A 52,755-nucleotide genomic window follows, 5' to 3' on the forward strand; every position below is an offset into this window, starting at 1 on the left:
TGATTCCTTTGATTGTATCTGATTATATTATTTCAAAATTAAACTATAAATATGCTAAATACGTTGGAGCCGGTATTCTAGGTTCTACATTTTACATGTTTTATTATCCATACATCATGTATACTTATAATGAAGTTTTATTGGGAAAACTAGTCTCACCTAGTTTGATTTACAGCATTTATTTTGAATTAATTGTTCAAGTGTTTCTTATCACGTTAATCCCTGCAATTATTGCAGCATTTGCAGGATGCTATTTTTCAAAACGAGTATGTAACAAAATAGAGAATTTTTAACTAGATATTCTTTAGTTGTAAGATCTAGAACTGGAAATTATTTATTCCAAAAATCAGACCATGTTTTGATTTAGAGTGTGAAAAATAGGGGTAATCAGATACCTGATAATTTTTATTCTAATTGTTTTGTTTCAATTTGGAGAGTAATTCTTAATCTAGAATTCATCTTTGTTTTTCGGGGATTGTAGGAAACATGTCCATCTGAAATCAAATAACTTTCTTTGATATCTTCATTTTCTGGGATAAACTGACAACCAAATTCTTCTAATTCTAGTTTATCCAAAATTAGTTTTTTTAGGGGTGTTTTTGAATAGTCTAAATCTATCTTTTCGCCTCTAAAATCAATTTCTCTAGGATAATAATCCAGTTCAAATTTCTCATAGACATAATTTTTCAAAAAACTATAATCATTTTTCACTTTTAACCACCATTTTGGCGACACATCCATGAAAAATTCTAGATTCATATATTTGATTTACAGTTCTTTTCATTTAATCATAATCTTTTCAGAAATTCAATATTTGATTAAGAATGGGTTGTTTATGCTAGGAAAATGTTCACTATTCATTAAAATTAAATCTCGCAATCCGACATTAAATAGCAAAACACCTTCATTTCTTTATGCCTAGTGTAGTAAAATCAAAAAGGTAAGCTATGATAATGGAGAGACTTGGATTGATATTCCAGAATTAAGAAATGTTTCAATCACACTTTAAACTCTAAGCCATAATCTTAAGTTCATGAATTTATTTGAATTTTAACCACTTTGGTGGATCACGTTTTTTGTATGAGATGATATTTTTTTTTGATATGTTGTAATAATTACGATATGACTTTACAACATCATTTTTAATCTTTATTTCATCTGGCATGGCACGAGCAAAACGTGTACGTGGTATGTGTGGTAGATTTGGAATTGGTAAATCCTTTATAGCATCATATGACTTGTGATTTACATCCTTGTCATAACGATATCTGTATTCATCATTGAGATGTGTGATAAGTTGAACTAACCATTTATAATTTTCAATACTGTCACGTAACCAACGGTTACATGGATGATTGATATGGGTAGACTTGCATGGAATGTCATAATCATAACCACCAATAAAATGATGAGTTGTACAAATCATTTGTGCCGTCTCTAGAATCATTTTAACAACGTGTTTATCACAATGAGCCATAGCACAAAGTTTTGGATCTTCATCAAGTACGAATATGTTCACGTAATCACGGTTCTAACTGGTTATAAAAAATTGTAATTCGAAACGCAATGCAAATATATGAAATTCCTGAAAAATGTGCCCATTATAATAGTCCTGATATTCATGTGATTTTCAGCCACATTAATGGGAATAGTTGGATTTGCTGGTCTTTTAACAAATGATGAACATGGTAATTCTTACAAAGTGGGTTCAGAATTGAATACCGTTAAGTACTAAAATTTCCTACGGAGGTGGTGAAAATCACAGTAATTCTTGCCATATCTTTTGTTTTGTTAATTCCAACTACCGCATTTGCACAAGTTGAATCAGAACAGATATCTGAACCAAAGGAACCTGTTGAGTACAAAATAGGTATTGCGCTTGCAAACATTGGAAAAATTGATAGAGAGAGCGGTTCCTATGAATTAACTTTTTGGACTACTATAGTTACTGATGAAAGCGTTGATCTTACAAAAAATCCTCCAGGAGAATTGGATTACACTAATGGGAACGTTGTCAAAATTTCAGGTCAGAGTTTAGAACCTCATTTTTACAAAGAAAAAGTACAAGGAGTATTTTTTAACGATATTGATTTTACAAATTACCCTTTTGAAGAAATTAACTTGGTAATTCATATAGAAACATTTTTCCCTGTCACTGCAGATGATGTGATTTTTACAATTAACCAAGAGTACATGGACCCCGAATTACATGAAACAGTAAGTGTTCCTGGATGGGAAATATTGAATCCTACTGCTGAAACATATATCGCCTCTGCACCTTGGGCAGATTTCCCCCACGCAAAAATTGTTTTTCCAGTAACAACTGATCCAAATGGCACATTCGTAAAGAAAATTGTTCCAATAATTATTATCACAGTATTTGGTGTTGCAACTTTTTGGATGACTCCAAGACGAGATGGCGATAGGTTGCAGATTTTAGCTGCCGTGCTTGCAGCAACTGTCTTTTATCATGTAGGGTTCTTTTTGGCAGAACTACCTCCAATTGGCTATTCTACAATGGCTGATAAAATCATGATAGCCTCATATTCATTATACATTTACAGTTTGGCCGTCGTTATTTTCCACAGACACAACATCGACAAACTAAAAGACGATTACACTGCGGAGATATCAGGTAGAAAAGATAAGATATTCAAGTTGATGATACCTGTTGTAGTTTTCGGTGTCTTTGGATTAATGCAACTCTTTTGAGAATAGGCCATATGCTTAAGTTCAAATCTTTTGAATTTTAATTATGATAAATTGGGGTTTTGTAATTGGAATTGTTTTGGCATTAATTTTTGTAATTGTTATTTTATCGATTGCTTTACCTCCCTTACTCAATTATCTAAATGATGAACAACAAAGGGAATTATTTGAAGAAATGAATAAAGGGTATATTTTGATGTGTGGTATACCTGATGAACTTGGTGTAATATTTGATACAATAGATATTATTTCATCAGATAACTTTGATAATAAAGCAAAATCCATCTATCAGCAAATGCAATGGGGTAAAGATATTGAAAGTTGTGATATTATTTACTTCTATAATCAATTAGATACTGAACAAAAGAAAAAATTGAAATGGTTGGAACTATCGTGCAATGTTAGTGATTGTTTAAATTCTTGAGAATAAGCAATATCTTTAAGTTTGTAAAATTATTAGAAAATTCATGAAGATAATGATGATCTCAATTATTATGATAATTTTCTTGATGTCCTTCTCTCCATCTTTTGCTTCGTGGCACTGGTCTAGCCCATATCAGGTTTGTGGGACAGAGGTGATCAATAAAGGTGAAGTTTGTGAATTGAATTCAGAGGGCAAGCAAGACGCCATAGTTGAAAAAATCTGTGAGGGTGGATTCCTAGAAATGATAAAGAAAACCACAAACTCGTCTAAATGTGTCAAGGAATCAAGTTTTGAGAAATTAATCGAACGTGGTTGGGGAATTAACCCTTAGATTCTAAACTCTATTCTACAATAACATCGGGCATAAACAAGCTAGAAAGGTAAACTAAATTTAACTAATTATAAAGATCTAATTTCATACACTTTTTGATGTCTGAGATTTTTAATATTGGACTTGGAAATAATGATGATACTTTAAGAAAAAAAGCTGATGCTGACTTTGTATCGTTTTGGGATGAACAGGCAAAGAATTTGTCCTGGTTCTCTCTTTGGGAAAAAACGCTGGATTGGAAACCTCCATTTGCCAAATGGTTCGTTGGAGGCACGATTAACGCCTCTTATAACGCACTAGATATCCATCAGGCCGCAAAATCTGATAAATCTGCAATTCTGTGGGAGGGGGAAAATGGGGAATCACAAAATCTCACATATGGACAGATGTTTACTCAAGTACAAAAGTTTGCAAATGTACTAAAATCACTTGGTGTCAAAAAAGGAGACCGAGTTACAATTTATCTTCCGATGGTTCCAGAACTGCCAATTGCAATGTTAGCATGTGCTAGAATTGGTGCTATCCACACTGTAATTTTTTCAGGGTTTAGTGCAACATCAATTAAAGACAGAGTAACTGACTCAAACTCCAAAGTCATCATTACTGCTGATGGTGGATACAGACGGGGGAAAATTGTTCCACTAAAGGATGTAATTGATGAAGCAATAAGCGAATTGGATTTTGTTGAACATGTGGTAGTACTTGAGAGAGCAAAAAATAAAATTTCAATGTCATCTAAAGATAAACTCTGGACGGAATTAATTGACAGTGTTTCAGATTCTTGTCCTGCTGAAGAATTACCTAGTGATCACCCTCTTTACATTTTGTATACTTCGGGAACTACAGGAAAACCAAAAGGTGTGTTACATGGTACTGGGGGATACTTGACACATTTGTATTCGACATTCAAATGGGCATTTGACATTAAAGATTCAGACGTATTTTTTTGTACTGCTGACATTGGTTGGGTAACTGGACATAGTTATGTTGTTTATGCTCCGTTTCTTCATGGTGCAACACAAGTGATGTATGAAGGAGCACCTGATTTTCCTGATCCATCCCGAATGTGGAAAATTTTACAAAAATATAACGTTACAATTTTTTACACAACTCCAACTGCTCTGAGAATGTTTATGAAATTTGGAGATGATATTCCAAATTCTTTTGATCTATCGAAATTAAGATTACTTGGAACAGTTGGGGAGCCGATAAATCCTGAAGTTTGGAAATGGTATTTCAAAACTATAGGAAAAGAAAAATGCACTATAATTGATACTTGGTGGCAAACTGAAACTGGTGGTATGTTGATATCTCCACTTCCTGGATTGGATACTATTCCTCTCAAACCTGGTTCTGGGACTCGCCCAATTCCAGGTTTGAATATTTCGGTAGTTGATGAAAATGGAGATGATCTTTCTGCAAACACAAAAGGCTATCTTGTAATTAAAAATCCATGGCCTGGAATGCTCTTAACATTGTGGAATGACGATGAGAAATACAAAACAGTATACTGGTCAAAATATGAAAATTGCTATTATCCTGGTGACTATGCTCTAAAAGACGATGATGGGTACTTTTGGCTTTTGGGACGTGCAGATGATGTTCTAAAAGTTGCAGGTCATAGAATTGGAACTGCTGAACTTGAGAGCTGTATTGTATCTCATTCTGCTGTGGCCGAATCCGCAGTGTGTGGAATCCCAGATGAAGTTAAAGGCGAAGTCATAATTGCATTTGTGGTTTTAAAACAGGGTGTAGATAATGATTCTAAAGAATTGGCGAAAGAAATTTCTAATAAAATTAGAACTGACATTGGATCAATTGCAACTCCTAAACAAATCTATTTTGTTTCGAAATTACCTAAAACTCGCAGTGGAAAAATAATGAGAAGATTGCTTAAAGCAATAGGAAATAACGAAAAAATAGGTGATGTAAGTACTCTGGAAGATGGAGCTGCAGTGACAGAAGTTCAACAAGTTTTTGATGAACTTCAAAAATCTATAAAATCCAATTTAAAATAATTTCCTTTTCATAGAGTTCATAATCCTTTTTCAAACACTTGTTTTTTCATCCATTGTCCTGATGTCCCTTTCAACATTTCTCACACATTATCTCTATGCTTTGTGTATCTTGGAATATTTTGGGATAATTTTTGGTTTTATGCCTAATTTCCTATATGTAATTTGACAATTCTATAAATTATTAGGCATAAATAGATATTATTGTTAATTTACTATATAGATATGCCTGGATATTTAGGAAACAAATCTGATAACATGGTTCATCATTTAGCAGAAATGACACCAGATTGTAAAATTGTTCAGATTAAAAAATCTGAAAAAATCTATTTTATTCCTGATACTTTAGAAGAGGCAATAAAAGAAAAGTTCATCAGTTGCAAATATTGTATCAAATCTTGATATTCATAATATTTTATATTCATTAAAAATATTTTTTATTTTTTAGAAGTTTTCTTCAGTAAACTTATCAGTTTTTTTGAATATTATGTTCTCTGGAATTAACCAAAGTAACTATAGATTTGATCAGAATTTATTTTTGAGACTACGTTATGATGGATATGTTTTACAATCATTCGATATTTTATTTAATATGCGATTATCTGTGTCTTTGATGAATTTACAATCTATTTTTTTAACTCGTTAAAATCAATCCTAGATAACATCTCAAACATCTCTTTTAATCCATCATATTCTGATTTTGAATTTTTATCTAACTGATCATATTCTTTTACTTTGATTTCATCTAACTTGGAATTGGATTCTTTGAAGAATTTTTGATATTCATTTATTTTTTCATCCGTCATTTGTTTTAAATCAAAGATAACTGTATTGCTTCCAAGTAAATTTTTGTTCTCGTCATACAAACTAGTGGCTTGTAATAATCCTGAAAAAGTTTCTCCGTTTTGTTTTTTAAAAGTAATTTTCCTATCACTCACTTTTCCAGTATCAAACCAAATTTTTAATGAATTATTCATATCTTCCCAAGATTCTTTTGGAACATGCTCAAAAATTGATTTTCCTATGATTTCTGATTTCACATATCCAAGATTTGCTGCATAAGTGGAATTACAGTCTAAAATCACGCCTATGGAGTTTATTCTTCTCCACATTATGGGGGCATCTTTGAGCGTTTTTCTAGCTTCAGTCTGTGGCATTTTTTTTAAATTGAATTGACTAGTTATTAAATTGAAATCTTAGAACCACTGATCGAGATTTTGACTCTTTTTTTCCAAGGCCTTTTTTAATCGATTCAATGTTGACTGAATTCTGTCTTCAGAAAAACTCCTTTCGTTAACTAGGTAATTCGTCACTCCTTCATAATCTACTTCGTTAAACACAATTTCATCGACATGTGCCACTTCTGGATTTAAGAATATTTTTCTGATTTGCTCAAAATCGATATCCTTTAGTTGTTCTTGAATCTGTGGAATGTCTTCTAATCTTGAATGTTGTTTGATTAATTTTATTGCTGTTTTTGGGCCAATTCTTTCAAATCCATTTGGATTAAAATCAGTCCCAATCAAAATACCTACGTCGATTAATTCTTCTCTTGTCATTCCGATTGCATCTAATGTCTTTTGGGTTTCAATAATTTCTGGCAATATGTCTATGTAGGTATTCCTGTTTGGAATTTTTCTCCGTCCACTTGTTGTAAAATTCCTCACCAGTCTTTTTGCTCCACATAGAATCGAGTCGTAATCTTGACTAGCTGAAGCGTATGCTTGTCCAGTATTTGTTAAATGTGCTGCAGTAGCTTCACCTTCAGATGGCGCTTCAATGTATGGAATTCCAAAATACGTCAGAAATTGTTTTGATTCTTTTACCATTCCGTCTTTCATACTAGTTGTTTGCTGTGCAAATTTCCTTGCTTCTTCCATGTTTCCTTCAGCAACTGCTTTTTCATATTTCACTGTGGCGTCCTTTTTGATTTGTTTTCTACGCTCAATTTCTGCTGTTTTTAACGATGGTGGCTTTCCATCAAAAACATAGACTGGCTTGATTCCCAGAGACAAAAAATTTACATTTCTATAGAGCAAACCACTTAGATGGCTGGTGATTCTACCATCTGAGTCTGATAATTGTAATCCGTCTGGTCCTCTAATACTTGCTAAAAATTGATAAATTGCATTGTATGCATCAATTGCAATCACTTTGTTTGAAAATGCCTCAAGTGTTGTTTTCTCTCTTACTACCAGTTCTTTTAGGTTTAATCCCATGGACTTTCTTTCATCTTTCAGGTATTTTGTGTTTATCTCTTCAAATTGATCGATATTTCAGATGTGTCTTGAAATCGATTTTAATATAGAAATGAGTGATTCAAAATATTGCCTTCACTGAAATTACCATTATATTTACAGGATAAAATTTTTGAAATCAAGTATAATTCTGATAATGTCTTATCTGGAATAACCTCTTATTTTCCTTTTTCTGACTCTGAACAGCAAGAAATTCGTTCTATTCTGGAAGATGCTGCTTTTGACAAATTTCATTCCATTTTTACAGATTTTGTAAGTGATGATGAATGGAACAGAACTAAAGATCAAATAAAAAAGAAATTCAGAGATGAATTATTTGATATTGACAAAATTTGATTTCAGCAATTCGCTTTATTATGGTGAATATATCAGAATAATTGCCGAGATAGCCAAGTAGTACGGCGGCCGTCTCGAAAACGGCTACGCGCAAGCGTGCGGGGGTTCGAATCCCTCTCTCGGCGCTTTTCATAAATTCACATTTTGAATTGACATATTTTCAAAAAATGATGAAAATAGAATGATATTAATTTACAATTGTAATAAACTGATTAAATGCCTTTTCGTAAAGTAGCTGTTGCAATCATCACTCCAACACATACCAAGAAATCATTTGAGCTTGGTCTTGAAATGGCTAAAAAATTTGATTCAGAATTAACTGTGATAGAATGTATGTATAAAACTCCTCCAAAGTTTTATTTTTTTGAAACAAAGTCTGATAAAAAAACAACCCAAAACCAGATTGCAAAACTTGAGACGGAACTAAAAAATTGGAAGACTGTTGCTCAGAAACAAGGTGTGCCTATCAAAACAAAATTAGCATTGACTGATAATATTTCACATTGGGTAGTTGATTATGTTAAAGAAAACAAGATTGATTTGCTAATTGTAGATTATCCAAAACTATCCATGGAAGAAATAACTCTTTTTGATGATATCATAAATGTAATTCATCACAAATCTCATTGTCATATTTTAACGACAAAACATTCGTAGACTGTAGATTGTCTTTTAAAAGAAAATTTTGTTAGAATGCGGGTTTGCAAAATGTTTAAACTAACATGATCCTTGAAACTTGCTATGACTAGTGAAATTGAATCAAAAATTCATGAATCAAATATTTCAACTGCTGAATTAATTTCCCATTTTAGAGAAAAATGTAAAATTTGTGGACATCATAGAATAATGCATAACGAAGTGGGTGCATGTGAGGGTGTTATGAACAAACCCTGTACTTCTGGCTGTGACCATTTTGAAGCAGAATAAGGTGTCTTTTCATTTCTAAGAGTTTCTATTTCTTTAATAAGATATTTTTTGTACTACTATTATGGGCTCAGAAAAAGACGGGGAGAAAATTTATCCATTGGGATATGAACCAGAAATAACCCCTGATACTCCAGATGACAATGTGCGAAACAATTTGTTGAATTTTATTTTAAAATCTGGCCCTACTGAAGTTGTTGATACTGATTTGTTTGCTGTAATGGCAAAGAGACGTTCTACAAGAAAGTTCAAAGACAAACCTGTTGAAACCACAAAAATTGATAAAATTATTGCAGCAGCTGACACTGCACCGACTGCTGGTAATTTTCAAGGGTTTGAAATATTCTACATCAAAAGCCCTGAAAAGAAAAAACTTTTGGTTGATGCTTGTAACAAACAACCATATGTTGACGCACCTGTTGTATTGGTTTTCTGCAAAAATCCATCTAGAGTGAAACTTGATTTTCCAGAATCTGTTTTGAAAAAGTTTGCTATACAGGACGCAACTCTTGCAGCAGGATATTCACAATTGGCAGCTCAGGCCTTGGGTTTGAGTTCAATTTGGATTGGAATGTTTGATGAACAAAAGGTAATGGATGTCATAGGAACTGATCTAGTTCCTTCGTCTGTGTTGTGTATTGGATATCCTGAACAAACAAAATTCCCTAAACCAAGACGAAATCTCAAAGATTTGGTCCATGTCACATGGTAGATTGTAGAAAATTATCCATCTTTAAATAATGTTGGATTCTTGATTATTTTATGACCGATGCATATGTTATGTTGAATTGTGAGTTGGGTGCTGAAGCTGAGATTATTGAGCAGCTAAAAGAACTAGAGCAGGTAGTGGATGTTTTTGAAACAATCGGAACACATGATATGATGGTGAAACTACAAGCAGAAAACTTTGAAAAGATTCGTGAGATTGTCTCTTGGAATATTCAAAAACTAAAAAATGTCCGTTCAACTGCAACCCTGATAAAAAAAGATAATTAAGATTAGGCCATATCTAAATTAAATGGTTGATGAAAAAAACGAAATTGAGAAATTAATAGATACTATGATTGCCAGTGGTGATGAATTAGTAAATAATCTCAAAACTGTTTTGCCCAATTCTTTGTCCGAATCCATGGTGATGTTTCATGAATCAAATGTGACAAATCTAAAGAAAATCAAAGAATTTTTGAATAAATAAGCCTGTATTCTTGATTCATGTGATTTCTGCTATATCCTTTTTAATCATTGTTTGAAATTCATCCCATGGGTAGGTCTAGGACTATTACAATGACTGTAAAAAAGAAAACAGGTGATGCATTTGATGCCATTTTGAACATGCCCTCTAAGATGATGCCTGATGCAAAAATCAATGATTCTGGATGGTGGTCATTTACTGGTCCTCATGGAAAATCCAAGCTAAAATTTAACGAAAACAAATCTTTTGGAATTTTAGATCATCAATTCATTGATGAGGAATCTTCATGGGATGTTCCAATGAGAGTTGTTTCCAATGGAGATTTTTCTGAAGTTATCATCACTTTGAATAAACCTGATGAAATAACTGATGAACAATTTGATCAAAGAATGGATGAACTCAATGAAATGTTTGATTCGATGAAAAATATTTTAGAATCACAGCCATAATGTCTCAGATATTTGTGACTAATTCAAGTACAAATTATCCTTCAAGGCTAAATGTCAATTTAGTTATGTTATGCTGAGAAAAAATGCCCTATGAAGAAGTATATTTTCAAAGATTAAAAGAAGAAAGTCCTGAAGAATATAAAAAATTAAAGTCTAAAAAATAGTCCTAATCAGAATCATCTGAGTTTTGGTTATTTCCTGGACCTACCATGTCTTCTGGTTTGACTCTATTGTCCCAATCTCCACGTGTACCTTTAATCAATGATATGATTCCTGCACCAATCAATACTATGACAACTCCAAAAAATACAGTCTGATCAAATATCTTAAATGAACAATTGATTTCCACTGGTGGTGAATTATCTGAATATTCATAACATGTGCCGAATTGATTTGACTCAAGAGTCGCAGCTTGATAATTCTGTCCAAATCCTCCTAGAATTACAAATCCTGCAAAAACTAACACGATCCCAATTATGATAAATCTCATGTCGCTCATGATTTTTTTCTTAATTTATCGTATTTACATATTGACTAGGATAAAATCTAGTGTTATTTTTCAAGTGATGCTTTGAGATTTTCAAGTGATGCCTCGTAAAATGCCCCTAAAAATACTACAAAATCCAAGAATTGTTTTTCAGACATTTTCTTGCTATTTAGATATGATTGCCATGTTAATTCAACAAGATTTTTGGATTTTGGCTTTATTGAAATTGTTGCAACATACGCTCTTAATGGTAATCCTTCTGTTGCAATATATGTGAAATATTCCCCTTTTTTCCATGCTACTACATGTTCCTCAATTTTGTTCCCGTCTGCAAATGTGATTAACCTTATTGCTCCTACATCCTTTTTTCTTTTAGATAGATATGTTGTTTTTTTAACATCTACAACCCATGTTGGCAATCCTGCAATGTTGCTAATTTTTCTCCATACTTTGTCTTTTGATGCTTTGATTTTGATTGTTTTTTTTACTGTCCCTGTATGAAATGTTCTTTTTGCAATTTTTGCCATGCATTTCTATGAAATATGCTGAATTTTAAATTTTAGTTGTACAACCATTTTTAATCCCCTGAAGGAAAAGATAGAAAATGGTCTTTGGATGGGGTAAAAAGAAAGAAGAAAAAAAATCTGTTGAGGAAATTCCTCAAAATAAGGAAATTTTACTTGCAGATGTACCCAAAATAATCTCTAAACTTGGTGAATTACGAAAATCTCAAACTTTGAATGAAATAAACGGTTTGAGAAATAGTACAGAACCTCTAATCAAAGATTTGATAAAAATCGGCAATGCCCTTGAAAAAGACAATTTGAACATTGATGACATAGACAAACATCTTGCAATCATTGTAGTGCGTGGTAAAAAACAGGTAATTGACATGATCAAAAAGGATGTAGTCTCATTACCTAAAATCTCTTCATTTGATGATGCTGAAAAATTAAACTCGGTTTTGAGTCTAATTCTAAAAAAAGTAGGCGATGTTTTGGGAAGACAAACCAGAGTCATACATATTTTTGCAAAAAAATATGCTTCACAATTAAAAGAAAATCTAGAGGTAATGAATGCAAATCATTCTGAAATTAATAAAATATTGAAAAATTATGACTATACAAAATCTCTTTCTGATGAGATAAATGATGCAATAAAGCAAATAAAAAATTCAAGTAATTTACGTGAAGAAAAATTGCAAAAAATTACAGATGCTAATGAAAATGCCAAGTCAACTCAAGAAAAAATAAATGACATTCAAAATTCTATTGATCATATCAAATCGTCTGAAGATTACAAAAAATACCTTGATTTGAAAAATACTTTGAATAAATTTGCAACACAAAAATCAAAGATCAAAGATCAAATTAACACTCAATTTACTAAAATCTCTAGACCTTTGAGTAGATACGAGTATGCTTCATCTTTAGATAAGGATGAAAAGAATATCTTGTCTATTTTGGTGACCGAACCGTTTGATGTATTGTCTTTTGATAATAAAGATTCTATTATTATGATTCTTGAAAATGTGCGAAAAGGTGTTTCATCTGGTTCCATATCTGTCAAAGATGTCGATAAAACATTCTCTCAAATTACTGAGATTGAAGAGTCTTTGGATGGCTTTATCAAACAAGTTTTAGAATATGATGAAAAATACCAAGAAATGAAAAATAATGTAAATTCACTAATGCCTGATAATTTGGGTTCTTTGGAAGATGATCTTGAAAAAAACACTTTATTGTTTGATGAATATAGACTCAAGTCTAAAACTTTTCAAGATGAAATAGATGAAATAGATTCAAAAATTCCTGAACTTGTGTCTGAAATTGAACAAAAACTGCGACAGTTTTCTAGCACTCGGTATACTGTTTTACTATCTCAAAATTAAATTAGTTCCAAACTTATGTACGATTATGTTATTCAAAAAGAAAAAATTTGAACGTAAAGTAATGTTGAAAAAAGATGTTCATGATAGCATTCTATCCTTTTGTCAAATGAAGCACCCAAATGAAGGAATTTTGATTTTAAAAGGAAAATCAAAAAATGGTGAGATAAAAATAGATGGACTTGTAATTCCTCCTTTCAGTGAAACAGGTCCTACTTTTGCAGGATTTCCTCACTCTTTCTTACCTTTTGATATGAGTTATGTTGGAATTGTTCATTCTCATCCAAGCGGTTCTGCAGAGCCATCTGTAACTGATTTACATAATTTTTTTGGTTTGGTATCGATGATTGTAAAGTCTCCATATGATGATGATTCTATTTTTGCATGGGATAGTAACGGCAATTCTATTCCTCTGTCTGTTGAATGATTTGAGAAATATGCTGATAATTCAGAACAAAGATGAAGAAACTTTATATCCGTTTTAACGATACTTTTAATGGCTTGAATCCTCAACTCAAGAGATATTATATTTTCTTAGGCGCATCTTTGGTATTTAGTATCGGATTGCAAATAGGTCTATCAGCTCTTGGAGTTCCGTGGTTTATCAGCATAGGATTAGTTATGGCAATTTTCATTTTGTTGCCAATGATTATGCGAAGACGTCAAATGAGTAAAATGGGTAGCTATGGAAGTGATTCTGGGGCTGGTGGAGGATTCTTTGGCATGGGTTCTCAAGGTGGTTCTGGTGGTGTCAGATATGTGTGTCTTGTATGCAATAACAAACACAAAGGAGGAACCTGCCCACGATGTGGTTCTAAAATGCAAAGAGCCGATTTTTAGATGAAAAGATATGTCATTGGATGAACTTCGTAAAAAAGTGATTTTCCATAATTCCGTTGATGTATGGATTGCAACATGTTCAGAAAAAAATGTCAATTGGACGAATCCTGAAGATTACAAAAAATTCATTGCGCATTTGTTAAAAAATAATCTAAATCTAAAGGCGTTTAATCTCTGTGCTCATGAAGCAGGCGCTACTGAGGACGATAAAGTGAAATTTACAGAAACTTTGGCCGAGACAAAAGAAGATCCTAATTCTCTAACATATACTATCAAACTAAATGATGCCGCTTTAGATATAATTCGCAGTTATTCTATATGATTATCTTTTAAGTTTAGGATTGATTATTGCATCTAAGGCATTGCCGATAAACACAAAGGCTAATCCTGTTATTGCTATCATGATTCCTGGTGGCATGATCCACCACCACATTCCTCTTGCTGCGGCTCCAAAGGTATTTGCATCATGTAAGATTTGTCCCCATGTTGGAAATGTCGGGTCTCCTAATCCTAGAAAACTTAATCCTGCCTCTGTGGTGATTGCAGCTGGAACTGAAATTGCAATACTTGCAAATGCATATGGCAACAATTGAGGCACAATATGTTTTAGAATTATTTTGGAATCTTTTTGACCCATCATATTTGCTGCATCGACATACCCTCGAGTTTTAATTTGAAGTGACATGCTTCTTGATACTTTTGCTATGCCTACCCATCCAAATATCATCAAAAATCCTACCATCACAAAAATGCTATTACTGATTGTCACTGAAAGAATTATGAGAAATGGTAATGCTGGTAATGCATAGATGACATCATTGAACCTCATCATTAACTCGTCTGTTTTTTTGCCTTTGTATCCTGCATATACTCCATAAAGTAATCCTGCAACAACTGATGCTATGGATACTACTAGGCCTATGAACAGTGCTAGAGGTGTTCCCCAAAGTAATCCTATTGCCAAATCGCGTCTTAATTCATCTGTACCCATTATTCCAAATGCCTTGCCTCCTACAATCAAATTTGATTCGTAAATTTGGTTTTCTGAATTTACTCCATACAGATCTATCAAAAAAATATAGTCTCCATTTAATGGTTCATTTACATGGATTTTTGAAAACACGATATCTTCGGCAGATAATCTTTTTAATTCAAATTCAAAATTTTCTGATTGCAATGACAGATTTTTCTTTATTGCTTGATCTGTTGAAAAAATTCTTTCACTATGAGTGGTTTTCTCATTTGAATAAGGAAGTGCGGTTATAAGTAAATTCAATTTAATTCCATCTGGTCGTATGACTGACATTTGTAGTAGCGGACTACCTGAATATTCTGATGAAAATTCGTAGATGAAATCATTTGGAAAATCAACATAATCAAAATTTAATCCAAACTGATGTGATGTTAACTCTATTTCTTCACTTGTTATTTTTTTTATATTTGGTTCATTCAAAATTTTATGCTCTGGAATTTTTTCACTCAAAAATATGTTGACCCAAACAGGAATTGCTACTTTTGGATTTTCAATCCAATTACTTGGATTATTCCACTCTTGAAATGTTTCTACAGGAATGGTGATTATTGCTATGATTGAAACTATTACAAGTGTCAAAAGAATTCCTATTCCTGCAATTCCCATTTTGCTTTTGAGAAATTCTTGTTTGATTTCTTGTGGGGTGATGTTACTCAATTACCTGTCCTCACTCTAGGATCAAAATATCCATAAAGTAAATCTGCAATGAATATGCTGATTAAGAAAAATACTGTCAGTAGATATGTTGCACCTATAATTACTGGAAGATCCATTACAGTAATTGCCTCAAAATACAATCTCCCCATTCCAGGCCAATCAAAAACAGCTTCTGTAATTATTGCACCTCCTAATGATCCAGACAAACTTAATGCCAAAATCGTCACGATTGGAGGTGCTGCATTTTTTAATGCATGTGTATAGATGACTTTTTTTTGAGCAATTCCAATTGTTTTCTTTGCTATGATGAAGTCCTCTTGCATAATTCCTACCATGAAATTTCTTACAAGATATGCCCATGATCCAAAACCAATCATTACAATTGTAATTAATGGTAATGCCATATGGTATAACAGTGATCCGATATATGCAGGATCAGATGATGGGATATCTGGTGTTGCTCTAGATGGAAATATCTGCCATGTAAATGCAAATAAAAATATCATCAACATTCCTATCCACCATACTGGAAAGCTAGAACTGATAATTGCAAAACTCGATGTTATTCTATCTATGCTTGAACCTACTTTACTACTAGAAAAAGCTCCTAAAAATATCCCAATAATTGAAATGATGATTGTTGCAGTTGTAAATAGTAACACTGTTCTTGGTAGTTTTTCAAATAGTATGTCTTTAACATCTGAAGATCCCTCATCACTAGTCAGAAAGGTAGCATGACCAAAATCTAATAATATGATCTTACACATTGTTACTCCTATTCTTTGATGAGAATACCATGGCTCGTCTAATCCCAAAATTTGAATTCTTTGATCAATTTGAGTTTGAATAAATCCTTCAAATTCTTCAACTGATGAAAAACTTTCTGCAATAGAAGGGTTTTCTGTAATTTCTGATCTGACTTGAAATACAATGCCTTGTTTTAGAATCGTGTCCATATTTGAGCCCACAAGCGCAATTGTGATTAATAGTGTGATCATTAATACTCCAAAGATAGTGATCATCCTGGTGGCAACATATTTTTTTATGCCCAATGATCTCAAAGAAGATAATTAGTTTATAACAATAGTTGTTTTTCCCACAGTTTATTACTCCATGAGATTACTGAGATTTAGAAAGACATGTCCTTTGATAGAGAAAGAGAAATGCATACCACAACATGTGGTGACTGTGGAAATGAATGTCAAGTGCCATTCAAGCCAAAAGAAGACAGACCTGTTTATTGCAGAGAATGCTTCCAAAATCACAGACCGGCCCCAAGACAAGGTGGCGGTAGATTTGGTGGAAGATTTGGCGGTGACAGAGGCTCTAGATTTGGTAGAAGAGACGACAGACCACGTGAAATGCATGATGCAAAATGTGGTGACTGTGGAAATGATTGCCAAGTGCCATTCCAACCAAAAGAAGACAGACCTGTTTATTGCAGAGACTGCTTCCAAAACCACAAAAATTAGAACAATCGTTTTGAGTAATTTTCAAAACTCTTTTATTTTATAAAACAAAGATTTAGAATCTTCCATGGTTGCCAAATATTATTGAATACTGTTCCCACTAGAGAAAAAATCAAACCTGGATTATCTGTTAGTATAATACAAAAACATGATCAAAGAACAGGAAATTTGACCAAGGGCAAAGTTAAAAGAATCTTGACTTCAAGTGAATTTCACCCTCATGGAATCAAAGTTGAATTAGATTCTGGTAAGATAGGTCGAGTTCAAAACATAATTTAAAATCAGACGAGAGTGAAACGAATTCTAGCCTTTACCGAGGCAGAAAAGCAATTCTCTCGTCTACAACATATAGACGATCAAATAATATAAACATTTTATGAACTTATGAAAAATAACAGATAAAACTTTGGTGTTTTCTTGATTTTATATGAGTGCTAACACCATTCGCAAAGCAAAGAAATTAGTTGAAAGTGGAGGGGTAGTAAAAATTGAAGATGATTTATTTCAAATCAAATCTTCATCTGATCCCGAAAAATCTTATTTTGTAACTTCTGATTCTTGCGAATGTCCTGGATTCAAAAATTTCTATAAATTTCATCATGGAAAAGGACTAAAAGCAAATTGCTCTCATTTAGAAGCTATCAGAATATTCAAAGACAAAAATTCTAAATAATTTATTCCAAATTTTTCACGTTTACTTTTCCCACAATTGCTTTATTTTTTGTTATAATTATTGGGCGTAAAATCAATCCTGGGTATTTTACCATTAATTTGATCAATTGTGCGTCTGTTTTCTTACTCTTTTCTAAATCTAATTCCTTGTACATTTTGTCTCTTTTTCTTAGAAGTTCTGATGGTTTTTTACCTGTCATTTTTAATATTTTTTTGAATTCTGTCTCAGAGAATGGATCTTTAAAAAAATCTCTTTTTTCGATATCTTTTCCCATTCGTTGAATTTCTGAAATTGTCTTTTTACATGTAATGCATGTTGGTTTATGGAATACTTTCAATCTGAATCTCCTTTCCATGTCTGATTAAAAATTGTTTGGAGATACTATTGAGAACTAATGAAATACATGTTTCTTTGTTTTTTAATATTTTTTGAATATATGATCTTTGACAATGATTATTCTTCGTTTGTTTGATTTTCTTCTGTTGTTTCTTCTAAATGTTCTTGATTAAATTTTTCAATACTTTCTTTTGGTGTTGAAAGCATTTTTAGATATGCTTGCATGGCTTCCTCATACGTGCTGCCATTGACTAACATTTCTTGTTTGATCTTATTTGCTTCTATGAAATTATTTTTTGTAAAGTTCAATTGCTGTGCAATAAGGTCTTGAATTTCTGGATTCACACTTTTAATATATTGATCATATTGCCATCCTTCATAAACTCCTGCTCTTGGGTTATACTCTTCAATGGCCTGCTCTCTTAGACTTTCTGCAATTATTCTTTGTTTTTCTATGTGGATTCTATCCTCGTTTGATTCTCTTGCTTCTGTTTGTTCTTGAATTAATTCATCTAATAATTTGTGATAGTATTTGAACAGAGTTTGACCTATTGGATTTTTTTCAAAATCGCTTTCATTTGAACTCAGATATTTTATTGCTTCATCCGTGGATAACTTTTCTTGTAATATTGAAATTGGTGAAACGTCTCCCTTTACTTGAAATTCTGTACTTGTTAATCCTGTCATTCCATACCATGATGCAATAACATTAACAGTGTATGTTCCTGGAATCCTTTGAAAATTCTCAAATTCTCCTCTAAAATGACCGTCTGGTGTTGTGAATGTTTTGGTTGTGTCTGATCCTGTTCTGATTAGAACTTCTACTCCTCTAGTTGGCTCATATGCGTGATTAACTACTCTTCCTGTAACGACGACTGTATCTCCTTGAAATACTACTGCGTTCTCAACATTTGCGTCTACTATGAATTGCCATAGTTCTGCTTGGGATGTTGGAATGAATGAAAATATCATTAAAAATGCGAATAATCCTATGAATACAGCCTTGTAATTGTACACATCAAACACTTTTGATTTTTGCAGTTAAGACAAAGTATGAATAAAAATTCGCTATTTTTCAATTTTTATTGAGTAATTTTACGTCTAAATACTAAAATTCCATATTTGACGTTACCACTAACTCTTAAACTATGAGAACAATGATATCCTAAATCATGGATTTGGAAAAATTCCGTAATGATGTTTCTGAGATGGCTGACAAACTCTCAAAAAATCTTAAAGAAAATGATGTCTCTAAACTTCACTATGTACGGCAACAGTTAATCGAAATGTATAAAAAAAATCTAGTTAAAATCAACCACTCTATTTTGGAATTGATTTGTGCTAGCACTTTAATTTCACGAGGTTATACTGTTGAGGTTGAAAAAGATATCACTGATATTCTTGTGTGTGACATTTTTGCAAAGAAGGGCGGCGGTAACACAATAATTGAAATTGAAACGGGATTTACTCCTCCAGAACATGCAATGGATACTATAGATTATTTTGCTGCAAGAATCATGAGCAAGATTGCAAGATATAGCCAACATTGCTCAAAATTTTCATTGGCTACCCCGGTTGTTGGAATTTTGCCTATATCCAAAATTTTCTTGTTGCCGCCAAATGCAAGAAAAAAAGAAGATGTGCAGAAGATCAAAGATTTATGTGATCGCTATTACAAAAATCCTCCAATAAAATATGATGATATCTTAAATGCTCACCTTCATTCTATTTACCTAATTAATATCGACAAAGGATTTGCCAAAGAACTTGATCCTCAAGGATATGTGGATTTGACTGATCGTCTTCTAAATAGAAGCGAAGTAAACTATTAGGTTCCATTCGTGGAGAAAAAATTCAAATTCTCCTTTTATTTTACTCAAACTAAGATGATATGTGCTGCATGTGAGACAAGGAAACATTTTGAATGTATTGATTGCATGAATAATCACAAGACCCATCTTTGTAGTTGTGATTGTCATGATGAGAATACTGAACCTCATGAAGTTGGCAAAACTCATTAAATTTAGTTTTTGAATTTTCTTTCTATTTCTTGAGCTCTGATTTCTAATTGACTTGTACTTCCTAATTTTCTATATGTTAATTTTTCAAGTGTTTTGATTATGCTAATGGATGATCTATATTGTGGAATATCAGGCTCATTTAGTTCTGCATACATGCCAATTCCCCGTATGTTATTTTTCTTTGCAAAACCTAAAATCAACCCATTGAATCCTGTAATAATTGATTTTTGTGGGGTTACTTCAACATCTAATCCTTCCATCTGTTTCGTCAATTCCTGTGATGTTGTAGTGATGTATGTTTTTGGTTTATCGTCAAAAATTCGATTTGTATGAAAACCTCCTAATGTATAGATAAATTTTGCAGAATATTTCTTTGCAATATCTATGACATCTTGACATAAAGCATTCAATTCATTGTTGCTTTGTGGTTGACCTTTACCTCCCCCAAATATTATTAAATCATCTGTGAATCTATATTCCCATTTTTCATCTGGAAGATCAATATATCCTCCTCTATCAACTATGTATGTTGGAAATGGTATTTTTGCAGTTCTGAATGTTTTTGTTTGAAGTGACTCATTGATGAAATTTATCACAATACTTCCAACGTTTCCCATGTCTTGCATTGCTGCAATTATAATTGGTTTTTTTATATATGGTTGTTCATTTTGAATAAATTCCATCTCTATTCTAAAATTTGATGAATTTTAAACTTATGTTGTGATCAAAAATATTGCCTAATGTATGTCTGATTTTTGTATGTTTGATTTTTCACAATTTGTTTTTCAATTCTGATGATTTTTCTGAAAGATCTAATTCATTTAACAATTGTCTTCTGGAAAAGAAAATTTTTCAAAATTTAATTCAAAATATGTTTTGATCCATTTTCACAATTTTGTTTTATATGTTCTTGTTTTTAGGTATAAAAATTTCTTTAAAATTTGACCCATTGTCTGATTTGAGCCTAGGCCCTCTGAAAATTTCCCCTAAATGTAGAAACTAGTATCATATTTTAACTCTTGTAGATTTTAAATTCTTTTTTTAATGATCGAGAAAAATATGAAGATTCATAAGGCAAAAAAACTTTCTGTCGACAAATTATGGAAACATCCATGGAAAACATTGGCACATTGGAATATGTCCTTGACAAATACTCTAAAATCTGGAGCTGGAAAGTCACAGGCGATCGTGCCGTGAGTATGATATCTCGTCTTGTCTCTGAGGCATGGTATGGGGAAAATGTAAATGAAATAATTATTCCCGATAACACTGAAACTGTAAAACAACTGAAATTGATTATGGATCGTTATCCTCTTGAAATTTTATCTAAATCAATATGGCAAAGAAAAATTGTAAAAACATATGCCCCAAAACCCACACTGCCTCCTGTTAAACTTAAACTAAAACGAGCAAAAACCGGTGAACAATTCCGAGGTAAATTACTTAATTTCCAAAAGGAAGGATTGGATTTTCTGTTAAAATCTTCTGGCAATGCTTTATTGGCTGATGAAATGGGTCTTGGAAAAACTGTTCAAACACTATCTTATGCTGCAACTGAAAAACAAACATTCCCTCTGTTGGTTGTTGCACCATTAGTCACTCTGAATAATTGGGAAAGAGAAATTGAGAAATTTCTGAAAAAGAAAAGTCGTAATGGAAGAATTATTGAATCTGAATCTCCAAGTGTTACTATTATTAGAACTGGTAAATCTCAGGAATTACCAAAAACTGACATTTACATAATTAATTATGAATTGCTTTTCAAAAGAAATGATGATTTATCCGAAGTAGGATTAAAAACAATTGTTTGTGATGAAGTACATAACTTAAGATCAAAAACGACTCAAAAATACAAAGCAGTAAAAAAATTAGCAGCATTACCTTCAGTTCTTTATAGGATTGGACTATCTGGAACTCCAATCTATAATCGCGGTTCAGAAATATGGCCAATCATTGATATTATAAAACCTGGATTGCTTGGCAGCTTTAAGGAATTTTGTGAATACTTTTGCTATGTCAATGAAAAAGGTAAAGCGATTGTTTTGGAAAATAAACGTGCTTCACTAAGAAATGAATTACAAAAACATGTGATGCTTCGCAGGAAAAAAGCTGATGTCTTAAAGGAGCTTAAAGATAAAGTGCGCTACAAGGAGGTTATTGCAGCAGACACTGATTACTATCTTGAGGAATTGGATAAAATTTGGAAGAAAGTTGAGGCAGAACAGAAAGATGCTGATAGTGAATTTTCTAAATCTGCATCCTACAACAGAGCAATTCAAAGTGAAAGACAGATTGCAGGTATTGCAAAACTTCCACACGTAATCAATTTTGTTAAAAACATTATGGAAATTGAGGAAAGTGTTGTTGTCTTTTGTCATCATAAAGTAATTCACAAACTATTGCATGATAGTCTTCAGGAATTTTCTCCTGTATCCATAATTGGTGGGCAATCTGATTCTACTCGTCAAGATCAAATAGACAAATTCCAAAGAGGAGAATCAAAACTGATGATTGCAGGTATCCGTGCTGGAAATGTTGGTATCAATTTGACTAGGGCAAAATATGTTATTTTTGCAGAATTAGATTGGAGCCCTGCCATTCATAGACAGGCTGAGGATAGATTGCATAGAATTGGTCAGAAAAATACTGTGTTTGCATATTATTTGATTGGAAATGGCACTCTTGATGATCATGTGGCTAATGTTTTAGTTGACAAAAGTTATGAGATTGATGAAATCATGGATGAATCAAAAGAGAATTATGAAAATAAAGACAAGGCTGAACTTATTCTAGCTCAGATTCAAGACAAGGTTCGCTCAAAATAACTAGATTTCTAATTTGTCTTTTATCTTTGATAATTTTTCTACAATTGCGTTTTTCTTTGTTTGTTCTAACTGGGAATCTTGAACTTCTTTTCTAATTTCATCTATTATGCTCAAAATTTCTATTTCTGATTTTGGTTCTCCAAATTTTGTGTTTTCAAATCCCTCAGTGTCTGTTTTATCTATTGTCTCAATACCTTCTGGGAGAATTTCATAAATTTTGATTATTCTTTCCCCAATCCTTTGTGGTGACATTAACACAAATTGATTTTTTCGCAATTTTTCAATTTCGTCAATTATGTTTTCTTTTGAAATTTTTAGAATATCTTCAATTTGTTCTATGCTGCATGATTTAATTTGTAATAGCCGTAATATTTTTGCCCACGTTGGAATATTATTGCTCCAAAGAATTTCTCTTGCCAATTCTGTAATGGTAAATGATCCGTTACTGTTTAGGGAAATCATTTTTTTGTCTTTTAATGTAGCAAGAGCATCTAAAAGTTTTCCAACTCCTAACCTTTTCAATTCTGAATTTTCTAGATTGTTTTCATCAAATGTTCCGTTTTCATTAATTGCCAAATGCAAAATTTCTAAATCCACTGTACCTAGTTTTCTCATGTTGACATTCTCTTTTCCAAGATTTATCATTCTTTGCACTTGAAGAATATATGTGGATTAGACTGATTTGAATCATGGTTCAATATGATCTTCCAAGATTGCCTTATGGATACGATGAATTGGAACCCTTTATTGATACTGAGACTATGAAAATCCATCATCAAAAACATCATCAGGCATATGTTGATGGTTTAAACAAAGCACTTGCAGATGTTGGAAGTGCATCTCATCCCCAATACATTTCGTCTATACTGTCTGATTTGAAATCAATTCCTGAATCTGGTAGAGGAGCAATCAATTTTTTTGGTGGGGGTTTTGAAAATCATAGATTGTTTTGGGAAACGATGATTCCTGATAGTGATGGACTCCCTGGTGGGCAATTAGAGGATCAAATTGATGTTTATTATGACAGTTTTGATAATTTCAAAAAAGTTTTTTCAGAAAGAGCAATTGCCATTCAAGGAAGTGGCTGGTGTTGGTTGGTTTTTAATTCAACATATCATAAAATTGAAATCATTACAACTGAAAATCAAACAAGTCCTTGGACTCTTGGTAAATTCCCTTTGTTGGGGTTAGATGTTTGGGAGCATGCATATTATTTGAAATATCAAAATAAAAGGTCGGATTATGTTGAAGCTTGGTGGAATGTTGTTAATTGGGATTATGTGGGAAATAGATTTTCAGAACTTGCTAGTTAAAATTTTTAATTTGGACAAATTCTTTTAAACAAAAATTCAATTCCCATTATATGAACAAGAGTCTAAGATACATTGCACTTCTAGCAATTTTACCCTTGTTTACATCAGGAATGACTACAGATTACTTTTCAGATGCTGAAGCACTGAAGAGTAAAGGTACTGGAACTTCAAAATATGGTTCTGCTACTGGCATCTGTGGATTACAACTCTGCTCTGAAATTCCAGGTGGCAAAGCTGCTTGGGAAGCAGGGCAAGAACAAGTTATTCCTGTATCTCCGGTTGAAGAAACTAAAATGGAAAAAACTCCTGAAGAAGAAATGACTGAAGATGACATGGGTTCTGTACTTAGATTATCGAGAGCAAATGTTCCAGCAACAATTCCTATGCATCAAGGTTACTATGATGGTGAGGATGTTTATTTCATCATCACTGACTCTAGTGATCCAACACATGCAGATATGATTACTGCAAATCAAGGATGGCAAGTAGAACTTGCTCCTTTGTTAAAGAACACACCTGAAGCAGCGCTTTCAAAAACATACATGTTCACAAATGGCATTGAAGGAGACGGTGTACATAGTTTCCAAGGTGAGGTCTTTACAAGTACACCTGCACAAGCAGATGTGTATAGTGCATTGACTTCACATGTCCATGTAACATGGAATGAAGGCACTATTCCGAGAATACTTGATTCTGAAACAATGATTCTTGCAGCAGCTGAGAATGATGAAATTACATTGACATCAATTGATGTAGTTTTGAATATGCCACAAATCATTTGGCCTGAAGGTCAGATGATGATAAAAGATGTAGATTTGACAGATACTACGCCTTATGGTGGCGGTCAGGTTCTTGATATAGATACAGAAGAGATGAATGTGACTTTCATAGCTCATCGTGGATGGGGTCCAGATGGTAGAACTATCTATTACATTGTAACAGATGCTACCCCAAGTGGTCCTGCTAATATGATGGGTGTTGTAAACTCACCAACATCTGCAAGCTTGATTGCAAATTCAGCAGCAGTAGATTTGTATCAATTCAAAAATGGTTTAACAGGTACTGGTCCATTGGGATTCCAACCTGGAATCGCAGCAGGAGCTCCTGGTGATGATAACTATTCTCCAATGTGGAGAATCTTTATGATTGGTTGGGGTGATCCTGAAAATGCACAATTACTTGAAACTATTGATGATGTGAACGCCTACAAAGAAGCTGGTTTGATCGATATTGGTATTGCGCGTCCAATGAACAGTGACCATGTTGTCAACTGTCCTTTCATTGACCCATTCCAATGATTTTCTTTTTTTAACTATACATTTGTTAATTTTTTTTATTTTTTTTTAATATATTTACAGAAAATCATCTATCTAGTTTATCTTTGATTGTGAGTTAATACCAGCATGAGTATAGCAGGAATGTATATGTTAAATTCAGGACCATATAGACCTGAAAAAATTCAGCAAGCTCTGGATATGTTATATCTAGACCGGAAGAATGAATTCCGTGAATTATCTAAGGTCCTTCTCACTGAAAAAGCTCTTAATGCAATGCCTATGTGGAAAGAATTTGTTTTAAATTTCAGTCTAGATGTTGAAGATGCTTTTAAAACATGGTCTGGCCAAAGTCCTTTGGCTTCAAGCTCTCCCCAAAAAGCTTTGACTTTGTTAAGACAATTAGGACGTGGTAAGACATCTATGAATCAACTTGCTCACTTGCTAAATATCTCCTATAATCTATCATGTGAGTTCAAAGAGATTTACAAACGTCTAAAATAATCTTTTTTTATTTTGAATACCTAAATTTGGCTTTTTTTAGTTATTTGTAATGGATTTCATGTTGGAAGAAGAATTGATTGATCTGATGACTTTTTGTCTGCAAAATCCCGATTCTGTAGAAATTTCTGATAAACACAAAAGAATTACTGAGATTGGTCATGAGTTATTTGCTGATGGGGGTGTTGATGCCTTAGAAAACTTCTTTTTTGTATTGAGAAACAGGATTACTGAAGAAATAGAAAAAGATCCATCCCCAATGCGTTCGCTATGGAATGGTCTTACTGATGAATGGCAGTACTAAATTTCTCTAGTGAGAAATTTATCCTCTACCAATTCTGAAAATGGCTGTACTGCATTTTGGGCATGTGCCTTTGATTGCAGGTTTACCATTTTTCATGGTGTATGGTTTAGGGCCGCCGATTTCTCGTTTGTCTCGACACTTCACACAATATCCTATTGTCATATTGTCTCTAGGCTCAAGGTCATATTAGCGAGAACTTGTTGAATTTTTTTCACTATTAGACAAATCTCCGATCCCATTTATCATGTTCCAGACCAATTTTTTTCGTATCGGATGTTTTTTTGATAATTATATGAATAATTGATTAGAACTTTTTAAATAATTATATTTTTTTTCGTAAAAATTTAACTTACACTGATCTGTATGTTGACCGATTTTGCCAATGCCTTATGATTTACTGGAAATCCTTCCCATAGAAAAATTTCTGCAGTAAATTCTCCTGCTTGTTGTGGTTCCCAAAACACCGATGTGTTCCATTTCTGTTGTGGATTTAGTTCTCCACTAAACCATGCTACATCTACAACTATGCCTTCAGAATTTTTGACCTGAACAAGATAACTAAATTTCTGAGATTTTTCTTGATTGTTTGTAATGTCTGCTGCAATCTGAATTTGTTGATCAACATTTATTTTATTTCCAATAGGTGCTCCAAATGCATTTGTTAATTTTGGGTCTCCGATTGATGCCCTTTCTAATTCTGTCAGGGCAAATGCTGGCACAACACTTGAAATAATCACAAGTAATGCTAATAGTACTATGCCCCTTCCTAACACAATTTTTTGGGCATTTTTTAGTTACAAAAGCGTTTCTGCGCCAGTTTTTTCTTGTTAATTTTGATTTTTTTAAAATTCTTCTAGGTTTTGTATGATTGTGCTCTTTGTGGTAATTATTTTGCCTGGATTGAGGATATTTTCCGGATCAAAATATTTTTTGATTTTTTTAAAAATTTCATAATTTTTTTGCCCATATTGCTTTTTGATGAATTCTGATCTTGCCAATCCATCTCCATGTTCTGCAGTAATAGTTCCCCCTAACTTCCAGACCTCGTGGAAATATTCACTTGCTATGTTTTTTACAATTTTTATTTTTCTCCTATTGGAAATTAATCTTACATGCACATTTCCATTTCCTGCATGACCATAAACGATTGACTGTGTATTGTACTTTTCATTTATTCTGTTCAAAATTAAAAATAATTTTGGGAGGTTTTTTAATGGAACTGCGGCATCTTCTATTACGTGAGGAATGCGGTTTTCTTTTTTAATTGATTTTAAACTATAATGTAATGATGAATCTCTGTATCTCCACCATTTTTCAATATTTTTATCTGTGTATATTTTTTTAACAATTTTACCTGTGGTGATTTCATTAATTTTTTTCACATTTGAAATAATCTTATCGTCATATTCTACAAATAATAGGCACTTGCTGCTCTTATCAAATCCAAAATTTATTTGATCAAATGTACTTTTATCTACAAATTCAAGTGCAGATGGATTTGTTTTATTGATAATGTTACAGTTTATTGCAGCTTTGATTATTGAATCATATTGAATTACAAAAAGAACTCTTTTCTTTGGTTTGTTTTTGATTTTTAATTTTGCAGATAATATTATTCCTAACGTTCCTTCTGAACCGATTATTGCTTTATGTGTGTCTTTTATTGTTTTTATCTTATCTAATCTATATCCTGAGGAATTTTTTGTTACGTTTGGAAATTTTTTACGCTCTATGCTGTTTGTTATTTTGATGATCTCTTTAGATTTTTTATTGTTTTTTGGAAGAGTTATTTTCATCCCCTTTCCATCAATAAGTGTTATTTCTTCAACATTGTCTATCATACTTCCATATTTCAAACTCCTGCTTCCACTGGAATTATTTCCTAACATTCCTCCCACTGAACAAAACGATCCAATTGACGGATTGGGAGGAAAAAATTTCTTAGATTTCTTCAATATTTTATCTAAATTCCCTTTTAGTACGCCTGCACCCACATTGACATAATTTTTATTTATTTCAACTGAATCGAAATTTTTCATATCTAGTATTATCCCTGTGTTCAATGCACTTCCCACAAGACCTGTTCCTGCACCTCTTACAGTAACAGACACGTTCATTTTTTTTGCAATTTTTACGGTATTGATGACATCTTTTTCATTTTTTGGAATTACTATTATTTTTGGAACAATTTTGTAAGAACTTGCATCGACTGAATAATACTCCTTGAATTCATCTGTAGAATGGATGTTTCCTAAAATTTCTGATTCTAATATTTCTAAAATTGATTTTTTCATATGGTGATTTTATATTTCGATTCTATAGTAATCCCATCTCTCTGGATCAAATAAGGTTACAAATTCTGCTTGTTCCTTAGTTATTCTGGATCTGATGACATCTCGTAATGCAAAACTTGTCATATACTTGAATTTCATTGAATGGGACTGCATGATGAACATATGACGCATTTCACTTCCTCCTTTTAATCCCCAGTAACCCATTTTCAATGCTAAAGGCTCTAAAAATATTGTATTTCCTAAACCGTAATTCTCGTCTCTGATCTCTTCGCGTAATTTGTAATTCTCAAGCGGTCCTCCTTTTGCAAATCCTATCACTTCCCCATTTTTGTCATTTAGTCTCAAAGTGTTTATGATTACTTCAGGGTCTCTCACTGATTTTTCAAAATTTTCTCTTCCAAATTGCAACGGTCTTGGCAATTCCATAAATATCTCATACAGTGAATCAATAAACTTTGGATCATTTCTTGTTACCATTGACTCAATTGTTGGAATCAATTTTAAATTGTCATATGAATAATTTGCTTGAATTGATATCTCCTGCTGCCTGATTCTCATAAATGACAGTACTGTATCAAAGAAATTTTTTCTCATCTCCTTTGGAAGTACTTTGAGAATTGCTTTTGCCATGTCTGTCTCTTTGTTTAATAATTCTTCAAAATATGCAACTGCACTCCTAACAATTAATGATGGTCTCCATGCCAATGCATGTGCGTTCATTTTTGCCATCTCCATAGCTTTTGCAAAATCTCCTAATGCATAACCACTAACTCTGTCTACTACAGAAAGATACCATCCCATTTCCATTATGTGTTTTTGATATTGCAAGTTATTTCTTGTTAGATCTGAATTGTTAAAACATTCTTTGATTTGTTCTTCTGCATTTTGTTTCAACTTTCCACTCCAAGGATAAGTGGTTCGTAAAATCAATACTTTGATAATCTCCAAGTCTAAATTTGCTATCTTTATTAGATCACGTAGTTTTTTGTCCATCGAAATGAATTTTAAAACACTTTCTTCATGAGGTTTGTCTACATTTTTTTGAGGATCAAAATCGTGAAATAAAGCTGAGACATAAAGATATTTTATATCTTCATCTGTGAATTGGATTTGATTTTGTTTAGCTGCTAAAAGTGAAACATATGTAACTTCTAATTCATGATTGATGTTGTGATATCCATAATATTCTGTTCCCAGTCCTTGGCTCTCAAATAGGTCGATGGTGTAATCTAACATCTCGACATAACAATCCCCCTCTAACTTGTTCTCTACCATTAAACTGAGAATTTCATTTTTCATTGAATGGGTATTTGCAAATTGCTGCAATATTCTTTGAAATGGATTCAAGTTTTTAAAGATGATCTCTTGAGAGTTGAATCTATCATGGTTTTCATATCAATGTTAGAAAGATTCAATAGAATTATGATTTGGAACTTTTGTATGCCATTTAATCTGCAATTATTGAAAAATCTGATGGCTTTTAATGAAAAAAATTCTCCAACATTTACGCTGTATGTGAATAATCAGACTTTTCCGATCGCCAGCACATCCATTTCAAATTCTCCAATACCTGTTAATGAACCGACTACTCGTGGTGGAGTATATTTTTCAGATAAATTTGCTTATAAAATGAAATGTGTTGTTGAGGATCTTTCTATTGTGCCATTATTGACAAAGAAAATGCTTGGTCCTAATACTGAATTTGGCGAACTTAAAATTACCACTCAGATTGAATCGGATGGTAAACCTGTTTCTGTTGAGATTTTTACTAATTTGACAAACAGTGTTCAGACTCCTGAATCTATTGAGCTTAGTATGATTATTGTAAAATTAGGATCTGTTTAACCCACTTTTAGATATCTGTCATACTTTTCTCTACTTTCTTTATCTGATAGCACTTCGTATGCTTTGTTGAGTTTAGCCATTTCTTCTTCCGAATCTTCTCTTGTTTTATCAGGATGAGTTTTTTTTGCCAACTCTCTGAATTTCTTTTTGATTTCTTCTGGAGTGGCATTATTGGGAACTCCTATAATTTCATAATAATTTGGTAATTCACTATTATTTGCTGCATCTCTGAATTCTTTGTCTTCTTTTGTATTTCTACGCTGACCTAGTTCTTCATAATCGTCTCCCCAATCTGAGTGGTATTTTTCAAACGTCTTGTCTTTTTTAGATTCCAACTCTTCTTTGTCATATGATGTTTTTTTCCTAAGAATAATGTCTCTTGCAAGAAACAGAAACACTCCTAAAACTGCAATCGCAAAACCTGAAAACAAAATAATTTTTTCTTCATCTGAAACTTCTAATTCCATGTCTAGATTTCCACTTTGAGCATACACTGCCTGTGATACTCCAAAGACTATTGCAAAAATCACAAAAATCATAATCTTGTTCATTTTTATCACTATGACAGTCTGAAATCTTCTTTTGTAGTATTGAGTACTACATGTGTTATCGTATTTTCCACATTTGGAATAGATGCTAAGCCCTTTACAAACTTGCTCAATTCGTTTCTTGCCTTGAATTTTGCAATGACTATGGTGTCTGTTGAACCTGTAATATCATACACTCCACAAACATTTTCAAATTTTGCTATCTCATCTTCTATGTCTACAATCTTGTCATTCTTGGCAATAATTTCTATTATTGCCGTTAATGAATACCCAATTTTTTTATGGTCGACTATTGCAGAATATCTCTGAATTATTTTCTCTTTTTCTAACTTTTTGATTCTGGATAGGACAGTAACCGTTGACAATCCAAGTTTTAGAGCTAACTGTCTTGCTGATTGTCTTGCATCTACTAGTAAATGATTGATGATCTTTTCATCTGTTTTATCTATGACCATACTCTGTAATTGTGAAAAATATATTTAAAATTTCATTAAATTCATGTAAATTTGTTTGATTTTGTACATTAATTTACTATGATCTATTTTCAAATTTAATACTCATGAAATATGTGTTGATTTATGGATGATATTGAGAACCTTGTCAAAAAAGGACAATCATTAATGAACGAGATGAAATTTGATGATGCACTAGGGTTTTTTGAGCAAGCCTTACTTCTAAACCAAAATGATCCTGATCTTTGGAATCATAAAGGAGTCGCTCTACGTAGTTTGGGTAGATATGAGGAATCCATGTATTGCTTTAACAAATCACTTGAAATTGAACCTCGAGACAAAAATGCATCTTGAAATTTTATAGTTTTTGCATTATGTCTTATTCCAGTTGAAATACTGTTTACTGTAAGTCAATCTATATTATTAACAAAATATTATCAAAGATGATGGATAGTAAAACAGAGAAGATGCTTGCACAAGCTTTTGAATATACAGAGGATGGAAACTATTCTGACGCCTTGAAATTATATGATTTGGCATTACAAGAAGAACCTGGGAATTATAGCATACTAATTGACAAAGGAGCAACTCTGCAAAATTTGGGAAAACTAAATCTTGCAATTAAACAATATGATAAAGCACTTGAAATTTCACCCACAAATCTTGACGCACTACTAAACAAAGGAGCAGCGTTACATTCTCAAGAAAAATATCTTGAAGCTATTGATTGCTATGATCTTGCATTGAAAATTGATAAAAAATGTGCCATGGCTCTTGCTTACAAAGGTCTCTCCATGGGAGAAATGGGTGAATTGCAAGATGCAATCAAACTTTTCAAAAAAGCACTATCTATTGACAAACACTATGATTTAGCAAGCGTTTCCAAAACCACAGCACAAGAATTACTAAAATCTATGAATGAAAAAAAGTCTAAAATACAGTGACGTCTCCAGGTGCTGGTTCTCTTTTATTCTGCTTTTCATTTTTTTCAAAGAAATCCACGTGTGTAGAATTTTGGTGTTCCCGTAATTTGTCAATGTTTTCAAAGCCTTCATGGCAAAGATAGCATTTTGGTTTATGCTCATCAATTAGAGGAAGTACCATGATTGATGTTGTGTGATTGCCTACTTATTTCTTGAGAATATGAGATTCTAGGCAGTTAAAACAAAATAATGCTAGAATTCATTTCAATCATAAATATCCAAATTTTCATTCTCAAATTCATTGGTATTTGATCTGGCTGGATATCTTAAATTCATGTAGTTTATAGGATGAAAAAAAGAATATCTTGTAGGAATGAAGGTATTCTAGAGTTTGATAATAAAAAATGATTAAACAAAAATGCGATCGTTGTGGTGCCAACTTGGGAACAGAAAGTAAAAAAACTAAACAGAGGTTTTGCGGAAACTGCAAAAAGAAATTTGACTTGTATCGGTGATGATTTACTGTATTTTGACATATATTCTCAAAAAATGACTGGATTTTAGAAATTGGAAAAACCTGTGGTGATATTTGATTTTGATGGAACTATTGCCAATACTTTGGATTCTATAATATCTATAATGAATAATCTTTCTGATGAATTTGGATTCAAAAAGATCAAAGAAAGTGATGTGGAATATCTACGCGGAAAAAAATCCCTTGAAATTTTAAAACATCTTGGGATTTCAATATTCAAACTTCCTTTTGTAATTAGAAAAGTTAGACGAGAAATCAATTCTCATATTGCACTATTATCTCCTTCTGTAGATTTACTTCCTGTATTGAAATTGCTTAAGGCAAATGGCTGTCATGTGGGGATTGTCACAACAAATATTGAAGAAAACGTGAGAAAATTTCTTCATGCAAATAACTTGGATTTCTTTGATTTCTTTTATACTGCAAAGAAAATTTTTGGCAAAGATCGAACTATCTCTAAAATCATTAAAGAAATGAATGTTGAAAAATCTAATGTTTATTTTATTGGTGACGAAGTTCGTGATATTGAAGCTGGCAAAAAGGTTGGCATCAAAACAATTGGTGTGAGTTGGGGTTATAATACAAAAAATGCTCTTGAAAAAGAACATCCTGATTACTTGATTGATTCTCCTCTGGAACTTGAAAAAATCATTCTTTCTTGATAAATCAGGCTCAAAACTAATGGGTTTCATATTATTTCACTAAGGAATATATCATGATGTGGAAACAAATTATCATGTTAGAACAACTAGTTGGAGATTCTCAAGCATTAGATCGTGCTTTATCTGGAGAAGAATTGTCGTATAATGATGGTCTTGAATTAATGAACTATGATAATTTGCATTTGCTTGGTGCTGTTGCAGATAATGCTAGAAAAAACTTGGTTGGTGATACTGTTACTTTTGCTGCATCCTATTACATGAACTATACCAATGTGTGCGCAGCCAGCTGTCAGATGTGTGCATTTTATCGTAAAGATGGTGCTGATGATGCGTATACTCTAACTCCTCAAGAGATTGAACAGCGCGTTGGAATTGCAAAACAGATGGGTGCAACTGAAGTTCACATCGTAGGTGGATTTCATCCTAAACTTCCTTTGGAATATTATGAAGACATGATGAGAACGATTAAAAAAAATCATCCTCAGTTAAACATCAAAGCACTAACTGCAGCTGAGATTTACTATTTATCAAAATTAACAAAAAATTCTACAAAAGAAATCTTGTCTCGTCTCAAGGCAGCAGGACTTGATTCAATGCCTGGAGGCGGTGCTGAACTATTTCATCCGGATATTAGGGATAAAATCGTTAGAGGAAAGTGTACTGGACAACAATGGCTTGATGTTATAGAAGAAGCTCATAACATGGGTATCCAAAGTAATGTTACAATGCTTTACGGACATATTGAAAAGCCTGAACACGTTGTTGATCATCTAATCAAAATTCGTGAATTACAAAAGAAAACAAATGGTTTTCTGACTCTGATTCCATTGAAATTCAGTTTGGATAATACTGAATTAGAACAAGAGCATTTGGTCAATAATGAATGCTCATCTGTTTATGATTTGAGGATTATTGCATTATCTAGATTGATGCTTGCAAACGTCTTAAACAATATCTCTGTTTATTGGGTAGCCTATGGAAAAAAACTCGCACAAGTTGCTTTGTCTAATGGCGGAAATGATTTAGTAGGAACTGCATTCTCTGAGGAAATTTACAAGGCAGCTGGAAAATCCACATCTTCTTCAGTTGAAGAACTTGCAACCATGGTCAAAGAAATAGGGCGTGTACCTGCTCAAAGAAATACTCATTTTGATATTTTAAAAAAATTCTAATTCATCTGTTTTTTAATAGATTCTAGTTTTTCTTCTATTTTGAGATGTTTATCTCTCCTTGAATCTATTTTGATTATCACTTCAACTCTTGCAATTCCTAAATTATGAACAGTTTCCATCATTTGCTTTGTAGCCGAGTTTATCGTCTCTATGTTGTCTGATTCTAGTATTGTCCCCATTGCATTGATTTCATATCTGAGATTCTTAATTTTTTGAATAGATTCTATTGCTTTTGCAATGTAAAAACTAGCACTGGTAGTTTTTGTTGCCATGGGATAAATGCTGATTTCTGCCTGAATCAATGATGGTTATTAAATTATTTGAGATTAAAAGCTTTGAATTATTCTGCAGGCTTTTTCTCTTTTCTTTTTACACTGTCTTTTTTCCGTCTTGCTCCAAAACTAATCAATACCAGTAAGAATCCAATTCCAATTAAAATTCCTGACAACATTTGATAAGCTTGATTTTGATCTTCAGCTATCATCAAATCAATAATTTCTTCCTCGCTCATTCCTACTTGACCTGTTGGTTGATCAGCCGATACTATTGTTACAATTATTCCTGCAACAATCATTGCAATCCCTCCTGTTAGAATTTTTTTATCTACTAAGACCAATTCAAAATATTATAAATTTTCATCATATATTAGGTATTTTCAAATGATCTTTTTTGGCACTAGAAAAAATATTATCACTAGGTTATATGCGATGTTTGAACTATTTTTATTATTGAACTCAAAAATTGAGTCTCTAATTGTTTTTGCAATAATGGGTGGTATTTTACTACCTGCAAGACTATTGTTTACAGAATTTGTATCTGATGACTGGCTTGGTTCTTTAGGTGTCATTTCTGTAATCTCTCTTGCTGTAATTGTGCTTGCAAAAAAGAACAAGCTTGGATTTTTTGGACCTATGCTTGAAAGACAAATTTTCAAATTTCAAAAAGGTAAACGTGGAATATTGATTTTTGCTGAATCTGCATTTTTATTAGTTGTTTTGGGAACTATGATTTTTGCAATTGATCAAGGCTATTCTCAACATTTAGAACAAAAAAATATGTCCATTTCAGAAACTATGTATGATTGAAATATTGTCCTAGAATCTGCCAAAAAAATGACTCCGTCTGATTGGATATTTGGCACATTGATGGCTCCTATTGGCTTTGTTACTGCGTTTCCTCAAATGAGTGCTGCTATGGCATCAATTGATCAAAGTATGGATGGGTGGCTAATGCATTTTTACACTGTTGGGTTTGTAGAATATCTAGAACTCGTAGGAATTTTACTATATTATAGAATCTCATACCGAGGGAAAACCATGAATTTGAAATTAAAAACCCCTGTTCAATAATTTGAATATTTTTAATTATTATCATTTTCAAATTAATTCAATAATTCTTTTGAAATGTTACACTGGTTTTTAAAATCCTTCTGGGGGTCTTTGGACAAAAACATTACAAACCAAGGCATCGGTTTTTTCATCTCTATACTGAACATTACACGAAACAAATTTTCCTTTGAGCGCTCTTTCTAAATCTTCTTTGGTTTTCTCTTCATATTGCGGTTGGTCCGGATCGTCAATCTTACTCATGATGATTTTCTCAACTTTGCCATATTGTTCTTGATTATCTTTTCTTGTATGGCTAATTAACAATTCAAAAGCATTGTTTGTAAGAATATTGAGAACTGCGCCTCCAATTCCATCTCCCATAATTTCTAAACTTTTTTTGTTCTATAATTACTTGCTGGCAATGCTGATTTCAAAATCTTGAACAAGTTCTTTTTCTTTTGCCATTTTGAATAATCTTCTTATGGATTCTTCCCCTGCATCTCCCATATTGACAGTTACATTGTTTACGTACATTTTTACAAATTTCTCAATTAAGCTCCTTTCTTTTCCTCTCGCATATTGCATAGCATAATCTATTGCATCATCAAAATACTCAATTCCAAATTCAATTGATGATTGCAGGTATTTGTCAAATTTCACTATTGTATCCATGCCTAGATCTGTTCTCATGACATTGATTCCTAGTGGCACAGGTAATCCTCCTGTTGTTTTATCCCACCACTCTCCTACATCTAAAATTTTGACGTTTCCTTCTTGTTCATAAGACAACTGAGTTTCATGAATTACTAGTCCGACATCTACTTTGCCTGATTTGACTGCTTCTGGAATGTCACTGAAATTCATTTCAACATAATCAAATTTTCCAATCATTAATTGCAATAGTAAAAATGCTGAAGTCATTTTTCCTGGAATTGCAATTTTACATTTTTTAACCTCATCAATTGTCATCATTTTTCTAGCTGTAACTATGGGACCATAATTAATTCCAAAACTTCCGCCGCTTCTCAAAATTGTATATCCTGGAATGTATGCACATGCATGTACTGAAACTGCTGTCACATCTAATTTTGGATCTGTGGCTTTTTGATTTAATTTCTCAATGTCTTCAATGACATGATTTACCTTGAAATCTGGAGATGGAACTTTTCCTGTAAACATTCCATAAAACATGAATGCATCATCAGAATCAGGAGTGTGTCCTACAGAAATTTCCATATACTTTTGCTTAATTTTGGTAATAAATACCAAAACCTATGACGATAGTTTTTCTAATATATGACAAAAATAAATTTTAATTATGAACTCAATAGATGCTTTTGAAGAAGATATCAAATTACAAATAAATTTTCTAAAATCATTCAAAAAACAAAAAACAATTTCTCTTAAAACACAAAAAAACATTCTATTTACTGGAAGCGGTGATTCCCTTGTTTCTTCTCTACTTGCAGAATCATTTTCAGGTGGGTTGGTAAAAGCAATGGATCCTCTTGACCTATATCAAAACAAGGAAATAGCAAAATCAAAACACGTGTATTTTGTATCTATTTCTGGAAACACTATTACAAATATCAAAGTTGCAAAGATTGCAAAAAAATCTACTGCAATCACATGCCAATCCCAGAGCAGGCTTGCAAAAGCTTCTGACTGTTTAATCTTACTTGATTCTCCAAATAGCGGAGTTTTTACTGCTGGCAGTATTTCTTTTTTGGAGAGTGCATTAACTTGTATTTCTTTAGTGAAAAATATCAAAATTCCAAATATTTCGCTATTTAGAATTGCTCAGGGTTCTGCCAAAAAAACCATAGTTTCAAATCGTATTTTTGTTTTGGGAAATCACTATACTTTTCCTGTAGCAATGTATTGCGCTGCAAAATTTTACGAAATTTTAGGCTATGATGTACATTATTCTAGAATCGAGCAGTTTTCTCATATGGAATTGTTTTCTATAAAAAAAGGTGACACTGTAATAATTTTCGAAAAGAAAAATCCTCATACAAAACAATTGGGGCAAAATCTAAAGAAAATTGGAATCAATGTTATTCACCCTTCAATGCCTTCTGAAACAATATCTCAAGTGCTTTTTTGCATTTTCTTTTCTCAAATGATTGCTCTTTTTGAAGCAAGAAGGAGAAGAAAAAAAGAATGTCATTTTGTAACTGCAAAAAAGATTCGTGATGTTTCCAACCAAATGATCTACTGATCTTTTAGAAGGCTAAGGTTTAATACCTGAATCCTAAGTTCTGCGAATATGGTAAAATTCAAGTCTACAGGTGAGGTTCTAAAAATCATCAAGAACAAAGACCAGATTAGAAACTTTGGTGTAATTGCTCACGTAGATCACGGAAAAACCACGATGAGTGATAGTCTTTTGGCATACTCTGGAATTATTGCCCCTTCTGCTGCTGGAAAAGCTCTCGCAATGGACTTTGATAAAGAAGAGCAAGCAAGAGGAATTACAATTTACCAAGCTAACGTTACATTACACTTTACAAAAAATAATACCGAATATGTCATTAACATGATTGACACTCCTGGACACGTTGACTTTAGTGGAAGAGTCATTAGAAGTCTTAGGGCTATTGATGGTGCAGTAGTTGTTTGTGATGCTGTAGAAGGTATCATGACTCAAACTGAAACGGTAACTAGAATGGCCCTTGAAGAGAGAGTAAAACCTGTCTTGTTTATCAACAAAGTAGATAGACTCATCAAAGAACTCAGATTAACTCCAGAAAAAATGCAAGCCCAACTAGCAGAAGTTGTTTCAAATTTCAATACTCTCATTGACACATATGCCGAACCAGAATACAAACAAAAATGGAAAGTTTCAATTCAGGATTCTAGTGTCACATTTGGTTCTGCAAAAGATAGATGGGCAATTAATCTAGAACTAATGAAAGAAAGAGGAATTACATTCAAAGATGTCATAGATGCATATGAAAATGAAAAAGTAGCAGAACTTGTAGAAAAAGCACCATTGGCAGATGCAGTTCTTGGTATGGTTGTAAATCATCATCCTGCTCCTCATGAAGCAGTAAAGTATAGAATTCCACAAATTTGGAAAGGTGATCTAGAATCTGATGTTGGTAAAGCATTGCTTGCATGTGATGACAGTGGACCAACAATTATGATGGTTGTAAACATGGTTTTAGATCCTGCAGCAGGACCTGTTGCAATTGGAAGACTATTTTCAGGTACGATCAAAGATGGTCAAACTATCAATATTATAGATGAGAAAAGAGAAGGACGTGTCCAATCAGTCAACTTCTTTATGGGTAACCAAAGAGAACAAGTTGGAGAATTAGGTGCGGGAAACATTCCTGCATTGTTGGGATTAACTGAATGTAGAGCAGGAAATACTCTGTCATCTATTAAAGGCATTCCAATGTTTGAAGGTGTAAAATATGTCTCAGAACCAGTAGTTCAAGTTGCTATAGAACCAAAACATCCAAAAGATTTACCTAAACTTGTAGAAATTTTAAAACAACTCACTATCGAGGATCCAAACCTTATCGTGAAAATTGATGAAGAAAGTGGTGAAACTATTGTTGCCGGAATGGGCGTATTGCACTTGGATGTTGCAACACACAGAATTCAAGATGCAAAATGTGAGATTGTAACATCTGAACCTTTGATTAACTATAGAGAAACTGTAAAAGGAACATGTGAGCCAATTATGGCAAAATCTCCAAATAGACACAACAAGATTTTCATGAAAGTAGAGCCTCTAGAACCTAAAATTGCCCATATGCTAAGAACTGGTGAAATCAGTGACATTAAAGACAAAAAAGTTGTTGCAGATTTACTCAAAGAGGCTGGCTGGGATACTGATACAATCAAGAGAGTTATGAAATTTGATTCACGTGGAAATGTAATGATCAACGGAACAAAGGGTGTACAGTTTGTTCAAGAGTCTACTGATTCTATTAATTCTGGATTTGAAGAAGTTATGAAGGAAGGACCTCTCTGTAAAGAACAGATGAGGGATTGTAAATTCATCTTTACTCACTTTGTTCCTCACGAAGACACAGCCCATAGAGGTTTGTCTCAATTAGGTCCTGCATCTAGACGAGCATGTATGGGTGCATTACTCACTGCAGGTACTGCTGTATTGGAACCAACTTTGGCAATTGAAGTACGTGTCCCAACTGATTTGGTTGGAAATGTTGCAACAATTCTTTCTGGTAAACGAGGTAAAGTTCTTGACATGTCACAAAAAGGTGCATCCAGCATTGTTGTTGGTGAGATTCCAGCTTCTGAAACATTTACTCTATCTGAAGCAATGAGAGGTCAAACTGCAGGACGCGCAACTTGGAACACTTCGTTTAAGGCATGGACTGAAGTCCCAAAATCTATGCTTACCTCTGCAGTTGCTGATATTAGAAAGAGAAAAGGATTGGCTCCAGAACCACCTGGTGTCAACGAATTTATCGACAAAGAATAAAAAGGCAAAGAATAAAAGAAAATACTCGTCTGTTTACTTGTTTGTTCTTATCATACACAAAGACAAATCAACCTTTTAGATAAGAAAACGACAGGTCATAATTAAACTTGGAGTTGGATTCAGTGGACTAATTTCTATGTATGATTGATAAGTGGAGGTTAAATACAAATTTTGTGTTATGAAATTATGCCTCAGTTAAAAAACAACAAATTCTTCAAAACAATCCAAAACAAATGGAATCTCTTAGAGAAACCTGATGAAGAATGGATGTCTTCTGAAGAATAACTAAAATCATTTATCCCTCATGGAGGTCATTATGGTTTTAACGAATTTCAAAAAACCCTCTTTATAACGTCTAAATTTATGCCTGGAAAACGGCATCTGTTTTCATCAAAAAGAATGGATATTCTATCGTTTTTTCTAGATGCAATTAGCACTAGGTACTTTTCCCATTTTCCAGTATATCAAAAATATTTTTTTAAATCAATGAAATGTAAAAATTGTGGCAAGAATTTGTTTGATCCCAGACTAAAATTTTGTTCTATAGATTGCCAAGATGACTATATTCATAATTTAGAACAGAGAATAATTGATGCAGTGAATGCTGATTCTTCACATGTTGATAAAATGAGTTATTCAGAATAATCTCCTTCTGTGACTTGTTTCAATGAAAAATTGTTTGTTCATTTGAACAAACAAAATGGGTCATTTTAGAACTAAAATCCCTCAATTATTACCATTTATTGACTTTCATTACCACTCATTACCAATAGTATATATACTGGGATAACTATGTTGAATTATGAGTACCCAATCTCAAACTAGCGATGCATTTGCAATGTACAAACAAAATATTCAGAAATATTTTGAAAATGTTTCAAAATTAACTCCGCAATATTTTCAGTCTGCAACAGAATTGCAAAATGAATGTATGAAAACCTGCCAAAAAACAATTAATGCCGCAGTTTCAATACAGCAAGAATTTGCAAAGAAATCTGGAATTAATACAGATATTCCTGACTCTGCAAAAACTGCTATTGTTGATACTAACAAGCAAATTGTTCAAGCAAGTACAGTAAACAATCAATTAGTAAAAACTGCTATTGATGCAACTGTTCAAAATTTCAAAACATTCAATGATAATGTTAATGCATTTGCTGAATTGAACAAAAATATAATCCAAACATGGATATCTCCTTTCACACAAAAAAACTAGTGTGAATGGTTTTCTTTTTATTTTAAAATTTCATGAAATTTGATGAAGAATCCCCAAATCTCATGATGTGTTAGGTGATTTGAATTCCAAAATTTGTATTTAAGCCCGATGGATGATTTCTCAGTTAATTATATGCTCATGTTGAATTAGTACTTTCATGTTTCTCTAAATTTAATATCTGGAATTGTCAAATCATTAGCGTTTTCACGCATGCTCGATTTGCAAAATATTGAATGATGTTACATTGAGATTTTTACAATTTAGAAGAGCTTATTTCTTACCTGATTGATGTTAATATGATTCTGATGGTGAAAGGTTACTGGGAAAAACGATTCAAGAAAGAACTTGTGGAAGAAGAAGACAGACTCAAACATGAAGTTGCTGAGGCTGTGAGAAAGAAATTGGATGATCTTGAAAAATCTGAATCTTAATCCTGTTTCAGCCTGAATTTGATTAGTAAAATATCCAAAACTAATTAATAGCTGACCTGTATTATATAGGTCGACCTAAAGATAATGAGTCAGATTAAGCCCAACTCTGAAATATATGAGCGTGAACGAGTAATTCTGGAGACTATTAAGAATTATCCAAAACTACATCATAATGCCTTGTTGAAAAAAATTGTACCAGAATTTATGGCAAAAACAACCTTTGAAAAAACAAGGGATTCTCTTCTAGAAAAAGAAATCATCACTGTTTCACATAAAGGAAATATGAAATTTTACATTCCTGTTGAAAATTTTGAAGAGAGAATACATCATAGAATTGAACGAAACACCAATAATTCATACCATGATTTAAAATTAAAAATCAAAAAATTAGATACTGATTATTCTCACAAAGATGTTGATGATAAAATATCTGTTGCAAACTTTTTGTTAAGAAGTTTAATTCTGGTTGATACTGGATTTACAATCCTAGATTCTGTAAAAAACCCCAAAAAGACATTATATCGTGATGAACACTTGACTGTTCAGCAATTAATTGATCATGTTTTTGAAATCATTAGACACGACAAAGACTTTGAAATCATCTTTCCAACAGTTGTCAGTAATTTAGTTGGTTTTGTACCTCCTATGTCTTTAGATAAATAGGATTTCATCTAGTTATTTATTCGGGATTGTTTATGGTAATCATATGGGATTACTTTATACCAAATTTTACATGGATTTTGACGGTGATGAGTGGAAACAAATTTCTAACAATCCAATCACATTTCAAGCAATCAAAGATAATGTCAGTTTGGAAATAGAGGATGTTTCTCATAAATCATATAAAATTAATTTCAAATCTGGTGGGAAACTCAATATGTTTAGAGTAACAGGAAAATTCCGTCTAACTTGGAATGATGACGATGTTGTCTAACTATATCAAATAATAATAGGTATTACAAATTCCTTTCATGTCCCTAGAAGAAGAAATAAATAAAATTTTAAAGGATTTTGAAAATACCTCTTCTGAAAAACTGGTTGACGTTTTAAATCAAATAAACCCTCATTTCAAAAATGAACTAATTTCTGAATATCTTCAAGGTAAAATTCAAAAAATTCAAAGCTCTGCAGACGAGTCTGAAAAAAAGAAGCAGTGTAAGGCATTATTGCCATATTTTGATTGGTATTTGCAAGGATTGTAAAACTATTCTGAAAAATTATTTATTTTCACTAATGCTGTTTTAATGATTTTTAGATCTTCTCTTGCATGTGATGTATCTCCAACAAGTTTTACAAAGTATTCATGACCTGTATCTTCAGCTTTATGAATATCTGATTCGTAACATGCTAATGCTTTTTCTAGAAATTGTTTTTCATCTAAAATATTATTCATAATTTGAATGTCTTTAAGCCCTTCATGAATTTTTTCTATCACTTCATTAATTTTTGGAACTGTCTTTCTAGCTTGCTGGTTTAAGACGGATGCAAACATTGCTGCTGAATCTTTTAATTCTGGACTATCGTTGAGTGTTTTTAATCTATTTTTATAATGGTTCAATGATTTTAAAATTATTTCATAGCCTCCTTCATCTTTGATGTAGATTCCTCCCAACCATAATTTTTCAGACATTTCTGTTCTTTTTTTTGATGTGTTATTATAATTTAGTTCTTAAATTAGCACTAGTATAATTTCTACCTGTTTTTAATATATCAGAAAACCAAACATAAATCATGAATATTACAAATGAATTTGGAATGAAAAAACTTGCAGCAAATTGCCCGATGTGTCTTATTGATTCACTATATTGTGGAACTATTCCTACTGAAATCAAATCTCTTTCAAACAAAGAAGTATTATTCTGTAAAACTTGCAAATTCGTCATTCCTATAGATGAATACAAGAATATGCTGTATCAGGCCTAAACATCTGAATGTTCTTTCAATGATGGCTCGCTTTTGTTGATCAGATGTAGTAAAACACCTGCCAGAAATACTCCCATGCCACTAATGCCTACAAACGTTCCTGTATTTTTGACAAATCGCAACAATGGGTCTGTTTGACCTAATTCAATCAGATAAAACATTACTAGTCCTGACGTAAACATGAGTATGCCTATGATGGCAATTCCTACACCCATTTTCATATTTAGGATGAGGTTTTCTGATTAATAAATAACAAGAACAAAGATGTATTCTTTGATGAGCAGAGTAAACTCTTTTAATTAATTGTAATCTTAAAAAATCATGAATAACATGTTTGTGTATTTTGCAATTGCATCTTTATTCATAATCCCGTTAACTGTTGAAATATTTGCACAAACAGAATATGAGATTAAAATTCCTTCGGGCGCATCTGATCCAAATGCTCCTTTCTTCTGGTCTGAAAAAAGTACTGGAATAACAACCGGTGAAATCACTGTTTATCCAGGTGATTCAATTACATGGCATAATGCTGACACAGCTTTTCATACAATAACTTCTGTCTCTGCATCCAGCATTGAAACTGGTGATTTTGAAGTGGATGGTCTTTTTGATAGTGGATTTTTTACTGCAGGAAAATCATACACTAGACAATTCAATGATTTGGGAGAATTTTACTATTTTTGCAGTATCCATCCTTACATGAATGGTGTAGTTCATGTGATAAAAAATCCTGGCAGTGTTAAAACCGTTGATGGGGTGGCATCTGGATACTCTGATGATGGTTTGGGATTCAAAATTAAATACATCTTGGACACTAATTTACAAAATGCTGTTCATGTCAACCCTGATGAAAAAACACTGACATTTACAATATCTGGGGATACCGAAAATGAACAACTGACTCTTATTTTGCCCATAAAATTAATTGAAAATCCAAACACTGTTTGGGTAGATGGAGATGTGGTTGATTTTGAAATGGAAGATACTGCAACTGGAAAAAAATTGATCATTCCAATTTCACCTTACTCAAAGGAAATCAAAGTTATGGGGGCTAAAGTTATTCCGGAATTTGGTTCAGTAGCCATGTTAATTCTTGTAATTTCTATAATGTCTATTCTTGGTTTAAGCCAAAGATCTAAAATTAGATTTTTACAATAAAATCCGTCTGAAAAAGGAAGATTTGCCATATTTCAGCATATGATTATCTCCCAAATCATCAAAAATTCATTTTTACGTTAATAATTTTTAAAAAGTTATTTTTACTAGATTTATTAAAAAATCAATCATAAGAAAAAATGACTGAATCAAAACCTCTATCCCTTTTGGAAACCATTCAAAAAGTTGATGCTCTAATTAATGATGGAAATGGCGATGCTGGGCGTCTATATCACATATTGGAGTTCTTAAAAAACAATAAACCTCTGTATCATTCAGATAAAATTTATCTTGAAAATAAATTAAATTCTTCATTTTCTGTTAAAGACGAATTTGAAGAAGAAAAACCATTATTGCAAAAAATTAAAGAATTGATTGATTCTGGAAATGGCGATCTGGGAAGATTACAATCTATCTATGATGCAATAGAAAATGATAAACCTCTATACCGTTCTGATTCAATTTACTTAGAATCAAAATTAAATTCAAGCATCTCCCATGATTCTTCAGAGCATGTTCCTGTTGAGATACATCAGGAAAAAGATATTCCCAAATCTCTTGAAAAACCTGTAGAATCTGAAACTCCTAAAAAAATTCATGGCATTATGCCTAAAGGTTGGTCCCCTGAAAACAAATCTGAAGAATTGGAAAAAATTAACAAGGATATTTTGGATGAACAAAAGAAAATTGAAATACAAAAGAAAATCCATAATGAGATAAATCTTCAACGTTCAAACCTGTCTCAATTAATTTCTCACAGACAAGAGTATGAACAGAAAATCACTACAGAAAAATCATCTCTTGAATCCCAAATTAAAGAAGAACGAGAAAAAATTGAATATCAGACAAAACTATCCAATGAAATCCTTGCACAAAAAGAAGAACTTGATAAAATTAAAAAAGAAAGAGCATCTATAATCAAAAAAATAGATTCTGAAAAAATTAAAATTTCAAAGGATCTTTTATCTCAGAAACGACAACTAGTCCAAGCACAACTAGAGCAAGAGAAGATTGAAAAACAAGTTGCCAGGGAGCAGGAATTATTGTCAAAAATGGCATCTGAGCAGAAATCTCGACTTTTAGAGCAGGCACAAATTGCTATCGAAATCAAATCAAGACAATCTGAATTAGAAAGAACCAAACAAGAATACGAGGAAATTGCATCTCAGGTTAAAAAAGAAAAAGCAAAGTTTGCAGAATCTGAAAAACTCAAGAAATTAATAAAATCTCAGGAAAAAGATCTAATAATTGCCAAAGAAAACCGATTAAATCTCATCAATATCATAGCCGCCGAAAAAGAATCTATTCTTAAAAAGACCGAAGAAGAAAAGATAAAATTAAAATCTCAAACTGAATTCAGTAAACAACTCAAAAAAGATGAAAAAGCATATGATTTACTAAAAAAGAAACGAGAAAAAATTGAATCTCAAATAAAAATAAAAAATAAAAAACTAAAAGAAAAACAAGACAAATTAAAAAAACAAATTGATGAAAAAAACAAAAAACTCGAATCTCTTAGAAAAAAATCTTCAATAAGAAAGAATATCAAAAAGCCTGCACAAAAGAAAGTCGATAAAAAGAGTTAATTATTTTATTTTAATTGTCATTTCTTCCCCATTGCCGATAGACAATGTTGTTGTTATCAATTCTGATTTAGATTTCAAGTAATCTGAAAATTTCTTCATATCTTGCCTATATTTTTCAGGGTATAACATGTTGTCTGTAACTATTATTCCGCCTACTGATACCATTGGTAAAATCAAATCAAAATATTCTATTACGTTTTCTTTATCTGCATCAATTAAGACAAAGTCAAAAAAATATTTGTTTTTTTCTTGAACGCTCAGTTCTTTTAAAATTTTGATCGCAATTCCTTCTTTTATCGTTATAATGTCTTCTATCTTTGCTTTTTGAAAATTTTCATTTGCTCTTCTGATTTTTTCGGAATCTTGTTCAATCGTGATGATTTTTCCAGAGTTTTTTGCAATTGCCTCTGCGCACCATATTGTAGAATATCCTACAGATGTGCCTATTTCTAGCATATTTTTTACATTTTTTAGGCGTAAAATCATGTTCAATAGTTCTCCTGTTTCCTTTGTAATTGCTAACATTCTTTCTTTTTGAGGAACCTCTATGGATCTTGATTTTTCAAGGGTGGAGCGTTTTTCTAATTCTTCTAAAATTCTTGAAATCGAATCATTCATCTAATCCATTTAATTTGTTAAGATTTAATTCTGTCTTGAAAAATTTGTTTTTAAAACATTTGATAGCTTATATTTGCCAAATTATTTTTCAATAACTATATGGCAGCAAAAAAAGTAGATCTGCTTAATGTAGTTCAACAAATACTCAAATTGGATACTAAAATGAGATTTGCAGCTATTATTGATGCCAAAGGCAATATTCGAGAAGCCATTATGAAGACAGGAAAAACTAATCTTAAATCTCAAAAAGAGGAAGAACATTTCTGTAAGCAGGTTGCACAAAGGCGTTCTATGAGAAAAGAATTTGACAGATCACTGGGAAAAGTAAGATATGTCCATGTTGAAAGAGAAAAGGTTTCTCAGATGGTAATTTACACTAGAAGAAATATTGTATATTTTACAATGGAACCTGAAATGCCAATTAATACAAAAATTAGACTCATTACAAAAATTAAAAAAATTACTGCTGATCTTTGAGTCTAAATATTTCAGATTTGAATTGAAATGACATTTCGTAAATATTTAGGCGATTCAAAAATGTTTGAATATGACAAATATTATCGTGAATGTCAACAAGAAAACAAACCCTTTATCAAAGCAAAAATTAACCCCCTACACAAAAATTATTTTGTACAGATTGATTTAATGACCTGCAACTATGAATTGTCTGCATCTGAGCAAAATTCTATTAAAAAATTAACTCAATGTGAAATTGATTACGTCAAATCCAATTCAAAATATGATTTTCAAGGATTTAGTATTGATAAAGAACTTGCTTGGTTTGATGGTGTTTCTTCTGAACACATTGATGATTTTTGTAATTCTCTTTATGATTTAACTCAAAAAAATAATGGCTAAAATCGTATCAAATTTTTTAAGATTTTATCAATAATTTGTATCTCTTCCTTTCTTTCTTTTATTGTTGTTTTATTCCATTCCTTTGCAAATTCTGACTGCTTATCCATTCTTTCTAAAACTTCGATATACTTTACTAGGTGAATTTTATAGTCATGTAGCAAATCTAGATGCTTGTTGTGATTTTTTTCAGTCGGTGTTGTCATCCCACTCCTCTTCTTTAATATCTGGAAACATATCTCTTATTCGTTTTTTGTCTTTTTCCATTGCTTCTATTCTTTTATCTAAATGACTATTAATTGCTGGTTCCCCTTCACTATTCTTTTCTTTTTTGATATCTTCAATTACTTTGCAAAGGGATCTGTAATACACAATATGGTTTTTTTTAGATCTTTCTGATGTATCTTCTTCCTTTACATCCACATTTTTTGTATTTTTATTGAAAATAAGAATTTGGCGATTACACTTAATCCAAAATTAGAAACACAATTTCACAATCGATTATTTAATTTGCATTTTTGGCTATGACTACTTTCGTGTCATTTTGCGTCCTAAAAATGCAATTATCCAGCCTATCCCAATTAATCCAGACCCAAACAAAATGTTCCATTCATAATATTTTACATACTCTTCTTCAAATCTGGGGTCTTCTAGAAATTGCTCTTGTGGTATGTCTGTCAAGAATAGTGCCCAAAATGAAAATCCTACAAACAAAACTCCTAATGCAAAAAATCCAATCATTACATATTTTGGGGCTCCTTGAATCATGATAATTCTATAAAAATCCCCTATATGGACTAACTTTTCTCTACATGTAATTTTAGCAAATTTGATTAAATACAATGAAATTGTAATCATTTTGTAAATGTCTGATGAACAGTTTCCTCTTGAGGATATGAAAAATAGAATATCTGATATTTTATTGGAACCTGAAATACGATTCTGCGGTCTTATTGATAATACTGGGGAATTGATCATAGGTGATATGAAAGCAGGAGTTGTTCCTTTTGAAAATGATGCAAGAAGAAAACAAATGTTTCAAGAATTAGCTCACAGAGTAGCAAACAGAACTGGGTTTGATGCTAATTTGGGCAGGGTAAAATATTCTTCTTCTAGACGAGAAAAAGTTGTAATGATGAGTATTCCTATCGGAAAATATATCATTTTGGTAATTGCTGAACCTAGTGTAAATATAGATAGACTCGGTTGGAAAATAATAGACAAACTTGGACATCAGTGGTCTGAATTTCTAGGGTTTTAATTTTAGATTGTTTTTAATGAAAATGTTTTACACTAATATTGAAATTAAATAATTAATTGATATGAAAATTCTTGTAGATGAAAATTTGGATGGAATGGATGAGAAATTAAAACTATTGGGGTTTGATGCTTATAGTGTACGAAAAATGCAAATGGAGGGAAAAAAACTTGCTTCTGATTACTCAATAATTAATTACGCACGTGAAAATGATATGATTATAGTTACAAAAGATACTGAATTTCGTAAAGCAAGTGAAGAAAATGATTTCCCTCTAATTTTGCTTGATGATGAAGAAATCCTTAAAGTAATTATTGAAAAATTGAAAAAATTCTAATTAACATTATTTGAATCGATTTGTGATATTCTCAAATTTGCTAGAACTTCATTCAGGAAGCCTTCTTCTGGTTGATGTGTAATACTGTTCATGATGGATTCCCAACAGTCATTAATTTTTCTATTGATTTGTGAATACATTTTGTCTTTTCTGAATACAGGATAATATGATAATAATTTCATTATTCCATCAGTTGATTGCACAATGTTAATCTGATGTATGATTGATCTTAGCCTTTCGTGAAATGAATGTTTTTTCATTCTGATATCTGTTTCAAAATTAGATATTTCGTCGAAAATCATCACTATCTCTTTGTACAAATTTTTGAGTTGCAAATTAACGGATTCAGACAGATTGATCAATTCGTATTCAATGTGGGACTTGCTGTGAATTCTTTTCTCTATTTCTCCTGATTCTACAAGTGCACTGATTTCCCTATAGATTATTTTCTCATTGCCTACTTTTTTCATGACTCTTTTTGCAAGCTCAGTTCCTCTGGTTTTGCCATTTTCATTTAATATTCTGATGATTTCTGTTTTAATGATCTCTGAATTTTTATTCATAATTTTCCACTATGTTTGTTTTTGATATTTTTCTAATACTGCTTTTTCTCCAATCGTATTAATCTCTATTACTAAATCTTCTAAAATCTTAATTCCTTTTTCTATTGGTCCTTTTTCTAAATTCTTGTATTCTAGTTTTTGCTTGAGTACCATTCTTTCATTGTTTACAAAACTCAAAAGTGGAACATTCTCCCCCATATTCAGGTTGACGAAAAAATCAATATACTCTTCAGTCGATTTTATTGCCATATTTTAGAATTTTTCTACCATTATTTGTTTGAATCCTTCAAACTAGGGTTGGTCTAATTTTTGTATTTGTTTGGCAAGGTGAGATGTTTTCAAATGATATTCTCTTTTAGATGTGACAATTATGATTTTTAGACATCTAGTTCGGAAATTCATTTAGTCTTATCTACTTTGCAACTTCCATCTGGATTTCTTAGTTTTTTTGCCATAAGATATGGTGTCACAAATAATATTGGAATTGATATTGCAATAAACACTGTTTGTAATTGTGCTAATGCAACAGATAATGCAATCCCACTTGCTGTTCCAATAAATATTGACAAAAATGTTCCTGCGCAAGTAGGGCATGCAATAAACAAGCCCACTGCAGCACCTATGGAGCTGGCTCCTTTACCTTTCTTAGATATTGTATATGCATTTACTGCAATCGCTGCATTTAATGCCACTAGGTATGATACAATTATTTGCAACACCAAGTTTATTGGAATTATTTGTAATCCTATATGTTCAGTCAAGTAAATGATTATTTTTGGCATATATCCTGGTTCATCACAACATGGTGCAACAAACCCTGATGGAATTTCAGCTCCATAATGAATGGCAAAGTTAACCTCTGGTTGATACACTAATGTCCCTGAAACTAATGAAAAAAATATTCCGTATATGACAAATATTGCAACAAAGATTTTTTGAGATTTTGGGTTCCATGTTGTAATGGCTATTATTGTTGAAAGATCTTTTCCTTTAATCTCTACTTTTTCCTTATGATATCTATACATTCCAAAAGCAATTGCACCAAAAGATACTACTAGTATTATGTAAAATCCATATGCTATTCTTTGAATTGAATCAATTGCACTAGGTGTAAGCAGTTCTGGATCTTGATATCGTCCATACATCAAAAATAAAATTGCAATCGTTACAAATCCTAGAATGATTAGTTTTTTCCCCTTGCCTGTACTTTTTTTATCCATGACCATATTTTTGATTTTTCATATGAAATTAAATTTTATCTCAGCTAAGTTTAGGAACAAAAATGTAGATTATTGCAATAATTTCTAATCTGCCAAAAATCATTAAAAATCCTAGTATTATCTTTGTTGCAGGATCTGTATCGATATCTATCACTCCTGCTGAGAGTCCTCCTGTAGTTATTACTCCTGCAGCCTCAAAAAATGCGTCTTGAAATGGAACTTCTTCTATTACTGCAAGATGTGCCCCTGTAATGGTTGAGATAATTGGAAATAATGCAAGAATGATAAGAGTTGATATTACTTCTTTTTTTGCTTGGTGTGGTAGTTCTGCCCTTTTTGCTTTACTAAGAAATGCTTTTGCATTTTTCAGGTGAAACAATCTGAATATTTTCAAACCACCTGCTGTTGAAAATCCACATCCGCCAATGAACATCAAAATTATCAAAATTGAATGTGCTCCACCGCTTAATCCTGCAAGACTTTCTTGTTGGAGTCCTGCGGTTGTACTTGCAGATACTGAATAAAATGCACTTTGCATCGGATCAAGTCCACTTATACTCATAAACAAAATTGTTGCGCTACCTAAAATTGCAAAATATACCAAAACTTCTTTTCCTAGTTTAGGCGAGAGGAATTTTTTTCTTACAAATGCATAGTGGAATGTAAATGGTAATGCTCCTAGTATCATTGCTCCCATTAGGATGATGTGTTCTTGCCAAACTAATCCATCAAGAATTGTTGATGTGGGTAGGAATCCTCCGGTTGCAAGTGTGCTCATCGCTAATGAAAAATTATCGATTATGTTTCCTTCTCCAAACAAATACAGCAAAAATGCTACAATCACAATGTAAATTGCAAAGATAACTGTAATCGTTGAAAAAAGTTCTTTCATGTGGAGTGTTCTACCTGAAATGAAACCACGCATGGATTGTAACTTGGATTCTGGGTAAAATGCAGTAATTACCAAATAGATGAAACTCATTCCTCCTACAAGCTGAGTATAACTTCTGAAAAATGTAAAACTCTGAGATAGTTTTTCTGGTTCCTCAAATAATGATATGCCTCCAGTAGTAAATCCTGCAGCACTTGAAAAAAATGCATTGCTAAACATCT

General features: G+C 32.3%; 79 protein-coding genes, 1 tRNA gene and 1 pseudogene (1 of these 81 only partly in view). 48 read left to right on the forward strand and 33 right to left on the reverse strand.

The genetic code is table 11. The features are described from left to right. Positions 1-293, forward strand: a pseudogene (locus ACW9XA_RS08335) (hypothetical protein); the annotation flags it as partial. Between the two features lie 112 nt (positions 294-405). Here the strand turns inward: ACW9XA_RS08335 and ACW9XA_RS08340 are convergent. Both ACW9XA_RS08340 and ACW9XA_RS08345 read right to left on the reverse strand, forming a co-directional pair. After that, on the reverse strand, positions 406-759 hold the full coding sequence (locus ACW9XA_RS08340; protein WP_457763882.1) for a hypothetical protein: 354 nt from the start codon (positions 757-759) through the stop codon (positions 406-408). Positions 760-1,039: 280 nt separating this feature from the next. Further along, entirely contained in the window at positions 1,040-1,519 is a 480-nt protein-coding gene (locus ACW9XA_RS08345) for a hypothetical protein (protein ID WP_457763883.1), read from the reverse strand. 233 nt (positions 1,520-1,752) lie between these two features. Between ACW9XA_RS08345 and ACW9XA_RS08350 the strand changes: the two genes are divergently transcribed. From ACW9XA_RS08350 to ACW9XA_RS08370, 5 genes are all read left to right on the forward strand, one after another. Beyond that, the gene (locus ACW9XA_RS08350) at positions 1,753-2,712 is read left to right on the forward strand and encodes a hypothetical protein (protein ID WP_457763884.1); all 960 of its coding nucleotides are present in this window, start codon (positions 1,753-1,755) and stop codon (positions 2,710-2,712) included. A gap of 43 nt (positions 2,713-2,755) precedes the next feature. After that, positions 2,756-3,133, forward strand: a complete 378-nt coding sequence (locus ACW9XA_RS08355; RefSeq protein ID WP_457763885.1) for a hypothetical protein — start codon at positions 2,756-2,758, stop codon at positions 3,131-3,133. Between the two features lie 178 nt (positions 3,134-3,311). Further along, positions 3,312-3,464 carry a hypothetical protein gene (locus tag ACW9XA_RS08360; RefSeq protein ID WP_457763886.1) on the forward strand — a complete coding sequence of 51 codons (153 nt, stop codon included), beginning with the start codon at positions 3,312-3,314 and terminating at the stop codon, positions 3,462-3,464. Positions 3,465-3,562: 98 nt separating this feature from the next. Continuing rightward, positions 3,563-5,482: an acetate--CoA ligase gene (acs, locus tag ACW9XA_RS08365; protein ID WP_457763887.1), complete on the forward strand. Its 1,920-nt coding sequence runs from the start codon at positions 3,563-3,565 to the stop codon at positions 5,480-5,482. Positions 5,483-5,683: 201 nt separating this feature from the next. Continuing rightward, on the forward strand, positions 5,684-5,881 hold the full coding sequence (locus ACW9XA_RS08370; RefSeq protein WP_457763888.1) for a hypothetical protein: 198 nt from the start codon (positions 5,684-5,686) through the stop codon (positions 5,879-5,881). 224 nt (positions 5,882-6,105) lie between these two features. Here the strand turns inward: ACW9XA_RS08370 and ACW9XA_RS08375 are convergent, their stop codons facing one another. Further along, complete coding sequence (locus ACW9XA_RS08375) at positions 6,106-6,636, reverse strand: PAS domain-containing protein (protein ID WP_300322548.1); 531 nt, start codon at positions 6,634-6,636, stop codon at positions 6,106-6,108. 39 nt (positions 6,637-6,675) lie between these two features. Beyond that, positions 6,676-7,698, reverse strand: a complete 1,023-nt coding sequence (gene fen, locus ACW9XA_RS08380; RefSeq protein ID WP_457763889.1) for a flap endonuclease-1 — start codon at positions 7,696-7,698, stop codon at positions 6,676-6,678. 108 nt (positions 7,699-7,806) lie between these two features. Here fen and ACW9XA_RS08385 point away from each other — a divergent pair, with 108 nt between their 5' ends. The 8 genes from ACW9XA_RS08385 (at position 7,807) to ACW9XA_RS08420 (ending at position 10,638) form a co-directional block, all read left to right on the forward strand. Continuing rightward, a complete protein-coding gene (locus ACW9XA_RS08385) occupies positions 7,807-8,073 on the forward strand; it encodes a hypothetical protein (RefSeq protein ID WP_457763890.1) in 267 nt (88 codons plus the stop codon). A 43-nt stretch (positions 8,074-8,116) separates the two neighbouring features. Further along, a tRNA-Ser gene (locus ACW9XA_RS08390) sits at positions 8,117-8,198 on the forward strand. A 91-nt stretch (positions 8,199-8,289) separates the two neighbouring features. Then, positions 8,290-8,730 (forward strand): universal stress protein, encoded by a 441-nt coding sequence (locus ACW9XA_RS08395; protein WP_457763891.1) that lies wholly within the window; start codon positions 8,290-8,292, stop codon positions 8,728-8,730. 84 nt (positions 8,731-8,814) lie between these two features. Next, positions 8,815-9,000, forward strand: coding sequence for a hypothetical protein (locus ACW9XA_RS08400; RefSeq protein WP_457763892.1), 186 nt, complete (start codon positions 8,815-8,817; stop codon positions 8,998-9,000). A gap of 61 nt (positions 9,001-9,061) precedes the next feature. Continuing rightward, entirely contained in the window at positions 9,062-9,709 is a 648-nt protein-coding gene (locus ACW9XA_RS08405; protein WP_457763893.1) for a nitroreductase family protein, read from the forward strand. A 50-nt stretch (positions 9,710-9,759) separates the two neighbouring features. After that, positions 9,760-9,993 (forward strand): Lrp/AsnC ligand binding domain-containing protein, encoded by a 234-nt coding sequence (locus ACW9XA_RS08410; RefSeq protein WP_300322559.1) that lies wholly within the window; start codon positions 9,760-9,762, stop codon positions 9,991-9,993. Positions 9,994-10,015: 22 nt separating this feature from the next. Further along, positions 10,016-10,192 carry a hypothetical protein gene (locus tag ACW9XA_RS08415; RefSeq protein WP_457763894.1) on the forward strand — a complete coding sequence of 59 codons (177 nt, stop codon included), beginning with the start codon at positions 10,016-10,018 and terminating at the stop codon, positions 10,190-10,192. A 65-nt stretch (positions 10,193-10,257) separates the two neighbouring features. Continuing rightward, positions 10,258-10,638, forward strand: coding sequence for a hypothetical protein (locus ACW9XA_RS08420; protein ID WP_457763895.1), 381 nt, complete (start codon positions 10,258-10,260; stop codon positions 10,636-10,638). Positions 10,639-10,804: 166 nt separating this feature from the next. Here ACW9XA_RS08420 and ACW9XA_RS08425 read toward each other — a convergent pair whose 3' ends face one another. Next, a complete protein-coding gene (locus tag ACW9XA_RS08425; RefSeq protein WP_457764012.1) occupies positions 10,805-11,128 on the reverse strand; it encodes a hypothetical protein in 324 nt (107 codons plus the stop codon). A gap of 62 nt (positions 11,129-11,190) precedes the next feature. Further along, entirely contained in the window at positions 11,191-11,652 is a 462-nt protein-coding gene (locus ACW9XA_RS08430; RefSeq protein ID WP_457763896.1) for an SRPBCC family protein, read from the reverse strand. 77 nt (positions 11,653-11,729) lie between these two features. On the opposite strand from ACW9XA_RS08430, the gene ACW9XA_RS08435 reads away from it, so the two are divergent. From ACW9XA_RS08435 to ACW9XA_RS08450, 4 genes are read left to right on the forward strand one after another with little or no spacing between them, the layout of a single operon-like run. Continuing rightward, the gene (locus tag ACW9XA_RS08435; RefSeq protein WP_457763897.1) at positions 11,730-13,016 is read left to right on the forward strand and encodes an exonuclease SbcC; all 1,287 of its coding nucleotides are present in this window, start codon (positions 11,730-11,732) and stop codon (positions 13,014-13,016) included. 25 nt (positions 13,017-13,041) lie between these two features. After that, on the forward strand, positions 13,042-13,440 hold the full coding sequence (locus ACW9XA_RS08440) for a Mov34/MPN/PAD-1 family protein (RefSeq protein WP_457763898.1): 399 nt from the start codon (positions 13,042-13,044) through the stop codon (positions 13,438-13,440). 32 nt (positions 13,441-13,472) lie between these two features. Then, positions 13,473-13,853 (forward strand): hypothetical protein, encoded by a 381-nt coding sequence (locus tag ACW9XA_RS08445; protein ID WP_457763899.1) that lies wholly within the window; start codon positions 13,473-13,475, stop codon positions 13,851-13,853. Positions 13,854-13,863: 10 nt separating this feature from the next. After that, positions 13,864-14,175 carry a hypothetical protein gene (locus ACW9XA_RS08450; protein WP_457763900.1) on the forward strand — a complete coding sequence of 104 codons (312 nt, stop codon included), beginning with the start codon at positions 13,864-13,866 and terminating at the stop codon, positions 14,173-14,175. Here ACW9XA_RS08450 and ACW9XA_RS08455 read toward each other — a convergent pair whose 3' ends face one another. Together ACW9XA_RS08455 and ACW9XA_RS08460 are read right to left on the reverse strand one after the other, a co-directional pair. Beyond that, positions 14,176-15,543 (reverse strand): ABC transporter permease, encoded by a 1,368-nt coding sequence (locus tag ACW9XA_RS08455; RefSeq protein WP_457763901.1) that lies wholly within the window; start codon positions 15,541-15,543, stop codon positions 14,176-14,178. Continuing rightward, positions 15,540-16,589, reverse strand: a complete 1,050-nt coding sequence (locus tag ACW9XA_RS08460) for an ABC transporter permease (RefSeq protein WP_457764013.1) — start codon at positions 16,587-16,589, stop codon at positions 15,540-15,542. Before ACW9XA_RS08460 ends, ACW9XA_RS08455 begins: the two co-directional genes overlap by 4 nt. Positions 16,590-16,682: 93 nt before the next feature. Between ACW9XA_RS08460 and ACW9XA_RS08465 the strand changes: the two genes are divergently transcribed. The 3 genes from ACW9XA_RS08465 to ACW9XA_RS08475 all read left to right on the forward strand — a co-directional run bounded on the left by ACW9XA_RS08465 (position 16,683) and on the right by ACW9XA_RS08475 (position 17,685). Then, positions 16,683-17,015: a CxxC-x17-CxxC domain-containing protein gene (locus ACW9XA_RS08465; protein WP_457763902.1), complete on the forward strand. Its 333-nt coding sequence runs from the start codon at positions 16,683-16,685 to the stop codon at positions 17,013-17,015. A gap of 81 nt (positions 17,016-17,096) precedes the next feature. After that, positions 17,097-17,291 carry a YwbE family protein gene (locus tag ACW9XA_RS08470; protein WP_457763903.1) on the forward strand — a complete coding sequence of 65 codons (195 nt, stop codon included), beginning with the start codon at positions 17,097-17,099 and terminating at the stop codon, positions 17,289-17,291. 148 nt (positions 17,292-17,439) lie between these two features. Then, entirely contained in the window at positions 17,440-17,685 is a 246-nt protein-coding gene (locus tag ACW9XA_RS08475; protein WP_457763904.1) for a hypothetical protein, read from the forward strand. Position 17,686: 1 nt separating this feature from the next. Here the strand turns inward: ACW9XA_RS08475 and ACW9XA_RS08480 are convergent, their stop codons facing one another. Further along, positions 17,687-18,022, reverse strand: coding sequence for an arsenate reductase family protein (locus ACW9XA_RS08480; RefSeq protein WP_457763905.1), 336 nt, complete (start codon positions 18,020-18,022; stop codon positions 17,687-17,689). A 116-nt stretch (positions 18,023-18,138) separates the two neighbouring features. Continuing rightward, positions 18,139-18,993: a carboxypeptidase-like regulatory domain-containing protein gene (locus ACW9XA_RS08485; protein ID WP_457763906.1), complete on the reverse strand. Its 855-nt coding sequence runs from the start codon at positions 18,991-18,993 to the stop codon at positions 18,139-18,141. Between the two features lie 200 nt (positions 18,994-19,193). On the opposite strand from ACW9XA_RS08485, the gene ACW9XA_RS08490 reads away from it, so the two are divergent. Further along, on the forward strand, positions 19,194-19,853 hold the full coding sequence (locus ACW9XA_RS08490) for a hypothetical protein (protein WP_457763907.1): 660 nt from the start codon (positions 19,194-19,196) through the stop codon (positions 19,851-19,853). A 191-nt stretch (positions 19,854-20,044) separates the two neighbouring features. Here ACW9XA_RS08490 and ACW9XA_RS08495 read toward each other — a convergent pair whose 3' ends face one another. After that, positions 20,045-20,725: a PAC2 family protein gene (locus tag ACW9XA_RS08495; protein WP_457763908.1), complete on the reverse strand. Its 681-nt coding sequence runs from the start codon at positions 20,723-20,725 to the stop codon at positions 20,045-20,047. 417 nt (positions 20,726-21,142) lie between these two features. Here ACW9XA_RS08495 and ACW9XA_RS08500 point away from each other — a divergent pair, with 417 nt between their 5' ends. Further along, positions 21,143-22,867: a DEAD/DEAH box helicase gene (locus ACW9XA_RS08500; RefSeq protein ID WP_457763909.1), complete on the forward strand. Its 1,725-nt coding sequence runs from the start codon at positions 21,143-21,145 to the stop codon at positions 22,865-22,867. On the opposite strand, the gene ACW9XA_RS08505 is transcribed toward ACW9XA_RS08500, so the two are convergent. After that, the gene (locus ACW9XA_RS08505) at positions 22,868-23,482 is read right to left on the reverse strand and encodes a hypothetical protein (RefSeq protein WP_457764014.1); all 615 of its coding nucleotides are present in this window, start codon (positions 23,480-23,482) and stop codon (positions 22,868-22,870) included. Between the two features lie 74 nt (positions 23,483-23,556). Here ACW9XA_RS08505 and ACW9XA_RS08510 point away from each other — a divergent pair, with 74 nt between their 5' ends. From ACW9XA_RS08510 to ACW9XA_RS08525, 4 genes are all read left to right on the forward strand, one after another. Beyond that, positions 23,557-24,180 (forward strand): superoxide dismutase, encoded by a 624-nt coding sequence (locus ACW9XA_RS08510; RefSeq protein WP_457763910.1) that lies wholly within the window; start codon positions 23,557-23,559, stop codon positions 24,178-24,180. Between the two features lie 50 nt (positions 24,181-24,230). Beyond that, the gene (locus tag ACW9XA_RS08515; RefSeq protein ID WP_457763911.1) at positions 24,231-25,478 is read left to right on the forward strand and encodes a DUF7482 domain-containing protein; all 1,248 of its coding nucleotides are present in this window, start codon (positions 24,231-24,233) and stop codon (positions 25,476-25,478) included. 105 nt (positions 25,479-25,583) lie between these two features. Next, the gene (locus ACW9XA_RS08520) at positions 25,584-25,958 is read left to right on the forward strand and encodes a hypothetical protein (protein WP_457763912.1); all 375 of its coding nucleotides are present in this window, start codon (positions 25,584-25,586) and stop codon (positions 25,956-25,958) included. A gap of 49 nt (positions 25,959-26,007) precedes the next feature. Then, positions 26,008-26,259, forward strand: coding sequence for a hypothetical protein (locus ACW9XA_RS08525; RefSeq protein ID WP_457763913.1), 252 nt, complete (start codon positions 26,008-26,010; stop codon positions 26,257-26,259). A gap of 18 nt (positions 26,260-26,277) precedes the next feature. Here the strand turns inward: ACW9XA_RS08525 and ACW9XA_RS08530 are convergent, their stop codons facing one another. The 4 genes from ACW9XA_RS08530 to ACW9XA_RS08545 all read right to left on the reverse strand — a co-directional run bounded on the left by ACW9XA_RS08530 (position 26,278) and on the right by ACW9XA_RS08545 (position 29,852). Next, a complete protein-coding gene (locus ACW9XA_RS08530) occupies positions 26,278-26,421 on the reverse strand; it encodes a DUF5679 domain-containing protein (RefSeq protein WP_300322614.1) in 144 nt (47 codons plus the stop codon). A gap of 182 nt (positions 26,422-26,603) precedes the next feature. Next, positions 26,604-27,032, reverse strand: coding sequence for a hypothetical protein (locus tag ACW9XA_RS08535; protein ID WP_457763914.1), 429 nt, complete (start codon positions 27,030-27,032; stop codon positions 26,604-26,606). A 69-nt stretch (positions 27,033-27,101) separates the two neighbouring features. Next, the gene (locus ACW9XA_RS08540; RefSeq protein WP_457763915.1) at positions 27,102-28,553 is read right to left on the reverse strand and encodes an FAD-binding oxidoreductase; all 1,452 of its coding nucleotides are present in this window, start codon (positions 28,551-28,553) and stop codon (positions 27,102-27,104) included. A 9-nt stretch (positions 28,554-28,562) separates the two neighbouring features. Then, positions 28,563-29,852, reverse strand: coding sequence for an HD domain-containing protein (locus ACW9XA_RS08545; RefSeq protein ID WP_457763916.1), 1,290 nt, complete (start codon positions 29,850-29,852; stop codon positions 28,563-28,565). Positions 29,853-29,993: 141 nt separating this feature from the next. Between ACW9XA_RS08545 and ACW9XA_RS08550 the strand changes: the two genes are divergently transcribed. Beyond that, the gene (locus ACW9XA_RS08550; protein ID WP_457763917.1) at positions 29,994-30,398 is read left to right on the forward strand and encodes a hypothetical protein; all 405 of its coding nucleotides are present in this window, start codon (positions 29,994-29,996) and stop codon (positions 30,396-30,398) included. Here the strand turns inward: ACW9XA_RS08550 and ACW9XA_RS08555 are convergent. Beyond that, positions 30,395-30,949 carry a DnaJ domain-containing protein gene (locus tag ACW9XA_RS08555; protein WP_457763918.1) on the reverse strand — a complete coding sequence of 185 codons (555 nt, stop codon included), beginning with the start codon at positions 30,947-30,949 and terminating at the stop codon, positions 30,395-30,397. The genes ACW9XA_RS08550 and ACW9XA_RS08555 overlap by 4 nt on opposite strands. An 8-nt stretch (positions 30,950-30,957) precedes the next feature. Then, positions 30,958-31,401, reverse strand: a complete 444-nt coding sequence (locus tag ACW9XA_RS08560; protein WP_457763919.1) for an Lrp/AsnC family transcriptional regulator — start codon at positions 31,399-31,401, stop codon at positions 30,958-30,960. A gap of 123 nt (positions 31,402-31,524) precedes the next feature. Here ACW9XA_RS08560 and ACW9XA_RS08565 point away from each other — a divergent pair, with 123 nt between their 5' ends. Then, positions 31,525-31,752: a tetratricopeptide repeat protein gene (locus ACW9XA_RS08565; protein WP_457763920.1), complete on the forward strand. Its 228-nt coding sequence runs from the start codon at positions 31,525-31,527 to the stop codon at positions 31,750-31,752. A gap of 92 nt (positions 31,753-31,844) precedes the next feature. Further along, positions 31,845-32,342 (forward strand): tetratricopeptide repeat protein, encoded by a 498-nt coding sequence (locus ACW9XA_RS08570; RefSeq protein WP_457763921.1) that lies wholly within the window; start codon positions 31,845-31,847, stop codon positions 32,340-32,342. Here ACW9XA_RS08570 and ACW9XA_RS08575 read toward each other — a convergent pair. After that, positions 32,329-32,502, reverse strand: a complete 174-nt coding sequence (locus tag ACW9XA_RS08575; protein WP_457763922.1) for a hypothetical protein — start codon at positions 32,500-32,502, stop codon at positions 32,329-32,331. The genes ACW9XA_RS08570 and ACW9XA_RS08575 overlap by 14 nt on opposite strands. A gap of 386 nt (positions 32,503-32,888) precedes the next feature. On the opposite strand from ACW9XA_RS08575, the gene ACW9XA_RS08580 reads away from it, so the two are divergent. Then, the gene (locus tag ACW9XA_RS08580) at positions 32,889-33,518 is read left to right on the forward strand and encodes an HAD-IA family hydrolase (protein ID WP_457763923.1); all 630 of its coding nucleotides are present in this window, start codon (positions 32,889-32,891) and stop codon (positions 33,516-33,518) included. 74 nt (positions 33,519-33,592) lie between these two features. Beyond that, a complete protein-coding gene (locus tag ACW9XA_RS08585) occupies positions 33,593-34,690 on the forward strand; it encodes a CofH family radical SAM protein (RefSeq protein WP_457763924.1) in 1,098 nt (365 codons plus the stop codon). On the opposite strand, the gene ACW9XA_RS08590 is transcribed toward ACW9XA_RS08585, so the two are convergent. Beyond that, entirely contained in the window at positions 34,687-34,992 is a 306-nt protein-coding gene (locus tag ACW9XA_RS08590) for an MTH1187 family thiamine-binding protein (protein WP_457763925.1), read from the reverse strand. The genes ACW9XA_RS08585 and ACW9XA_RS08590 overlap by 4 nt on opposite strands. A 38-nt stretch (positions 34,993-35,030) precedes the next feature. After that, a complete protein-coding gene (locus ACW9XA_RS08595; protein WP_457763926.1) occupies positions 35,031-35,306 on the reverse strand; it encodes a hypothetical protein in 276 nt (91 codons plus the stop codon). Between the two features lie 112 nt (positions 35,307-35,418). Between ACW9XA_RS08595 and ACW9XA_RS08600 the strand changes: the two genes are divergently transcribed. Together ACW9XA_RS08600 and ACW9XA_RS08605 are read left to right on the forward strand one after the other, a co-directional pair. Further along, positions 35,419-35,775, forward strand: coding sequence for a hypothetical protein (locus ACW9XA_RS08600; RefSeq protein WP_457763927.1), 357 nt, complete (start codon positions 35,419-35,421; stop codon positions 35,773-35,775). 27 nt (positions 35,776-35,802) lie between these two features. Then, on the forward strand, positions 35,803-36,039 hold the full coding sequence (locus ACW9XA_RS08605; RefSeq protein WP_457763928.1) for a hypothetical protein: 237 nt from the start codon (positions 35,803-35,805) through the stop codon (positions 36,037-36,039). A 69-nt stretch (positions 36,040-36,108) separates the two neighbouring features. Here ACW9XA_RS08605 and ACW9XA_RS08610 read toward each other — a convergent pair whose 3' ends face one another. Together ACW9XA_RS08610 and ACW9XA_RS08615 are read right to left on the reverse strand one after the other, a co-directional pair. Further along, positions 36,109-36,399 (reverse strand): hypothetical protein, encoded by a 291-nt coding sequence (locus tag ACW9XA_RS08610; RefSeq protein WP_297442533.1) that lies wholly within the window; start codon positions 36,397-36,399, stop codon positions 36,109-36,111. Between the two features lie 27 nt (positions 36,400-36,426). Continuing rightward, entirely contained in the window at positions 36,427-37,254 is an 828-nt protein-coding gene (locus ACW9XA_RS08615) for an MqnA/MqnD/SBP family protein (RefSeq protein WP_457763929.1), read from the reverse strand. A gap of 82 nt (positions 37,255-37,336) precedes the next feature. On the opposite strand from ACW9XA_RS08615, the gene ACW9XA_RS08620 reads away from it, so the two are divergent. The 7 genes from ACW9XA_RS08620 to ACW9XA_RS08650 all read left to right on the forward strand — a co-directional run bounded on the left by ACW9XA_RS08620 (position 37,337) and on the right by ACW9XA_RS08650 (position 43,329). Beyond that, positions 37,337-38,239 carry an SIS domain-containing protein gene (locus ACW9XA_RS08620; protein WP_457763930.1) on the forward strand — a complete coding sequence of 301 codons (903 nt, stop codon included), beginning with the start codon at positions 37,337-37,339 and terminating at the stop codon, positions 38,237-38,239. Between the two features lie 48 nt (positions 38,240-38,287). After that, positions 38,288-40,480, forward strand: coding sequence for an elongation factor EF-2 (locus tag ACW9XA_RS08625; RefSeq protein WP_457763931.1), 2,193 nt, complete (start codon positions 38,288-38,290; stop codon positions 40,478-40,480). A gap of 802 nt (positions 40,481-41,282) precedes the next feature. After that, complete coding sequence (locus ACW9XA_RS08630; protein WP_457763932.1) at positions 41,283-41,696, forward strand: hypothetical protein; 414 nt, start codon at positions 41,283-41,285, stop codon at positions 41,694-41,696. Between the two features lie 305 nt (positions 41,697-42,001). Then, positions 42,002-42,127, forward strand: coding sequence for a hypothetical protein (locus ACW9XA_RS08635; protein ID WP_457763933.1), 126 nt, complete (start codon positions 42,002-42,004; stop codon positions 42,125-42,127). Positions 42,128-42,211: 84 nt separating this feature from the next. Further along, positions 42,212-42,790, forward strand: coding sequence for a hypothetical protein (locus ACW9XA_RS08640; protein WP_457763934.1), 579 nt, complete (start codon positions 42,212-42,214; stop codon positions 42,788-42,790). A gap of 43 nt (positions 42,791-42,833) precedes the next feature. Then, positions 42,834-43,061: a hypothetical protein gene (locus ACW9XA_RS08645; RefSeq protein ID WP_457763935.1), complete on the forward strand. Its 228-nt coding sequence runs from the start codon at positions 42,834-42,836 to the stop codon at positions 43,059-43,061. A 37-nt stretch (positions 43,062-43,098) separates the two neighbouring features. Continuing rightward, positions 43,099-43,329, forward strand: a complete 231-nt coding sequence (locus ACW9XA_RS08650; protein WP_457763936.1) for a hypothetical protein — start codon at positions 43,099-43,101, stop codon at positions 43,327-43,329. Between the two features lie 2 nt (positions 43,330-43,331). Here the strand turns inward: ACW9XA_RS08650 and ACW9XA_RS08655 are convergent, their stop codons facing one another. Then, positions 43,332-43,757: a hypothetical protein gene (locus tag ACW9XA_RS08655; protein ID WP_457763937.1), complete on the reverse strand. Its 426-nt coding sequence runs from the start codon at positions 43,755-43,757 to the stop codon at positions 43,332-43,334. A gap of 101 nt (positions 43,758-43,858) precedes the next feature. Here ACW9XA_RS08655 and ACW9XA_RS08660 point away from each other — a divergent pair, with 101 nt between their 5' ends. Next, the gene (locus ACW9XA_RS08660) at positions 43,859-44,050 is read left to right on the forward strand and encodes a hypothetical protein (RefSeq protein WP_457763938.1); all 192 of its coding nucleotides are present in this window, start codon (positions 43,859-43,861) and stop codon (positions 44,048-44,050) included. Here the strand turns inward: ACW9XA_RS08660 and ACW9XA_RS08665 are convergent. Next, positions 44,047-44,265: a hypothetical protein gene (locus ACW9XA_RS08665; RefSeq protein WP_457763939.1), complete on the reverse strand. Its 219-nt coding sequence runs from the start codon at positions 44,263-44,265 to the stop codon at positions 44,047-44,049. The genes ACW9XA_RS08660 and ACW9XA_RS08665 overlap by 4 nt on opposite strands. Positions 44,266-44,371: 106 nt before the next feature. Between ACW9XA_RS08665 and ACW9XA_RS08670 the strand changes: the two genes are divergently transcribed. Together ACW9XA_RS08670 and ACW9XA_RS08675 are read left to right on the forward strand one after the other, a co-directional pair. Continuing rightward, positions 44,372-45,208 carry a PEFG-CTERM sorting domain-containing protein gene (locus tag ACW9XA_RS08670; RefSeq protein WP_457763940.1) on the forward strand — a complete coding sequence of 279 codons (837 nt, stop codon included), beginning with the start codon at positions 44,372-44,374 and terminating at the stop codon, positions 45,206-45,208. A gap of 137 nt (positions 45,209-45,345) precedes the next feature. After that, entirely contained in the window at positions 45,346-46,791 is a 1,446-nt protein-coding gene (locus ACW9XA_RS08675; RefSeq protein ID WP_457763941.1) for a hypothetical protein, read from the forward strand. Here ACW9XA_RS08675 and ACW9XA_RS08680 read toward each other — a convergent pair whose 3' ends face one another. Further along, complete coding sequence (locus tag ACW9XA_RS08680; RefSeq protein WP_457763942.1) at positions 46,792-47,409, reverse strand: O-methyltransferase; 618 nt, start codon at positions 47,407-47,409, stop codon at positions 46,792-46,794. 99 nt (positions 47,410-47,508) lie between these two features. Between ACW9XA_RS08680 and ACW9XA_RS08685 the strand changes: the two genes are divergently transcribed. Further along, positions 47,509-47,886 (forward strand): DUF6659 family protein, encoded by a 378-nt coding sequence (locus ACW9XA_RS08685; protein ID WP_457763943.1) that lies wholly within the window; start codon positions 47,509-47,511, stop codon positions 47,884-47,886. A gap of 60 nt (positions 47,887-47,946) precedes the next feature. Beyond that, positions 47,947-48,267 carry a hypothetical protein gene (locus ACW9XA_RS08690; protein ID WP_457763944.1) on the forward strand — a complete coding sequence of 107 codons (321 nt, stop codon included), beginning with the start codon at positions 47,947-47,949 and terminating at the stop codon, positions 48,265-48,267. On the opposite strand, the gene ACW9XA_RS08695 is transcribed toward ACW9XA_RS08690, so the two are convergent. From ACW9XA_RS08695 to ACW9XA_RS08705, 3 genes are all read right to left on the reverse strand, one after another. Next, positions 48,264-48,470: a hypothetical protein gene (locus ACW9XA_RS08695; protein ID WP_457763945.1), complete on the reverse strand. Its 207-nt coding sequence runs from the start codon at positions 48,468-48,470 to the stop codon at positions 48,264-48,266. The two genes, ACW9XA_RS08690 and ACW9XA_RS08695, sit on opposite strands and share 4 nt — an antisense overlap. Continuing rightward, positions 48,454-48,687 (reverse strand): hypothetical protein, encoded by a 234-nt coding sequence (locus tag ACW9XA_RS08700; RefSeq protein WP_457763946.1) that lies wholly within the window; start codon positions 48,685-48,687, stop codon positions 48,454-48,456. Before ACW9XA_RS08700 ends, ACW9XA_RS08695 begins: the two co-directional genes overlap by 17 nt. 105 nt (positions 48,688-48,792) lie before the next feature. Continuing rightward, entirely contained in the window at positions 48,793-49,032 is a 240-nt protein-coding gene (locus ACW9XA_RS08705) for a hypothetical protein (RefSeq protein ID WP_457763947.1), read from the reverse strand. 97 nt (positions 49,033-49,129) lie between these two features. On the opposite strand from ACW9XA_RS08705, the gene ACW9XA_RS08710 reads away from it, so the two are divergent. Both ACW9XA_RS08710 and ACW9XA_RS08715 read left to right on the forward strand, forming a co-directional pair. Beyond that, on the forward strand, positions 49,130-49,525 hold the full coding sequence (locus tag ACW9XA_RS08710; RefSeq protein WP_457763948.1) for a DUF6659 family protein: 396 nt from the start codon (positions 49,130-49,132) through the stop codon (positions 49,523-49,525). Between the two features lie 61 nt (positions 49,526-49,586). After that, the gene (locus ACW9XA_RS08715; RefSeq protein WP_457763949.1) at positions 49,587-49,859 is read left to right on the forward strand and encodes a DUF5615 family PIN-like protein; all 273 of its coding nucleotides are present in this window, start codon (positions 49,587-49,589) and stop codon (positions 49,857-49,859) included. Here the strand turns inward: ACW9XA_RS08715 and ACW9XA_RS08720 are convergent. The 4 genes from ACW9XA_RS08720 to ACW9XA_RS08735 all read right to left on the reverse strand — a co-directional run. Further along, the gene (locus ACW9XA_RS08720) at positions 49,856-50,422 is read right to left on the reverse strand and encodes a hypothetical protein (protein WP_457763950.1); all 567 of its coding nucleotides are present in this window, start codon (positions 50,420-50,422) and stop codon (positions 49,856-49,858) included. The genes ACW9XA_RS08715 and ACW9XA_RS08720 overlap by 4 nt on opposite strands. Before the next feature lie 9 nt (positions 50,423-50,431). Further along, positions 50,432-50,671: a hypothetical protein gene (locus ACW9XA_RS08725; RefSeq protein WP_457763951.1), complete on the reverse strand. Its 240-nt coding sequence runs from the start codon at positions 50,669-50,671 to the stop codon at positions 50,432-50,434. 149 nt (positions 50,672-50,820) lie between these two features. Next, on the reverse strand, positions 50,821-51,642 hold the full coding sequence (locus tag ACW9XA_RS08730) for a hypothetical protein (RefSeq protein WP_457763952.1): 822 nt from the start codon (positions 51,640-51,642) through the stop codon (positions 50,821-50,823). Positions 51,643-51,682: 40 nt separating this feature from the next. Beyond that, a protein-coding gene (locus ACW9XA_RS08735) for a potassium transporter TrkG (protein ID WP_457763953.1) crosses the window boundary here: on the reverse strand, positions 51,683-52,755 show its 3' portion. The gene runs 742 nt beyond the window's last position; only the last 1,073 of its 1,815 coding nucleotides appear in the window; its start codon lies beyond the right edge, outside the window; the stop codon is at positions 51,683-51,685.

This window comes from Candidatus Nitrosopumilus sp. bin_6a (genome assembly GCF_054095695.1).

Bases quoted from the DNA above. Each gene is read 5' to 3' on its own strand.
- ACW9XA_RS08440 (WP_457763898.1), top strand. From the start codon at position 13,042: ATGTTATTCAAAAAGAAAAAATTTGAACGTAAAGTAATGTTGAAAAAA.
- ACW9XA_RS08665 (WP_457763939.1), bottom strand. From the start codon at position 44,265: ATGGGTGTAGGAATTGCCATCATAGGCATACTCATGTTTACGTCAGGA.
- ACW9XA_RS08730 (WP_457763952.1), bottom strand. From the start codon at position 51,642: ATGGATAAAAAAAGTACAGGCAAGGGGAAAAAACTAATCATTCTAGGA.
- ACW9XA_RS08495 (WP_457763908.1), bottom strand. From the start codon at position 20,725: ATGGAATTTATTCAAAATGAACAACCATATATAAAAAAACCAATTATA.
- ACW9XA_RS08630 (WP_457763932.1), top strand. From the start codon at position 41,283: ATGAGTACCCAATCTCAAACTAGCGATGCATTTGCAATGTACAAACAA.
- ACW9XA_RS08415 (WP_457763894.1), top strand. From the start codon at position 10,016: ATGGTTGATGAAAAAAACGAAATTGAGAAATTAATAGATACTATGATT.
- ACW9XA_RS08570 (WP_457763921.1), top strand. From the start codon at position 31,845: ATGGATAGTAAAACAGAGAAGATGCTTGCACAAGCTTTTGAATATACA.
- ACW9XA_RS08550 (WP_457763917.1), top strand. From the start codon at position 29,994: ATGCCATTTAATCTGCAATTATTGAAAAATCTGATGGCTTTTAATGAA.
- ACW9XA_RS08520 (WP_457763912.1), top strand. From the start codon at position 25,584: ATGAGTATAGCAGGAATGTATATGTTAAATTCAGGACCATATAGACCT.
- ACW9XA_RS08670 (WP_457763940.1), top strand. From the start codon at position 44,372: ATGAATAACATGTTTGTGTATTTTGCAATTGCATCTTTATTCATAATC.
- ACW9XA_RS08575 (WP_457763922.1), bottom strand. From the start codon at position 32,502: ATGGTACTTCCTCTAATTGATGAGCATAAACCAAAATGCTATCTTTGC.
- ACW9XA_RS08445 (WP_457763899.1), top strand. From the start codon at position 13,473: ATGAAGAAACTTTATATCCGTTTTAACGATACTTTTAATGGCTTGAAT.
- ACW9XA_RS08720 (WP_457763950.1), bottom strand. From the start codon at position 50,422: ATGAATAAAAATTCAGAGATCATTAAAACAGAAATCATCAGAATATTA.
- ACW9XA_RS08620 (WP_457763930.1), top strand. From the start codon at position 37,337: ATGAACTCAATAGATGCTTTTGAAGAAGATATCAAATTACAAATAAAT.
- ACW9XA_RS08475 (WP_457763904.1), top strand. From the start codon at position 17,440: ATGAGTGCTAACACCATTCGCAAAGCAAAGAAATTAGTTGAAAGTGGA.
- ACW9XA_RS08420 (WP_457763895.1), top strand. From the start codon at position 10,258: ATGGGTAGGTCTAGGACTATTACAATGACTGTAAAAAAGAAAACAGGT.
- ACW9XA_RS08640 (WP_457763934.1), top strand. From the start codon at position 42,212: ATGAGTCAGATTAAGCCCAACTCTGAAATATATGAGCGTGAACGAGTA.
- ACW9XA_RS08695 (WP_457763945.1), bottom strand. From the start codon at position 48,470: ATGACAACACCGACTGAAAAAAATCACAACAAGCATCTAGATTTGCTA.
- ACW9XA_RS08405 (WP_457763893.1), top strand. From the start codon at position 9,062: ATGGGCTCAGAAAAAGACGGGGAGAAAATTTATCCATTGGGATATGAA.
- ACW9XA_RS08450 (WP_457763900.1), top strand. From the start codon at position 13,864: ATGTCATTGGATGAACTTCGTAAAAAAGTGATTTTCCATAATTCCGTT.
- ACW9XA_RS08465 (WP_457763902.1), top strand. From the start codon at position 16,683: ATGTCCTTTGATAGAGAAAGAGAAATGCATACCACAACATGTGGTGAC.
- acs (WP_457763887.1), top strand. From the start codon at position 3,563: ATGTCTGAGATTTTTAATATTGGACTTGGAAATAATGATGATACTTTA.
- ACW9XA_RS08710 (WP_457763948.1), top strand. From the start codon at position 49,130: ATGTCTGATGAACAGTTTCCTCTTGAGGATATGAAAAATAGAATATCT.
- ACW9XA_RS08505 (WP_457764014.1), bottom strand. From the start codon at position 23,482: ATGAGAAAACTAGGTACAGTGGATTTAGAAATTTTGCATTTGGCAATT.
- ACW9XA_RS08605 (WP_457763928.1), top strand. From the start codon at position 35,803: ATGACTCCGTCTGATTGGATATTTGGCACATTGATGGCTCCTATTGGC.
- ACW9XA_RS08555 (WP_457763918.1), bottom strand. From the start codon at position 30,949: ATGAACAAGATTATGATTTTTGTGATTTTTGCAATAGTCTTTGGAGTA.
- fen (WP_457763889.1), bottom strand. From the start codon at position 7,698: ATGGGATTAAACCTAAAAGAACTGGTAGTAAGAGAGAAAACAACACTT.
- ACW9XA_RS08525 (WP_457763913.1), top strand. From the start codon at position 26,008: ATGGATTTCATGTTGGAAGAAGAATTGATTGATCTGATGACTTTTTGT.
- ACW9XA_RS08545 (WP_457763916.1), bottom strand. From the start codon at position 29,852: ATGAAAAATGAAATTCTCAGTTTAATGGTAGAGAACAAGTTAGAGGGG.
- ACW9XA_RS08400 (WP_457763892.1), top strand. From the start codon at position 8,815: ATGACTAGTGAAATTGAATCAAAAATTCATGAATCAAATATTTCAACT.
- ACW9XA_RS08565 (WP_457763920.1), top strand. From the start codon at position 31,525: ATGGATGATATTGAGAACCTTGTCAAAAAAGGACAATCATTAATGAAC.
- ACW9XA_RS08430 (WP_457763896.1), bottom strand. From the start codon at position 11,652: ATGGCAAAAATTGCAAAAAGAACATTTCATACAGGGACAGTAAAAAAA.
- ACW9XA_RS08500 (WP_457763909.1), top strand. From the start codon at position 21,143: ATGGAAACATCCATGGAAAACATTGGCACATTGGAATATGTCCTTGAC.
- ACW9XA_RS08530 (WP_300322614.1), bottom strand. From the start codon at position 26,421: ATGACAATAGGATATTGTGTGAAGTGTCGAGACAAACGAGAAATCGGC.
- ACW9XA_RS08490 (WP_457763907.1), top strand. From the start codon at position 19,194: ATGGATTTGGAAAAATTCCGTAATGATGTTTCTGAGATGGCTGACAAA.
- ACW9XA_RS08715 (WP_457763949.1), top strand. From the start codon at position 49,587: ATGAAAATTCTTGTAGATGAAAATTTGGATGGAATGGATGAGAAATTA.
- ACW9XA_RS08355 (WP_457763885.1), top strand. From the start codon at position 2,756: ATGATAAATTGGGGTTTTGTAATTGGAATTGTTTTGGCATTAATTTTT.
- ACW9XA_RS08625 (WP_457763931.1), top strand. From the start codon at position 38,288: ATGGTAAAATTCAAGTCTACAGGTGAGGTTCTAAAAATCATCAAGAAC.
- ACW9XA_RS08425 (WP_457764012.1), bottom strand. From the start codon at position 11,128: ATGAGATTTATCATAATTGGGATCGTGTTAGTTTTTGCAGGATTTGTA.
- ACW9XA_RS08685 (WP_457763943.1), top strand. From the start codon at position 47,509: ATGGCAGCAAAAAAAGTAGATCTGCTTAATGTAGTTCAACAAATACTC.
- ACW9XA_RS08560 (WP_457763919.1), bottom strand. From the start codon at position 31,401: ATGGTCATAGATAAAACAGATGAAAAGATCATCAATCATTTACTAGTA.
- ACW9XA_RS08645 (WP_457763935.1), top strand. From the start codon at position 42,834: ATGGGATTACTTTATACCAAATTTTACATGGATTTTGACGGTGATGAG.
- ACW9XA_RS08725 (WP_457763951.1), bottom strand. From the start codon at position 50,671: ATGGCAATAAAATCGACTGAAGAGTATATTGATTTTTTCGTCAACCTG.
- ACW9XA_RS08375 (WP_300322548.1), bottom strand. From the start codon at position 6,636: ATGCCACAGACTGAAGCTAGAAAAACGCTCAAAGATGCCCCCATAATG.
- ACW9XA_RS08410 (WP_300322559.1), top strand. From the start codon at position 9,760: ATGACCGATGCATATGTTATGTTGAATTGTGAGTTGGGTGCTGAAGCT.
- ACW9XA_RS08585 (WP_457763924.1), top strand. From the start codon at position 33,593: ATGTTAGAACAACTAGTTGGAGATTCTCAAGCATTAGATCGTGCTTTA.
- ACW9XA_RS08615 (WP_457763929.1), bottom strand. From the start codon at position 37,254: ATGGAAATTTCTGTAGGACACACTCCTGATTCTGATGATGCATTCATG.
- ACW9XA_RS08705 (WP_457763947.1), bottom strand. From the start codon at position 49,032: ATGATTCAAGGAGCCCCAAAATATGTAATGATTGGATTTTTTGCATTA.
- ACW9XA_RS08660 (WP_457763938.1), top strand. From the start codon at position 43,859: ATGAATATTACAAATGAATTTGGAATGAAAAAACTTGCAGCAAATTGC.
- ACW9XA_RS08680 (WP_457763942.1), bottom strand. From the start codon at position 47,409: ATGAATGATTCGATTTCAAGAATTTTAGAAGAATTAGAAAAACGCTCC.
- ACW9XA_RS08540 (WP_457763915.1), bottom strand. From the start codon at position 28,553: ATGAAAAAATCAATTTTAGAAATATTAGAATCAGAAATTTTAGGAAAC.
- ACW9XA_RS08610 (WP_297442533.1), bottom strand. From the start codon at position 36,399: ATGGGAGATGGAATTGGAGGCGCAGTTCTCAATATTCTTACAAACAAT.
- ACW9XA_RS08510 (WP_457763910.1), top strand. From the start codon at position 23,557: ATGGTTCAATATGATCTTCCAAGATTGCCTTATGGATACGATGAATTG.
- ACW9XA_RS08515 (WP_457763911.1), top strand. From the start codon at position 24,231: ATGAACAAGAGTCTAAGATACATTGCACTTCTAGCAATTTTACCCTTG.
- ACW9XA_RS08650 (WP_457763936.1), top strand. From the start codon at position 43,099: ATGTCCCTAGAAGAAGAAATAAATAAAATTTTAAAGGATTTTGAAAAT.
- ACW9XA_RS08485 (WP_457763906.1), bottom strand. From the start codon at position 18,993: ATGATATTTTCATTCATTCCAACATCCCAAGCAGAACTATGGCAATTC.
- ACW9XA_RS08435 (WP_457763897.1), top strand. From the start codon at position 11,730: ATGGTCTTTGGATGGGGTAAAAAGAAAGAAGAAAAAAAATCTGTTGAG.
- ACW9XA_RS08675 (WP_457763941.1), top strand. From the start codon at position 45,346: ATGACTGAATCAAAACCTCTATCCCTTTTGGAAACCATTCAAAAAGTT.
- ACW9XA_RS08340 (WP_457763882.1), bottom strand. From the start codon at position 759: ATGAATCTAGAATTTTTCATGGATGTGTCGCCAAAATGGTGGTTAAAA.
- ACW9XA_RS08690 (WP_457763944.1), top strand. From the start codon at position 47,947: ATGTTTGAATATGACAAATATTATCGTGAATGTCAACAAGAAAACAAA.
- ACW9XA_RS08635 (WP_457763933.1), top strand. From the start codon at position 42,002: ATGGTGAAAGGTTACTGGGAAAAACGATTCAAGAAAGAACTTGTGGAA.
- ACW9XA_RS08655 (WP_457763937.1), bottom strand. From the start codon at position 43,757: ATGTCTGAAAAATTATGGTTGGGAGGAATCTACATCAAAGATGAAGGA.
- ACW9XA_RS08395 (WP_457763891.1), top strand. From the start codon at position 8,290: ATGCCTTTTCGTAAAGTAGCTGTTGCAATCATCACTCCAACACATACC.